The organism is Caballeronia sordidicola (assembly GCF_002220365.1).
In the GTDB taxonomy this organism is placed as follows: Bacteria; Pseudomonadota; Gammaproteobacteria; order Burkholderiales; family Burkholderiaceae; genus Caballeronia; species Caballeronia sordidicola_C.
On record NZ_MTHB01000014.1, the window covers coordinates 1 to 57,671 of the forward strand.

41 protein-coding genes and 4 pseudogenes (1 of these 45 running past the window's edge) are annotated in these 57,671 nt (G+C 58.9%); 25 read left to right on the top strand and 20 right to left on the bottom strand.

The genetic code is table 11. The features are described 5' to 3' along the window. Positions 1-346 (top strand): integrase core domain-containing protein (locus tag BSU04_RS01410; protein WP_256981997.1); only part of this gene is annotated, 346 nt, incomplete at its 5' end. Between the two features lie 36 nt (positions 347-382). Here the strand turns inward: BSU04_RS01410 and BSU04_RS01415 are convergent. After that, a complete protein-coding gene (locus BSU04_RS01415; RefSeq protein ID WP_089158923.1) occupies positions 383-658 on the bottom strand; it encodes an HU family DNA-binding protein in 276 nt (91 codons plus the stop codon). A gap of 268 nt (positions 659-926) precedes the next feature. On the opposite strand from BSU04_RS01415, the gene BSU04_RS01420 reads away from it, so the two are divergent. The 3 genes from BSU04_RS01420 to BSU04_RS01430 all read left to right on the top strand — a co-directional run bounded on the left by BSU04_RS01420 (position 927) and on the right by BSU04_RS01430 (position 4,649). Further along, the gene (locus BSU04_RS01420; RefSeq protein WP_089158924.1) at positions 927-1,799 is read left to right on the top strand and encodes a hypothetical protein; all 873 of its coding nucleotides are present in this window, start codon (positions 927-929) and stop codon (positions 1,797-1,799) included. Beyond that, positions 1,800-3,029, top strand: a complete 1,230-nt coding sequence (locus BSU04_RS01425) for a hypothetical protein (protein ID WP_089158925.1) — start codon at positions 1,800-1,802, stop codon at positions 3,027-3,029. A 339-nt stretch (positions 3,030-3,368) separates the two neighbouring features. Next, positions 3,369-4,649: an IS701 family transposase gene (locus tag BSU04_RS01430; protein ID WP_089158926.1), complete on the top strand. Its 1,281-nt coding sequence runs from the start codon at positions 3,369-3,371 to the stop codon at positions 4,647-4,649. Between the two features lie 1,808 nt (positions 4,650-6,457). Here BSU04_RS01430 and BSU04_RS01445 read toward each other — a convergent pair. Then, positions 6,458-7,123: a hypothetical protein gene (locus tag BSU04_RS01445; RefSeq protein WP_089158929.1), complete on the bottom strand. Its 666-nt coding sequence runs from the start codon at positions 7,121-7,123 to the stop codon at positions 6,458-6,460. A 491-nt stretch (positions 7,124-7,614) separates the two neighbouring features. Here BSU04_RS01445 and BSU04_RS01450 point away from each other — a divergent pair, with 491 nt between their 5' ends. The 10 genes from BSU04_RS01450 (at position 7,615) to BSU04_RS01495 (ending at position 23,280) form a co-directional block, all read left to right on the top strand. Beyond that, complete coding sequence (locus BSU04_RS01450; RefSeq protein WP_089158930.1) at positions 7,615-8,472, top strand: M15 family metallopeptidase; 858 nt, start codon at positions 7,615-7,617, stop codon at positions 8,470-8,472. Between the two features lie 91 nt (positions 8,473-8,563). Then, positions 8,564-12,457 carry a type VI secretion system membrane subunit TssM gene (gene tssM, locus BSU04_RS01455; protein ID WP_089158931.1) on the top strand — a complete coding sequence of 1,298 codons (3,894 nt, stop codon included), beginning with the start codon at positions 8,564-8,566 and terminating at the stop codon, positions 12,455-12,457. Continuing rightward, complete coding sequence (gene tagF / locus BSU04_RS01460; protein ID WP_089158932.1) at positions 12,454-13,443, top strand: type VI secretion system-associated protein TagF; 990 nt, start codon at positions 12,454-12,456, stop codon at positions 13,441-13,443. Before tssM ends, tagF begins: the two co-directional genes overlap by 4 nt. Positions 13,444-13,447: 4 nt before the next feature. Beyond that, positions 13,448-14,332, top strand: coding sequence for an OmpA family protein (locus BSU04_RS01465; RefSeq protein ID WP_089158933.1), 885 nt, complete (start codon positions 13,448-13,450; stop codon positions 14,330-14,332). Between the two features lie 647 nt (positions 14,333-14,979). Then, entirely contained in the window at positions 14,980-17,526 is a 2,547-nt protein-coding gene (locus BSU04_RS01470; protein WP_089158934.1) for a type VI secretion system Vgr family protein, read from the top strand. Positions 17,527-17,533: 7 nt separating this feature from the next. Continuing rightward, positions 17,534-18,535: a DUF4123 domain-containing protein gene (locus BSU04_RS01475; RefSeq protein ID WP_089158935.1), complete on the top strand. Its 1,002-nt coding sequence runs from the start codon at positions 17,534-17,536 to the stop codon at positions 18,533-18,535. Positions 18,536-18,579: 44 nt separating this feature from the next. Continuing rightward, positions 18,580-21,414 carry a T6SS effector BTH_I2691 family protein gene (locus BSU04_RS01480; protein ID WP_089158936.1) on the top strand — a complete coding sequence of 945 codons (2,835 nt, stop codon included), beginning with the start codon at positions 18,580-18,582 and terminating at the stop codon, positions 21,412-21,414. Further along, positions 21,411-22,154, top strand: a complete 744-nt coding sequence (locus tag BSU04_RS01485; RefSeq protein WP_089158937.1) for a putative type VI secretion system effector — start codon at positions 21,411-21,413, stop codon at positions 22,152-22,154. The genes BSU04_RS01480 and BSU04_RS01485 overlap by 4 nt, the downstream gene beginning before the upstream one ends. Positions 22,155-22,212: 58 nt before the next feature. Then, positions 22,213-22,956, top strand: coding sequence for a putative type VI secretion system effector (locus tag BSU04_RS01490; RefSeq protein ID WP_089158970.1), 744 nt, complete (start codon positions 22,213-22,215; stop codon positions 22,954-22,956). A 75-nt stretch (positions 22,957-23,031) separates the two neighbouring features. Continuing rightward, complete coding sequence (locus tag BSU04_RS01495) at positions 23,032-23,280, top strand: PAAR domain-containing protein (protein ID WP_089158938.1); 249 nt, start codon at positions 23,032-23,034, stop codon at positions 23,278-23,280. A gap of 90 nt (positions 23,281-23,370) precedes the next feature. On the opposite strand, the gene tssF (BSU04_RS01500) is transcribed toward BSU04_RS01495, so the two are convergent. The 10 genes from tssF (BSU04_RS01500) to BSU04_RS01545 all read right to left on the bottom strand — a co-directional run bounded on the left by tssF (BSU04_RS01500) (position 23,371) and on the right by BSU04_RS01545 (position 36,248). Continuing rightward, complete coding sequence (gene tssF / locus BSU04_RS01500) at positions 23,371-25,191, bottom strand: type VI secretion system baseplate subunit TssF (RefSeq protein WP_089158939.1); 1,821 nt, start codon at positions 25,189-25,191, stop codon at positions 23,371-23,373. A gap of 162 nt (positions 25,192-25,353) precedes the next feature. Beyond that, the gene (gene tssA / locus BSU04_RS01505; RefSeq protein ID WP_373452783.1) at positions 25,354-26,466 is read right to left on the bottom strand and encodes a type VI secretion system protein TssA; all 1,113 of its coding nucleotides are present in this window, start codon (positions 26,464-26,466) and stop codon (positions 25,354-25,356) included. 72 nt (positions 26,467-26,538) lie between these two features. After that, positions 26,539-29,175 (bottom strand): type VI secretion system ATPase TssH, encoded by a 2,637-nt coding sequence (tssH, locus tag BSU04_RS01510; RefSeq protein WP_089158941.1) that lies wholly within the window; start codon positions 29,173-29,175, stop codon positions 26,539-26,541. A 40-nt stretch (positions 29,176-29,215) separates the two neighbouring features. Continuing rightward, positions 29,216-30,310: a type VI secretion system baseplate subunit TssG gene (tssG, locus tag BSU04_RS01515; RefSeq protein WP_089158942.1), complete on the bottom strand. Its 1,095-nt coding sequence runs from the start codon at positions 30,308-30,310 to the stop codon at positions 29,216-29,218. After that, on the bottom strand, positions 30,274-32,112 hold the full coding sequence (gene tssF, locus BSU04_RS01520; RefSeq protein ID WP_089158943.1) for a type VI secretion system baseplate subunit TssF: 1,839 nt from the start codon (positions 32,110-32,112) through the stop codon (positions 30,274-30,276). Before tssF (BSU04_RS01520) ends, tssG begins: the two co-directional genes overlap by 37 nt. Before the next feature lie 89 nt (positions 32,113-32,201). Then, the gene (gene tssE, locus BSU04_RS01525; RefSeq protein WP_089158971.1) at positions 32,202-32,681 is read right to left on the bottom strand and encodes a type VI secretion system baseplate subunit TssE; all 480 of its coding nucleotides are present in this window, start codon (positions 32,679-32,681) and stop codon (positions 32,202-32,204) included. Between the two features lie 144 nt (positions 32,682-32,825). Next, the gene (locus tag BSU04_RS01530; RefSeq protein ID WP_089158944.1) at positions 32,826-33,371 is read right to left on the bottom strand and encodes an Hcp family type VI secretion system effector; all 546 of its coding nucleotides are present in this window, start codon (positions 33,369-33,371) and stop codon (positions 32,826-32,828) included. 70 nt (positions 33,372-33,441) lie between these two features. Further along, positions 33,442-34,932 carry a type VI secretion system contractile sheath large subunit gene (gene tssC / locus BSU04_RS01535; RefSeq protein ID WP_089158945.1) on the bottom strand — a complete coding sequence of 497 codons (1,491 nt, stop codon included), beginning with the start codon at positions 34,930-34,932 and terminating at the stop codon, positions 33,442-33,444. Positions 34,933-34,947: 15 nt separating this feature from the next. Continuing rightward, positions 34,948-35,499: a type VI secretion system contractile sheath small subunit gene (gene tssB, locus BSU04_RS01540; protein ID WP_089158946.1), complete on the bottom strand. Its 552-nt coding sequence runs from the start codon at positions 35,497-35,499 to the stop codon at positions 34,948-34,950. A 62-nt stretch (positions 35,500-35,561) separates the two neighbouring features. Further along, the gene (locus tag BSU04_RS01545; RefSeq protein ID WP_089158972.1) at positions 35,562-36,248 is read right to left on the bottom strand and encodes a tetratricopeptide repeat protein; all 687 of its coding nucleotides are present in this window, start codon (positions 36,246-36,248) and stop codon (positions 35,562-35,564) included. A 377-nt stretch (positions 36,249-36,625) separates the two neighbouring features. Here BSU04_RS01545 and tssJ point away from each other — a divergent pair, with 377 nt between their 5' ends. The 10 genes and pseudogenes from tssJ to BSU04_RS49115 all read left to right on the top strand — a co-directional run. Continuing rightward, complete coding sequence (gene tssJ / locus BSU04_RS01550) at positions 36,626-37,240, top strand: type VI secretion system lipoprotein TssJ (RefSeq protein ID WP_089158947.1); 615 nt, start codon at positions 36,626-36,628, stop codon at positions 37,238-37,240. 235 nt (positions 37,241-37,475) lie between these two features. Continuing rightward, positions 37,476-38,822, top strand: a complete 1,347-nt coding sequence (tssK, locus tag BSU04_RS01555) for a type VI secretion system baseplate subunit TssK (RefSeq protein ID WP_089158948.1) — start codon at positions 37,476-37,478, stop codon at positions 38,820-38,822. Continuing rightward, positions 38,819-39,607, top strand: coding sequence for a type IVB secretion system protein IcmH/DotU (gene icmH, locus BSU04_RS01560; protein ID WP_089158949.1), 789 nt, complete (start codon positions 38,819-38,821; stop codon positions 39,605-39,607). Before tssK ends, icmH begins: the two co-directional genes overlap by 4 nt. 90 nt (positions 39,608-39,697) lie before the next feature. Beyond that, positions 39,698-41,793, top strand: a pseudogene (locus BSU04_RS01565) (type VI secretion system Vgr family protein). Between the two features lie 39 nt (positions 41,794-41,832). Then, on the top strand, positions 41,833-42,255 hold the full coding sequence (locus BSU04_RS01570) for a DcrB-related protein (protein WP_089158950.1): 423 nt from the start codon (positions 41,833-41,835) through the stop codon (positions 42,253-42,255). 13 nt (positions 42,256-42,268) lie between these two features. Then, positions 42,269-46,348, top strand: a pseudogene (locus BSU04_RS01575) (RHS repeat-associated core domain-containing protein); the annotation flags it as partial. Between the two features lie 447 nt (positions 46,349-46,795). Continuing rightward, on the top strand, positions 46,796-47,050 hold the full coding sequence (locus BSU04_RS01580) for an Imm74 family immunity protein (RefSeq protein ID WP_089158951.1): 255 nt from the start codon (positions 46,796-46,798) through the stop codon (positions 47,048-47,050). A 182-nt stretch (positions 47,051-47,232) separates the two neighbouring features. Then, entirely contained in the window at positions 47,233-47,955 is a 723-nt protein-coding gene (locus BSU04_RS01585; RefSeq protein WP_089158952.1) for an IS6 family transposase, read from the top strand. Between the two features lie 472 nt (positions 47,956-48,427). Beyond that, positions 48,428-49,300 (top strand): hypothetical protein, encoded by an 873-nt coding sequence (locus tag BSU04_RS01590; RefSeq protein WP_089158953.1) that lies wholly within the window; start codon positions 48,428-48,430, stop codon positions 49,298-49,300. Next, a pseudogene (locus tag BSU04_RS49115) lies at positions 49,301-50,001 on the top strand (hypothetical protein); the annotation flags it as partial. A 117-nt stretch (positions 50,002-50,118) separates the two neighbouring features. On the opposite strand, the gene BSU04_RS01605 reads toward BSU04_RS49115, so the two are convergent. Further along, positions 50,119-51,009, bottom strand: coding sequence for an IS3 family transposase (locus BSU04_RS01605; RefSeq protein ID WP_089158956.1), 891 nt, complete (start codon positions 51,007-51,009; stop codon positions 50,119-50,121). After that, the gene (locus BSU04_RS01610) at positions 51,006-51,308 is read right to left on the bottom strand and encodes a transposase (RefSeq protein ID WP_179258168.1); all 303 of its coding nucleotides are present in this window, start codon (positions 51,306-51,308) and stop codon (positions 51,006-51,008) included. Before BSU04_RS01610 ends, BSU04_RS01605 begins: the two co-directional genes overlap by 4 nt. An 88-nt stretch (positions 51,309-51,396) precedes the next feature. Here BSU04_RS01610 and BSU04_RS01615 point away from each other — a divergent pair, with 88 nt between their 5' ends. Continuing rightward, positions 51,397-51,900 (top strand): hypothetical protein, encoded by a 504-nt coding sequence (locus tag BSU04_RS01615; RefSeq protein ID WP_089158958.1) that lies wholly within the window; start codon positions 51,397-51,399, stop codon positions 51,898-51,900. A 73-nt stretch (positions 51,901-51,973) separates the two neighbouring features. On the opposite strand, the pseudogene BSU04_RS01620 reads toward BSU04_RS01615, so the two are convergent. The 6 genes and pseudogenes from BSU04_RS01620 to BSU04_RS01645 all read right to left on the bottom strand — a co-directional run. Then, positions 51,974-52,459, bottom strand: a pseudogene (locus tag BSU04_RS01620) (IS66 family transposase zinc-finger binding domain-containing protein); the annotation flags it as partial. Between the two features lie 57 nt (positions 52,460-52,516). Continuing rightward, positions 52,517-52,873: an IS66 family insertion sequence element accessory protein TnpB gene (gene tnpB / locus BSU04_RS01625; protein ID WP_086380520.1), complete on the bottom strand. Its 357-nt coding sequence runs from the start codon at positions 52,871-52,873 to the stop codon at positions 52,517-52,519. Further along, complete coding sequence (gene tnpA / locus BSU04_RS01630) at positions 52,873-53,229, bottom strand: IS66 family insertion sequence element accessory protein TnpA (protein WP_089158960.1); 357 nt, start codon at positions 53,227-53,229, stop codon at positions 52,873-52,875. Before tnpA ends, tnpB begins: the two co-directional genes overlap by 1 nt. A gap of 1,167 nt (positions 53,230-54,396) precedes the next feature. Beyond that, the gene (locus tag BSU04_RS01635; protein ID WP_089158961.1) at positions 54,397-55,059 is read right to left on the bottom strand and encodes a TetR/AcrR family transcriptional regulator; all 663 of its coding nucleotides are present in this window, start codon (positions 55,057-55,059) and stop codon (positions 54,397-54,399) included. Positions 55,060-55,093: 34 nt separating this feature from the next. Beyond that, entirely contained in the window at positions 55,094-55,879 is a 786-nt protein-coding gene (locus BSU04_RS01640; RefSeq protein ID WP_089158962.1) for an SDR family NAD(P)-dependent oxidoreductase, read from the bottom strand. A gap of 793 nt (positions 55,880-56,672) precedes the next feature. Continuing rightward, a protein-coding gene (locus BSU04_RS01645) for a hybrid sensor histidine kinase/response regulator (protein ID WP_089158963.1) crosses the window boundary here: on the bottom strand, positions 56,673-57,671 show its 3' portion. 678 nt of this gene lie beyond the right edge of the window; the window shows 999 of its 1,677 coding nt (coding positions 679-1,677); its start codon lies beyond the right edge, outside the window; it ends in the stop codon at positions 56,673-56,675.

Sequence of the window (57,671 nt, forward strand, 5' to 3'; positions counted from 1 at the left end):
GGCCTTTACGGGGGTGCTGCTACGCGAACAAATCGCAATCAGCATGGACGGGCGCGGCCGAGCGTTCGACAACATCTTTGTAGAGCGACTGTGGCGCAACGTCAAGCACGAGGATGTGTATTTGAATGGATATGAAACGATGGGCGAGCTTACGCTCGGCATGACGCGTTACTTCGATTTTTACAATAGCGAACGACCGCACCAGTCACTGGACTACCAAACACCTAACATCGTGTACGCCAGCGGGCATGGTGGAGGCGCTCTCATCGTCGACAAGTTTGGCTCTGGAAAAGACAAAACAGGGCAGCGCTGTTCCGCTGCAAGCGTGGATCTGAGTACAGCTTAAATCCAAACAAAAGCTGTCTTGACGGACGGGTCCACTTTACGTGTTGACGATATCTTTGAACGCTTTCCCGGCAGTAAACTTTACGGTTTTCGCAGCGGCAATTTGCAGGGGTTCGCCGGTTTTCGGATTGCGGCCACTGCGCGCAGCTCTCGCACCCACCACAAAAGAACCAAACCCGATCAGTTGGATGCTGTCGCCCTTGACGAGAGCTTGAGTAACCGTATCGACAAACGCGTCAATGGTTTGCGACGTCAGCGCCTTGCTTTCGCCTGTCTGACCAGCGATTGCATCAATGAGTTCTTGCTTGTTCATGTCAATCCTTAAAATGTGGCGCAAACAGAACGCCGATTGCAAAAGCGGAAACCATAGCACTGGATCCCGCTGCGTTACGATTTACGCCGTTTCCAAGTTCCCAATGCCGTACTCGCCCGATCCGGTCAGTCCGAGTGTTCGCGGTTGCATGGCAGCGCACCGTCATCGGAACATGACTCGCTTCGCTCTGGTCGGGCTATCCCGTGCGGTTGGTGTCGATGGCATAATCGGCTCCATCCTTGAACCGCACACTAGTTCGATATCAAGCATGCAACTCGATATTTTTGCTGACAGCCGCGATGTGATGTTGCGCAACGATGTTGTGAGCGCGCTGCAACGTTACGACGCGCGTGAGACGCAGCAGAGCCTTAAACGCCTGAGTGACGACTATCCGGACGATGACAGCGTTCCCCAACTGACCGTCCTCGCCGACGCACTTGATCGCCGCTCAGCCGCTGCGTTCTCCGGCCATTCAGCCGCGGCTGAGGCACGCTGTGCGCTTGTTGAACAAACCACGCCGGCCGCCCTGCGCATGTTTGGCGAACGTGCGGGCACACAATGGCTCGTGCCGATGTGGCGGGAATTGGCGCAGCGCGCGAGCTTGCTGCCATTCCGAGCCAATTCGATCGACACCCATGCCGCTGCCCTATGGCTGCAGGCAGGCGCTTGGTCGGCTGCGCGTGATGCTGTCCTGACCATTGAGTCGTGGCGCCGCATTCCGGCTCCAGTTATGTGGATGGCCGATGCCTTGTACCGACTCGACTCCCTGGAGACGACTTGGCCCTTGCTAGCGGAGCTTGCGTGGCTCGCGCCGGATCGCTTTGCCAGACTTGTGGATCGATTGGGCGATAAGTCGTTGGATTCGCTGCTCAAGAAGTTCCACGCGGGATTTGAAGGCGCCGGTGATGGTGCGGATATCGCTTGGTTTCCTGCCTGGGCGTTGATTGAGAAACCTGCCCTCGCCCGCCTGCTCGGAGCAACGCAGCCGTCAACGCGGTCCAGCCCAGAGCGCGCCATGCGACTGCTGCTGGAATTGCTCAGCCTTGAGCGGCAAGGTCGTCACTTCGAACTTCTGGAGTGCCGCAAGAAGCTTCAGGGGTTACACGCCTCGCTTTACGCTTGCTACATGAGCACTCGCTGATTGAAAACACTCTCAGTTGAAAATAGCCACCACAAGTGGACATTCGCGTCCCGATTTCGACGTCAGGCGTTCGGCTGGCGCTCGGCGCTACCGATTCAACGCCTGAAGGAAGCGGTAACCGAAATCAAACTCGCGGCCCGCACCGATCCCGTACTCGCAGCCAACGGCGCCATTTTGCTGCTCGAGAAGCTCTCGCCCGCTCTGGAGCAGGTCGACAGCTCTTCCGGCGCATTGGGAAGCGCAGTCACTCGCGCCATCGACCTGCTTGTCCCGATCATCGCCGCGCCAGACGTTGCGGAGTCCGTGCGTGAAATGTGGCTCGAGCGGCTATTCGATGCGCTACAAGAGGACCGAATCCCGTACATCGAGCAATTGGGCGAATTTTGGGGCCAGCTATGTGTGACGCCGGCGATTGCCTCGGCGTGGGCGGACAGGCTTTTGGGGATCACCACGCGCGTGCTGGGACCTGATGGCCATGGCGAATTCTTCACGGGCACAACAGGGTGTTTAAGTGCGATCTACGGCGCTCAACGCTACGACGAATTGATCCGGCTGGTAGACAGCGCGCGCTTGAACTGGTGGCACTATCGACGTTGGGGAGTTGATGCGCTGGTGGCGCTTGGTCGTCCGGCCGAAGCACTTCGCTATGCACAGGCCTCACAGGAAACCAATGCCCCGGCTGGCGCGGTCGCGAAAGCCTGTGACGCAATCCTTCTGGCATCGGGCATGGTCGATGAGGCCTATACCCGCTACGCCATCGAGGCCAACGAGGGCGCCACCTATCTGGCGACGTTTCGTGCCATCGTCAGAAAGTATCCGCACAAGCTGCCGGGCGACATCCTGCATGATCTTGTGGTTAGTGCCCCTGGCTCCGAAGGCAAGTGGTTCGCGGCGGCCAAGGACGCCGGTCTCTATGACTTGGCCGTGTCGCTTGCCAAGCAAGGCCCTACCGATCCGCGGACGCTCACGCGCGCAGCGAAAGACTTTGGTGTTAGCGAGCCCGAGTTTGCAATGTCCTGCGGGCTGAGTTCACTGCACTGGATGTCGGCGGGCTACGGTTACGACATTGCTCGCGCTGACGTGCTTGACGCATACGCTGCAGTCGCCCGTGCCGGCGAAACCCTGGGCATTGCCACGACCGAGATCAACACGCGCATTCGAGCTCAGCTAGGCAACCATGGCGCAGATCGATCGGTGGTCGCCGAAGTGTTATCCCATCAACTCCGCTGACGCGAACACGCCCCGCAAAAGCGAGCGCGTCGCGAACGACTATCGCGGATTGTGCGAATGGCCGTTGATGAGCGAGCTGAGTGACGCTCTTCGACCCAGGTTGTGTAAAAACGCGACGCCGATGCAGTGGCGATTTCACACGATCGTCGATATGCGCCGACGGCCTCTCCAAGTCCGTCTAGCGGCTACTGATTTTCTTGATCTTTGTGTGAGCGAACGAGGTGCTTAGGCGCTGCAGCGCGGCAATGCAGCCGGCCTAGTCTTACTGTGTCACAAAAACAACGATTTCATCCTGCATTTCATAGATAATAAGGAATCCATATTGACAGTTGAGCTGCAATGGAAAATCTGGCGAAGTTCGATCGCTACATCGAGTACTTGTGCGCAGCGCTAGAGCATAAGGATCGTAACGCCGGATTGCAGGACTATTGTCGCGGGCTGATGCTGCCGATCCATCGCAAGAGCGTTGAGCCCCTGGCAGCACATACCGATCCGCTGCACGTCTCAGCAAAGCATCAGTCACTGCATCACTTCGTGGCCAAGGCCGGATGGTCCGACAGCGCCGTGATGACGCGCATCCGGGACTGGGTTGTGCCACACCTTGGTCTGGACAGTGGCTGCTACTGGATCGTGGATGACACTGGAGTGCCGAAGAAGGGAACGCATTCAGTTGGCGTCGCACGCCAATACCGCGGTCAACTGGGTAAGCAGGACAACTGCCAGGTGGCGGTCAGTTTGTCGCTGGCCAGCGTTCCTGTTGGCTATCAATTGTATTTGCCCAAGGATTGGGCGACCGACCCGGTGCGCCGAAAGAACGCCGGGGTGCCGGACGGTGTGACGTTCGCTACCAAGCCGGAAATCGCTCTGGCGCAAATGCATGAGGCGCTCGCCTCGGGCATGCCCATGGGCGTGGTGCTGGCGGATGCCGGCTATGGCGATGAAACCGCCTTTCGCAGTGGCATCACTGAACTGGGCCTGCTGTATGCCGTGGGGATCCGGCCGGCAACCACGGTATGGGCGCCGGGCACCGCGCCCCTGCCGCCCAAGCCCTGGAGTGGCCGCGGCATACGGCCGACGAAGCTGCGCCGTGAGCCAGGTCACGAGCCGATGTCGGTCAAGGCATTGGCGATGGAATTGCCGCAGGAGGCCTATAGCACGCTCACCTGGCGAGAAGGTACCAACACGGATCTATCCTCGTGTTTCGCCGCTGTGCGGGTTCGTTCCGCTCATCGCGATTACTTGGGCACCGAGATGCGCCCCGAGGAGTGGCTGCTGATCGAGTGGCCCGAGGGAGAAGCCGAGCCGGTGAAATACTTTCTCTCCACGGCGCCGTCCGATGCCACCCTGGAACAACTGGTCTTCGTTACCAAGATGCGCTGGCGTATTGAACAAGACTACCAGGAGCTCAAGCAGGAGTTCGGCCTTGCGCATTACGAGGGTCGCGGCTGGCGCGGCTTCCATCACCATGCCACGCTGTGTATTGCGGCTTATGCCTTTCTCGTCACGGAGCGGCTCAGTCAGGACGCCGCAAAAAAAAACCGCGCTCGACCAGAAGCGTCTTCCCTACCCGAAAATTACATCCCTCGAGGCAGCCCAGCGAGTCCAGCGACACGTGCCTGACTCGATTTCGACGTTGCGATTGCTCATCGCCCGGGCCATCATCAGCAAGCTTCCGCCCTGTCCATGTTGCTGGGATGTCAGGTTACATTTGTGACACAGTAGTACTAGCCAAATTCGATATCCAAATTAACCTGCAACCAGTTGCTGGTACCTTCATGGCGTCTCGAATATGCTGCAACGAAGTTGGCTGATCTGAGTCTCTCCCCGAACGCGGTACTTCGGATTACCGATCAATGAAAACGACGGAAATGTGCGCAGGGTCGGGGCTATATCGTTCGCGCATCCACCTCGCTCTAACCAAGCCCGGAAGCTGACGGAAAGTCTTCCAGTGCACGTCCGCGCTCTTGGCATTCGTAGATTACGCATCTAATGTAGAAGGGCTTGCCGAGCGTGGCTTGACCACATAGGTGAATGGCATCTCATTGATGAACTGCGCTAAAGGACGAACTGACTTAGGATCCATTCAACCGGTTAGCCGTTTTCTACGAGTGTCGCCAACACCCTCTCAAGCCGCGACATATTAATGCCGGCCGGAAGTACCGAGAGGGCATGGACCGGTGCACGTTGGTGTCCTAAAAAAACGGGTTTACTATGGGAGTATCAGTGATTAGTCCATCGGTGACTCCGCGGTTGCTGCCGATGCTCGCGGCTAATATGTCCGAGCCAGTGTGGTTAGGCATGTTTACCGTTTCTCCAGTCTGGATTACTATCCTGCGACGCCAACCAAACTCGGAAATACCGGGAAAATGTGAAAATGTACAAGAGAATAAGAAATGCAATCGTTATTACTACCTTCGGGGTGGTATTGTCGGCCTGCGGGACGACTCAAATGAACATGATTGATGTTCAGACCGCTACCGCCAAGACATTGGGATTGGCATCTTCGGACGAAATTACCATATCGAATACCAAATATGGGCAAAAAAATGCGCTTGGAGGACAACAGGTCAGCTACGATGCCACAACGAGTAGAGGACGTCGCTTTTCGTGCACAGCCTTTATGATTCCAGGGCTAACGCCACTCAATCCACCGACCTTCAACAACGGGGAATGTCATCCACGGGGGTAAGCCCAAATCCTGGCGATACAGTGTCTTGTGTCGCCCTAACCAATTGTTGGAATCGTTAATCGGTGCTGAGCCAATAACCTTATTCGCCTAGGTCAAAGCCGCCGGCTTATTTGTCAACTTGATACAGCCAAGCTAACGTGTGCCAGTAGCAACTGACGGCGGCTTGACGAGCGCCGATGCTTTGACAGCGACAAAATGCCTGCCAAACAGAATCACGGACTGGACGTCGCTGATTACTGATGATGCGATGCAAATTTCTCCGCCCTTTGACACACCATGCGAACTTTGCATTGAAATTTTTCGGGATTTTCGAAGACGCCCGCGATTCGAATGAAAGCGGGCGACGCTTTGAAACTTGTCGTCAAGATCGACCGGGCTGGGCGAGGAATGTCGACACCATTGAACGCCCTGCCGTGCTCATCAAAAGCGTGTAACCGGCCCCGTTCCGACATGGTCCCGACGGACTGCTTATCGGTGGGCCGCTGAAGGCCTCCTCGATGCGAATTGGCGCCCCTGGGAGGCATAGGTCCAACCACGCGCGTGCCCAATGATGATGGTCGAAAACATGCAGCGCGCCTGACGGCCCAGCACTACCTTTGAGGCCTTGCACGGCGGCGGCTCCGGGGCTTGTAGCAGCCGGCGAGAAACCGAAAGATAATGGCCGGCCACGTTGTCCTGTGCACCAACGGGCTCTTCTAGGTTGTGCACAGAGTGGCCGAGCGCCCAGACCCGCCAGTTTTTAATTGCGGCTATTGTTCGTCTCTGACGCTGCCGGACAAGCGTGGTCCTTGCCCCAATGCCCATCACAGGCACGCCAGCGACAAATCTCATCGGTGAAGAAGTTGTCCTTGCCACACTCTTTCAAACGGGCTGCAAGCTTCGCATCGCCCTTCACGGACACCCGAGGCGCGTCTCCATCCAGCTTGCTTGTAGCGGGCGGCGTGTACGGTTTGGTGCGCGAAACCAGCGCGGCAAGCAGGTCGACGTCCTGATCGTCCGTTTTGCTCGCCTTCTGTGCGGACGGATGCTTTTTTCTCTGCGCGGCAAGCGTCTCGTGCCTGGACGTCTTGCTATCGCGCGCTTCGCGCACATCCTGCCTCAAAGACCTCCTCGTGGTCTTCGCGTCGCTGCGGGCAACTGTCGTCTTAGCGGACGGCGCAGCCTTCTTGCCGGCCGCGTCCGTCGTGTTCCCAGTGCTCGCCACCTTGTTGGCCGGCGCCGCAGCGGACGCGGCAATCTCTTCCGATGCACCGTTCTCAAGCGCGTTCGCAATCCTGCCCGTCGCCTTAAGCGACGCGTTGTCATCGTCGCCCGCGACGATCGATGCAGCCTGCGAAATTGACGCCGCCTGCGACGCCGCCTGAGCACTGACAGCCTGCGTGGCCGCACCGCTCGCTGGCTTCATCGCTGCAGATGTATTCGCCGCCGTATTCGTCGGCCGGCTTGATGCTCCCGCCGCGGTAACGGATTTATTTCCATTTGCGCCGGCCCCCGCGCTTATTGAGGAATCAGCTGCAGAACCACTCTGAGAATCAGTCCGCCAATCACGCAGATAATGCCAGCCACCCCACGCCGCCGCGCCTGCTAGCAAAAGAGCCGGCAGCGCATAAACCGATTTAGAGCGCCGCGGGCGTACTGGCCCGCTTTCCACTCGGCCTTCAAGACTGGCGAGAATTCGCGAGCCATTTGCGTGTTCGGCCTTTTCCGTGCCGGAAAGGAGGCTAGGCGGCGCTTTAAAATTCGACGGATCCGGCACACTCATTAAAATGTCTCGTTGATACTTGATTAAGTTTGCCCAGATAATACGCCGGAAGCAGCTTCCGGTGGTTCAATGGACACCTGATTCTAAAAGCAAGCAATACAAAATACAATGACCAGACATTCCCGGGGCAGATCTTGATCGCAGTAGCAATTTTCGCCTATTTCCTGATTGCTGTCGCAATAGCCGCGCTCTTGTTCTTACCCGGACTGCGATCGGCAGCATTCACGCTTTTTTTTCAATGGTTTGACAACCTGCGTAATAGCGTGTCAGCGAGATTGTCCGCCCGGCGAGCCTTTGCACAAGACCGACTCGCTTATTCGGTCAAAATTTCCCGTTCCTCGATTATCGATGCACGTCGTATCGTTGTTGGCAAGCGCTTGCTGATTTTGTCTACCGCGGGTATTCTTGTCGCGCCGCCATTAGTTGCACTGGTAATGCGCAAACGGCAATTATTCCAGTATGACGAAGACCTGCGCGTTCCAGACGAGAAAATCGCGGCGCTTCTTAACGGCGAGCAACTCGTTCCGCCGCCACCCTTACCACCCGATGTGTTTGCAACACGCGAAGTCGAGCAGGTCCGGCCAGCCTTGAAAGACGCAAGCCGTGACTGGAATTTGCTGGATGCCGATTTTCGGACGCGTTTGTTGCTCGTGTACAAAATCATGCGCGAACAACATGGATACGAAATGGCGCTATTGGAAGGATATCGAAGCCCGGAGCGCCAGAATAGATTGGCACAAATGGGGAGCAATATAACCAATGCCGGGGCGTTTCAAAGCTATCACCAATATGGTCTCGCCGCAGATAACGCTTTCTTGCAGAACGGAAAGATTGTAATTTCCGAAAAGGATCCCTGGGCAATGCGGGGTTATCAGTTGTACGGCGAGACAGCCGAATCGGTCGGACTGACCTGGGGCGGCCGCTGGAAATTGATGGATCTCGGCCATGTCGAGTACCACAAGCCTGGCTTCAAGATCGGGCAGGCGCATTGAACGCTTCACTGGACGCACTGTTCCAGCGCTCGCCGTTGCGTCGCCGCCATTCGCGCGGTTGCCATGAAAACTTCAAAGACCTGACTGCACTATGCGACGTTTCCTGAACGTGTTGACCCGACCGCGCACGCTGACTATTGTCGGCGGCATTACGCTGGCCGCATTCCTCTTCGTCGTCGCCGACCTGCTCCAGATCGACTGGACCTGGCCCGTGGCGATCTTCGGCGCGGCCGTGTTCCTGTGGTTGCTCTCGTATGCCTGGAAGCGTCACAAGACGCGGCGTGCCAACGCGAAACTGGGCGACATGCTCGAACAGCAAGCGGAAACCGGCCGAGGGCATGCATCGGCGGAACCGGGCATGCAAGCCGAACTGGACACCCTGCGCGCACGTTTGTCGGCGGCTGTCAAAACCATCAAGACGTCGAAAATCGGCCAGGCCTCGGGCGGCGCCGCGCTCTATGAACTGCCGTGGTACATCGTGATCGGCAACCCGGCTGCCGGCAAGAGCAGCGCCGTGTTGAACTCGGGCCTGCAATTCCCTTTCGCGGATAAAAACGATGCCGTGGTCCATGGCATTGGCGGCACGCGCAACTGCGACTGGTTTTTCACGACTGAAGGCATCCTGCTCGATACCGCCGGGCGCTACTCCATTCACGAAGAGGACCGCAGCGAATGGCTCGGTTTTCTCGGCCTGCTCAAGCGCTATCGGCCGAAGGCGCCGATCAACGGCATCATCGTGACGGCAAGCATTGCCGAGCTCACCAACAACCGTCCCGAGTTTGCGATCAACCTGGCCAAGAACCTGCGCCAGCGCGTGCAGGAGCTGACCGAGAAGCTGGAAGTGTTCGCGCCGGTCTATGTGATGTTCACCAAGGCTGACCTCATCACCGGTTTCACCGAATTTTTCAGCGGCAACGAGAAACAGGAATACGACCGCGTCTGGGGCGCTACCCTGCCCTACGAGCCGGACGAAAAGCGCGATGTGGTGGGCCTCTTCGACACCCGCTTCGATGAACTGCATGAAGGCCTGAAAGAAATCAGCATCGCGCAGATATCGATGAACCGCGGCCTGAAGTTGTCGCCGGGGCAACTGAGTTTTCCGCTTGAATTCTCGGCCATCAAGCCGACCCTGCGCACCTTCCTCGCAACGCTGTTCGAAAACAATCCGTTCCAGCACAAGCCTATTTTCCGCGGTTTCTATTTCACCAGCGCGCTACAGGAAGGCACGACCAACAGCGCGGCGACACAACGCATTGCGCATCGCTTCGGACTGGAAGGCGAAGGATTGCCCCAAGCTCAAAGCGCGTTTTCGAAGAATGGTTTTTTCCTGCGCGACCTGTTTTCCAAGGTCATCTTTGCGGATCGGGAGACCGTGCGCCAGTTTGCGAGTCCGATCAAGACCCGCACACGCTACACCGCGTTCTTCGGTTTCGTCGCCGTCTTGGCGCTGTTGCTCGGTGGCTGGACCTGGTCGACGATCGGCAACCAGCAGCTTGCGTCGAACGTCGCAGCCGATCTCGACAAGGTGGTCAAGCTGCAGCAGAACCGCAACGACCTGCAGTCGCGGCTCGAAGCCATGGACATTCTCGAAGACCGCATCGAACAGCTCGACCAGTTCCGGCGTGAACGGCCGCTCTCGGTTTCGCTCGGGCTGTACCAGGGCGATCGTCTTGAACAGCATCTGCTCACCGAGTATTACTTTGGCGTGAAGCAACTGTTGCTCGCGCCGGTATCGGCGAACCTTGCTTCGTTCATGAAGGACGTCAACGCACATCCTGAGCAACTGTCGCCCATGACCCGTCCGCCCGAATCCGGTGCGATGGCGGTGTCCACTGCGAATGCACGCAACGCAATGGCCGCGGCGAACAACAATGGCGGCCTCTATAACGATGCCTCGCCGTCCAACGTGGAAGACGCCTACAACGCGCTCAAGACCTACCTGATGTTGAGCGACAAGCGGCATGCGGAGACTGCTCATTTGACGGATCAGGTCGCCCGTTTCTGGCGTGGCTGGCTGGAGCAGAATCGCGGCAACATGCCTCGCGACGAGATGATCCGCAGCGCCGAGCGCATGCTCACGTTCTATCTGTCGCGCGTCAATGACGACGACTGGCCGATGATCGATTCGAATCTGGCGCTCGTCGACCAGACACGCGAAAACCTTCGTCATGTGGTGCGCGGCCTGCCCGCTCGCGAACGTGTCTACGAAGAGATCAAGGCACGTGCCTCCACCCGTTTCGCGCCCATGACCGTCGCGCGCATCGTGGGCGAGGACAAAACCGGCCTGGTGGCCGGCAGCTACGCCATTCCCGGCACCTTCACGCGTGAAGCGTGGAGCGACTACGTGCAGCCCGCGATCCGCGATGCCGCGACCAAGGAATTGCAGGCGAAGGACTGGGTGCTCAATGTGTCGGCGCACGACGACCTGACGCTCGAAGGAAGCCCGGAGCAGATCCAGAAGGCGCTCGTCGCGATGTACAAGACCGAGTACGCGGCGCAGTGGACCCGCTTCATGCAGGGTGTCGTGGTGCAAAGTTTCGGCAGCTTCGGGCAAGCGGTCGATTCGATGAACCGGCTCGGCGATCCGCAGGACTCACCTATCCGCAAGGTACTTGAAACCGCGTACGAGCAGACTTCGTGGGACAACCCATCGCTTGCATCCGTCCAGGTCGATCGCGCGAAGGCCGGGGCCATGGACCGTGCGAAGAGCTGGATCTCGAACTTGTTCTCGCGCTCGTCCAACGGTGCGATCAACGCCAACATCGACCTCAATGGCCGCCCCGTGCAATTGCCGATGGGGCCGGTCGGGCAGGAGTTCTCGGGGCTCGCACGCATTGTCGTGAAGCGTGACAGCGGCTCGATGCTGCAGAACTACATGGACTCGCTCTCGAAGGTTCGAACCCGCTTCAACGTCCTCAAGAACCAGGGCGATCCGGGACCGGGTGCTCGCCAGTTGATGCAGCAAACACTCGATGGCAGCGGCTCGGAACTCTCGGACTCACTGAAACTGGTGGATGAGCAGATGCTCAACGGCCTCACCGAATCGCAGCGCAGGGGCCTGCGTCCGCTGCTCGTGCGCCCGCTGATGCAGGCCTATGCGGTGATCATCCAGCCGGCTTCCGTCGAGGTGAACAAGGTGTGGAACGCGCAGGTTTATCAAACGTTCCAGTCGTCACTCGCCGACAAGTATCCGTTCTTGGCCAACGGCAAGGTGGAGGCAGGCGCTGGCGAAATCGCGCAAGTGTTCGGGCCTGACGGCTCGATCGCGAAGTTCGTGGGGACGACCCTCGGACCGCTCGCGGTACGTCGCGGCGATGCACTGAGCGCGCGGACGTGGGGTGACATGGGTCTCGCGCTGACGCCTGGATTCACCAATGGTTTTGCAAGCTGGGTCGCACCGCTTGCGGGCGGAGCATCGACCGGAGCCGGCGCCGGCGGTGCGGGCTCGGCGGAACCGCAGACGGTGTTCCAGATCCTTCCTCAGCCGAGCTCCGGTACGACCGAATTCACCTTCGAGATCGACGGCCAGCAATTGCGCTATCGCAACACCCCGCCGCAGTGGACCAACTTCGTGTGGCCGAATCCGCAGGGAACGCCCGGCGCGCATCTGAGCGCAACCACGTTCGACGGCCGCACGGTTGAACTCGTCAACGAGCCGGGCCGCTACGGTCTCGAGAAGCTGATCAACGCGGCACAACGCAAGCGCCGTCCTGACGGCACCTTCGATCTCACCTGGACCCAGGGCAGCGTGTCGATCTCGGTGAGCATGCGGATCATCAGCTCGGCGCAGGCGGCCGGCGCCGGTGGTGGCGGCAGTAGTGGAAACAGCGGAGATCAGCCACAGCGTCAGAGCCTGCGCGGTTTGCAATTACCTTCATCGGTAGCGGACGTTGCAGCCGCAGCCGGCAGAACGGCGGTGCCGGTGGCGCCGGCCGGATCCAAGCAAACTGCTGCCGCAACATCGGCTAATGGAGACACGCAATGACGCAGACCGTACAGGCGCAGGTCGCGTACTTCGGGAAGATTCCATCGCGCGGCGACTTCGTGAAGAGCGCGAACAATCCGCAGTTGCTGAACACGCTCGATCGATATGTGGCGCAAGGCATGGAACTGCTCGCGGAAGATCCGCGCTGGAAGATCGTCTATGACGAAGCCAAGCCGGTTCACTTCGCCTTTCTCGGCTCGCAGAGCAAGCTCGCCATAGCGGGCCATATGGTCACGAGCCACGACCAGTCGCAGCGCCGCTTTCCGTTTCTCGCGGCGGCCGCGCTTGAAGTCGACCGTCCGTTGAGCTTCCTGCCGCGTAGCCCCCTCGCCTTCGCGCGACTGTGGTCGCGTATCGCGACGCAGATGCAGCCGCTGCTCGGCGACATCGAGCCGCCCGGTGCGTTGCAGGCGCTGGCAGAAACACAGATTGCCGTCGATATCGATTCGCAGCGCAACCCGCACGACGGCACCTTCGCGGATTTTGTCGAGCATCAGACGCTGGCAGGTCTTGAGCAGATGCTGCTCGCGAACGGTCATCCGGTACGTCTGCGCGGCGCGATGCTTGCGCTCGGGTCGCTGCTCAAGCCGGTGATGGCAAGCGGCTCGTCGCATCTCGAACGCGGCCTGACGCTGCCGTTGCCGAATGATCCGTTCTACCGGAGCCTGGTTGCAGCGCTCTGGCTTGAACTGATCGCGCCGTTTGTCTCGCAGGCTGACTTCGAACTGGCGATCTTCATTGGCACGATTGCTTCGCGTGAGCGGCTGGTGGTCGGCTTCAACGGCGCTTCGGCGAAAACGCTGCACAGTATTGTCGATCCACAGGTATATGCGTCCCATAACATCGATATCGACGATCCCGAGTGGATCGACGCTCATGCACAGAACGATCATGGCATCAGCAAGCTCGTCAGTTATCTCGATCAACCGGAACTCTCGCTGCGTGTCGCGATCGACACGTTCCGCGAAGTTTTCATTGGAGCTTGAGCGCATGCGTTCGATCGTAGCCCTGTGCTTCCTGGTCGGTGCGGTCAGTGCGCATGCGCAGACCGTCAATCCGGTCGCGGGCGATCCGGTGAAGACCACGGCGTTGCCAGCGGTCGCGGCACCAGCTTCGCCAGCTCTTCAGAATCCCAATGCGACCGGCGCAATCGTGTCGGCGCCTGCGACGGCCAACACGGTGCCGGGACAGGTCGTGGCCGGTGGCACCGTGCCGGACGAAGCGACCAAGGCAGCCGTGCTTGCGCGTTTGCGCGATACGTATGGGGCGAGCAACGTAGTTGATCAGATCGAGATCGGCGATGTTGCGACACCGCCGAACTGGGGCGCCAATGTGCAGAAGCTGATCAACCCGCAGTTGAAGCAGATCAGCAAGGGGCAGTTGAGGATCGACGGCACGGCGATCGATGTGAAAGGCGAAGTGAGTAATGAGGCGCAGCGCCAGCAGATTGCGAGCGACATGGCCAACGCATTGAACCCTACGTACACGATCAAGAATGGCCTCCGTGTCACGGCATCGGAACAAGGGTTACTCGACCGGACGCTGGCTAATCGTACGATTGAATTCGAAACTGGCAGTGCGACTTTGACGCCGCAAGGACGCGCTATTCTCGATCAGATGGCGGCTGTGCTTGTGAAGATGACAACGCGCACAGTCGAAGTGATCGGACATACCGACAATGCGGGCAACCGTAGTTCGAACGTTGCGTTGAGCCAGGCGCGCGCGGACGCGGTGAAGGGATATCTGGTCGCGAAAGGAATCAGTCCGCAGACGCTGAATACGACGGGCATTGGACCGGATCAGCCGATTGCGTCGAATGATACGAATGACGGTCGGGCGCGCAATAGACGGATTGAGTTTCGGGCGGGACAATAAGGGTGGTCGGGGTTCAGGCGCAAATTGCGACGGCGAATGAGATGCGGCCCGCTTGCTCTCCACCTCAGCGGACAGAGAACCACTTGTCGATGTCTTTCAACTTACTCATCCGCTTGGCAGGTGCTCGTCAAAACTCGACCTTAACCCTTATGCCATCCTGTTTGCACCGGAGCGCACTCTCCTATTTTGAAATCAGAGGCTTTAGACGGAGATCCATCCGGCAGCCTGCAGTAATGGGCGGCAGCACGAGCAACGTGCCGATATAAGGACAAGCGATCTGCGGAACGGTCCTGAACTGCCCGAAAAATGTAATGTCAGTGGAAAACAGTTTCCTGCGCAAGAGAAACACCGAAGCAAGAAAGAGCGCCTCTGGACCGTAATTAATCAGAGCGTGAGTCCCATTACATAGCGAACGTTTTTTCTCAGAATTGCCGACGATCGATTCGGTAGTTGATATGCCGTCCGGATACGGTCGATCTTTTGTGGTTGAAGAAACATGCGCAAGACCCTACCGGTGACATACAGCCGGCGACGCAATCCGATTGAATTTCACATTGATAATACAAATATCGCTTTCCGGCTTAATGTCATTTAGAATCGTCTCCCGACGAGATAATCCGCCCGCTTGAATAAGACGAGAAGGTTATATGGGGTCGAATCCACTGTACGACATGCTCCGCATTGGCAATGCGCAATATAACCGCTTAATCAAACTCGATACGCCGTTAGGCGTCGATTGGCTTCTGCCGCTGCTGGTCAGGGGAATCAGCCGTCTTGGTCGTGATTATGAATTTATCGTCGATGTCGTCACGAGCCGGGGCAGCCAGATTGAGCTCAAGGCGCTGCTCGCGCGCGCGGTGACGCTGTGGATCCGACAAACGGACGGCTCGTATCTGCCCTTCCACGGATATGTCCACCGGTTCAGCCGGCTCGGCTCGGACGGGCCGCTGACCTACTACCAACTGCGCTTTTCATCATGGCTGCACTTTCTGCGGTTGCGCCGCGACATGCGCGACTGGCAGGAGCAGAGTGGCGAGCAGATTCTGAGCGATGTGTTTGATCAGCATCCGCAGGCGCAGGGCGCATATAGGTTCGATCTGCGCGAGCCCCTCCCGTCCTACTCGAACCGTGTGCAATGGGAGTACGACGACAACTTCGTCCACCGGAGCATGGAAGAGACCGGCGTGTTCCCGCGCTTTGAGCAGGCGAAGGACGGGAAGTCGCACACGCTGGTCGTGATGGATGACCTTTACTTTGCTCCGGCGCTGGACCAGCAAACCGTGCCGTTCAGCCACGCAGGCACCAACGATGAGACCGCCGGCCTTTCCCAGTGGAAAGAGCAGCAGAGCGTCGAGAGCGCCCAATTGACGACGCGCACGTCCGACTACAAGCGCCCTGACCTACCCAAGGAGATCAGCGGCTCGACCAAAAACCAGAGCGACCTGCCGGCCCAAGGTGAAGTCTACGACTACACGGGCGCCTATACGTGGTCAGCCCGGGAACAGGGCGAGCAACGGGTGATCACGCGGACGGAAGAATGGGAATCGCGGGCCAAGCGCTTTTACGGGACCGGCAGTTTGCGATGCGCGATACCCGGGCGTTGGTTCGAACTGACCGGCCATCCGGTACACGACAGCGGCTCGCAGCAGGATCGTGAGTTCGCGATCATCGAGGTCAAGTGGACGATCCAGAACAACATCCAGGGAGCAGACGGTAGCACCGATTTCCCGCAGAGTTTGAGCGCTGAGGTGGAGCAGATACGTTCGACTCAAACGCGGGCCGGTGAGGCCGTGCGGCACCCGGACGGCAGCGAAGGATTCTTCCTGGTCGAAATCGAGGCGCAACGGCGCCGGGTGCCGTTTCGCAGTCCCTTCGAGCATCACAAGCCGGTCATGCAACTGCAGAGCGGGACGATTGCCGGCCCAGGCAGCGAAGAGATCTATACGGACGAGCTGAACCGGGTGAAGGTCCTGTTTGCGTGGAACCGTCGCAACGACGGCGATGAGCGTGCGTCGTGCTGGGTACGCTCGGCGTTTCCCGATGCCGGTTCACAACGCGGCGGGACCTTCCCGTTGCGCAAGGGGGACGAAGTCATCGTTGGATTCATGGAAGGTGACTGCGACCGGCCCGTCATCCTGTCGCGCATGCACGGCGGCTCGACGCAACCCGTGTGGAACACCAACGGGCTGTTGTCCGGGCACCGGTCGAAGGAATATGGCGGTAGCGGTTATAACCAGATTGTGATGGATGACTCGACGGGGCAGAGCCGTGTCCACCTCTATTCGACGAGCTCTGAATCGCACCTGCACTTGGGCTACCTGATCCAGCACACAGACAATACTCGAGGCGCTTACCTGGGCAGCGGTTTTGATCTCAAATCGAACGCCTATGGTGCGATCCGGGCCGGCCAGGGACTGGTGGTATCGACCTATCCGGCGTCGGTCAATCAGCCCCTGAATGTGAGCCAGGCAAGCGGGCAACTGGTGAGTGCGGAAACACTTGTCGAGAGGATGTCGGAGGCGAGCGTCGCCAACCAGGCGGAAACTCTGCAACCCGGTCAGGATGCATTGAAGAAGTTCACCGATGCAACCCAGTACGGCGTCTCTGGCAGCAATGGATCCAGCGGACGCACTGCGGGCGGTGGTACCGGCAGCGCTAACGGGTTCAGCACGCCGATCATGCTTATGGCGAGTCCCGCAGGGATGGCGTTGTCGACCCAGCAATCCGCACAGATCACGGCTGACCAGCACGTGAACATTGTGAGCGGACAAAGCACCCACGTCGCGGCAGGCAAATCGCTGATCGTGAGCGTCACGGAGAAGATCAGCATGTTCGTACAGAACGCCGGGATGAAGCTGTTTGCTGCGAAGGGCAAGGTTGAGATTCAGGCTAAGAGCGATGAAATGGCACTGACCGCGCTCAAGGATCTCACCATTACCAGCGTGAACGGCAGGCTGGTTTTATCTGCCGAAAAGGAGGTCTGGATCGGCGCCGGTGGTTCGTACATCAAGATTGGCCCCAACCTCATTGAGAACGGCACGGCGGGGCAAATTCTCGAAAAATGTGCGTCGTGGGACAAACCGGGCGCCGCGTCGATGCGTCTGCCGACGCCGCTGACCAGCGTTGCAAAGGGATGCGCGTGGCGCTCTGCCGCGGCTTCTGCCGACAGTGCTTCCAGCATTGCACTGGACTGAGGTGAACATGACATCACCCAGCTATGGTCAAGGACGCAATCCGGGGAGTAACGCCGAGGATGGGGGCGACGCCGCCGTGGTTCCTGATGCCGATCGAAGCGCGGCCATATTGCGGGCTTGGTTCTCCCAACGCCCAGAAGCACGTTGCCTGTTGGCAGTGGACCCGAGTCGACGGCCGTTGACCGATCGTCCAGACGCTGGCGTGTTTTTCAGCGAGCAGACCGCCGTGCCTGTCGAGATAGCGCATGAAGCCTTTCCCGATGAGCATCGTCCCTATCTGATCGAACTTGATCTTTCGACGCCGGAAGGTGCGAAGCTATTGTTGGAAAGCGTGCGTCTTGCTTTCGAGGATCGACATCCTGATGTTGTCGCACGAGGTCAGGGTCAACGCATCGGAGGCTGGCTTGCCAGTACAGCGCCGGCGGCCGAGGTCGCCGCCTACTGGTCCCGGCAAGTGCTGCAGGTAGACGAAAGCGGGCGTCGATGCGCGCTACGCTTCTACGACAGTCGTGCGCTGGCTTTGATATGGTCCATCCTGACGACGGGCCAGAAGCAGGTGCTGTTAGGTCCAGTGAACGCATGGCACGCCCTGGATGCAAGCGCCAGAGCGTGCGTCTATACGGCCGAGGTTGCATTGCAGTCCAGTCTCCTACTCACGCGCGAGCAGTGGCAGGCAATTCACCGCCATGGCGTGGTCAATAAGGCACTCGGGCTTCATATGCACGCAACCGGTCGTCAGCCGCACCGGCACGAACTGGAAACCGCGGTCGCGAGTGCTGCCCGCGCAGAGCAATATGGATTGCAGGACCCGGATGACAGGGTCGCCTTCGTTGGCCATGCTCTGTCATGGCACCCGCGTTTCGACGCCCATCCTAGAGTGCGCGAAGCGTTGCAGTTGCTGCCCGGTCTTCTTTATGCGGCGGCGGTGAGCGAGTTGTCCCCTAGTGAAATTGAAGAGATCCGGCGTGGCGCGTGGTTCGAACAGAAGCCGACTCGTCGGACAGTCTGACGGTCAATTCCATCCGTTGAGCCCAATACCCAAACACGAAAATCATGGCGACAACTGAACCGAAATGCGCTAATTGCGAGAAAACGGGTTTGCCGATCTTGCCGGTACGCTATACCGCCCTGCCGGAAGCGATGACCGCGAAGTTGCCCGACGGCGTGAGCGGCGTGGGCGTGACCGATGTCACGCTTGACCGGCATAAGTACGGGCTGCGCATCTTGCGCGAAGGCTGGCTTTATCTCTTCTACATGAAAGGCGCACGCGGCAGCAAGTATTGGGAAGTCTATAAGGTGACCGCTGATGGCCGCCTGTGGAAGCAGTCGCTGCCTCTGCCTGCGACCCCGGTTACGGACCCTGCCTGCGCCAAAAAAAGCATCGCAGTGCCGATGGATATCATCGCCATCGAGCAGCCGGAAAATTGTACGGAAGTTTATATTGCATTCTCCGAACACACCTGGCTCGACAGCACATTCAAGCTTTACGCCGGGAGCGATACCTTGCGAAAACAGCGAATGCAATGCATCGAGCCGTCGAAGTGGATCAAGGGCACAAAGCCAACGCATGGGCACGCGGCGGTCGCCACCGAGCAGAGCATAGACGAGATCGTCGAATACATGCCGGGTCTCGATCCCGATCTCCTTCAGCCGCGCCATCACCCGCTAAGTGAAGCCAGCGGCAAATACGATCCTGCGGTCGCGAAGCGCGAAAGCACGCGTTACCCTTTGTATATACGTCAAGCAACACCGGCGTCGACCAGCGCAGCGCTGGTCCGGTTGATGAAAAACGTTGGAGAAACAACGCACGACAAAAGTCATCCCCCTATGGTGCTGGCATTGTGGGACGGGATCGGCAACGCGCACGAACTGAACGGTTTTCGCAACGACGCTGGCAGCATGCTCGCCATCTACACGCGCGAACGGGCCATGCAAATCGATGCAATGATGTCGATCGATGCGGCGGAAGTCGCTGTGCGTAACGGGGCTGTTGAATCAAAAAGCCGGTGGCGTTCGTCCTTGCGGGCGGGCTGGGAAGCACTTCTGAACTCAGGCGGAGGCGGTGGTCTTGACGGGATTCCAGTGGCGCCGCCTCCCCTGTCGGCCGAGGACGAAGCCGCCTCCGAGCAACGCATCAGGGATGCCGGCAAGATCAGCCCGCAGGAGGCTAAGAAGATAGGCGACGCTGCGTGGCCGCAATATCAAAAAGAATTAGTCTTGCCAAAACTCAACGCGTTCCGCCCGTGGTTCACATCAATTCAGAATGCGGTCAGCCAGATTCAGTCGAAGCGCACCCCTGACGTGGAGGCCTGGCTGAAGGCTCCCACTTTTCTCGCCACGCTTCACGATTACCGCGACGACGACATTTCCGACGGCATCGCGTTCGAAGCAGTAGTGGCCGAAGCCATCAACGGCCTGCCCTCCGAAGACAGGGGCGCCAAGGTGATGGAGGGCTTGATCAACAACATGAATCCCAATGCCGTCGAAAGCCTGGTCTGGCGAGCGTTCACCTACAATCAGAAGGAGCCCAAGGCGGAGATCAAGGAGCTTCTGGCGCAGGCGACCGCGCACAAATCCACCCTGATTGAGAAAGCGAGCGAGGGAGCCGAGACGGTCACCAAGGCGTTGGAAAAGCTGAAGACCTTTGTCGAATTGCGCGAGAAGATGAGCGAGGTGAAGGAGCACGAACACCCTGTTTCTGCCACCGAGCGTTATCTCAAGAACCATCACGGCGACCGCCTGATCGTCACTATGGGCGATGGGCTGTTCAAGTGGACCGGCCTAGGGTTGCTTGGGGACTGTGTCGGAACTTTCATGATCCGTGGCGCCTTGATGCTACGAGTCGGTATCAGCCAGGCGGACACCATCGGGTTAATCAAGCAAGCGGCGAAAGTCGAGCCGGCCATGCGTCTCAAATTGCAGAATGGCTATCGGGCTCAGCGCACCAAGGGGGTTCCCGCTGGCGAAGCCTATATTCAGACGCTGCAATCACTTGCGGCCGATGACGATGGCAAGGTTTATCGCGCCAAGTGGGCGGCAGTTAAATTAACCGAGGAAGGGAAGTCGATCAACGTCGGCGTGCGTATTGGCGGCACCCTCGCGGTGATCGAGTTGCTAAGCTTTGGTTGCGGTCTGGCGAAGGCAGACAAGAACGGCGAAGACTACGCAATGCTGGTAGCGGGTGGGTTTTCGTCGATGTCTGCTTGTCTGCAGTCATCGACAAAACTGATGACTGGCTTGGGGAAAGACGCGGCGCAGACCCTTGCTAATCTGAAGGCGGTTACCGGTTATTTTGGTGGAGCGTCAGCAATGATTGGTGCCGTTGTCGATTTCGGGAAAGGTGCGGAAGAGAGCAAGAAAGGTAGATATGCAACGGCTCTCCTATATCGCGTTAAGGGCTTGTTAGGCCTTGCGGCTACAGGGGCAAACCTTCTCACGGCACTCACCTCGTCTGCACCCTTGATTGCTCGAGTGACGGGGGTGCGTAGTGTGGCGTGGCTCGGCAAAGCGGGTGCCGGCATCGCCGGAGCCGAGGCCCGTGCCGGAGCGCTGGCCGGATCCGCCGCGACTAATGCAGCAAAGGCCGCTGGTATGACGGCAATGGATGTGGCCGCGGAAGAGGCTGGCGTTGTCATTGGCGAACGCGCAGCGCTACTACTGATCGGTCGTACGGTGCTGATTCTGGCCGGCTGGGAGGTTGCCGTAGTGATTACGGTGATCCAGGTGCTGATCTGGTATTTTTCCGACGACGATCTTCAGACGTGGCTCGAGAAATGCGGATTTGGAAAATCACCACCAAGTAATCCACCGTGGACCGTTGATAAACAACACGAGGAATTCGAGAAAGCGCTCAAGGCGCTTGGTCTCGCCAGCGAGGGTTCCGAATGACCATTGATGTGACATCTCAACCCTCGACGCAGTTGCTGCGCGGACGGATCAGCAATTACCGCAAGACGCGTCGAAGTCAGGACTTCTTCTTTACGGACGCTGATCGTTCCAGGATGGGGGCGACGGCGATCGCAGCAGGGCTTGCCGGGTTAGGTGGCATTGCTGTCGGATTGAGCGGTATGGCAATGGACACGACCGAAGAGGCTGACCTGCTGGAATTCGATCTGGACGGCAAACCCGTCAAGGCGTGGGTATGGAGTTCGGTGTTCAAGGAAGGCGATGAGGTCGAGGTTGTCACCGAGCAGTCGGGCGGCACCTGGCAGGCCTATGGGATACGGCGTATTGGCGACAAGATTGTGGCACTGCATCCGCATTGCAGCCGGGGTCGGTACGCTCACTACAAGGTTGCCGTGAAATGGTGGCTGATAGTAAGTATTTCCTTGATTCTACTCGGCGCGTTGATTTCATCGATTTGGAGCCTTTTCGACGACGGCTATCAATCGGTTTTGCCTATGTTCTCATCCTTTCTTTTCACTGCGGGCTTGGGATTCCTTCTGATTTCTGGTTTTATTGCGTACCGTATGTCAAGCAAAATGATGGGCTTCGTCCGTCTCGCCGAAGGCATATTTCAAGGATTCGGCTGGAAAGACGTCAAGAACATCGACCTGCCGGCGATCACGAAAAAGAGCAAGCAGCCGGGTGATCCGGGTGCGCTTGGCGTGCTCTATTTTCGCTATTGATCATAGTGTTTATGGAGCAACCATGCCCTTGGTTTCGGCAGTCGGAGAAGGGTCGCGAATGACCATCGACGAGAGGTCCCAATCCCGTACGCAGTTGCTACGCGGATTCATTAGCAATTACCGCAAGACGCGTCGAAGTCAGGACTTCTTCTTTACGGACGCTGATCGGGCCAGGATGGGGGCGACGGCGATCGCAGCAGGGCTTGCCGGGTTAGGTGGCATTGCTGTCGGATTGAGCGGTATGGCAATGGACACGACCGAAGAGGCTGACCTGCTGGAATTCGATCTGGACGGCAAACCCGTCAAGGCGTGGGTATGGAGTTCGGTGTTCAAGGAAGGCGATGAGGTTGAGGTCGTCGCCGAGCGGTCGGGAGATAGGTGGCAGGGTTACGGCATACGTCGCATCACCGACAGGATTGTCGCGCTGCATCCTCATTGCAGCAGAGGGAGACGCGCGCACTATAGAGCAGTGTTTAGCTTGTGGGCCAAAGTTGTTGTTCCAGTGGTTGTGGCGTTTATTTTATGTGGCCTCGGATACGCATATTTCAGATATGGCTCTGACGTCAACTGGAGAGGTGTTTCGACGGAACTGGTATTAGCGGGAATCGCGGGAGGTGGGCTCTACGGACTGGTTGCTTTCCGTATTTCGAGCAAGATGATGGGCTTCGTTCGTCTTGCCGAAGGCATTTTTCAGGAATTCGGCTGGAAAGACGTCAAGAACATTGACCTGCCGGCGATCACAAAAAAGAGCAAGCAGCCCGGCGCACCAGGTGCGCTTGGTGTGCTGTATTTTCGTTACTGATGGCCCTTTTCGATCCAACGACAATGCGGTGCGCGTGGGTAAAATAGATTTCAATATATCGAGGAGCATGTCCCAATGATGGATCTCATTCGTCTGGGTGACGATACTGATCACGGTGGCAAGGTCATCAGCGCTTCATCGACCATGAGCTTCGATGGCCGGTTCGTGGCCCGCAAAGGTGACGAGGTGTCATGCCCGAAACACGACATCAAACCCAACGTGATCATCGATGGTGACGAATCGATGAAAGATGATGATGTGCCGATTGCGCGAAACGGCTATCGGGCCACTTGCGGGTGCCACTTGATTTCGAGCTTGGCGTAACACATGCGACCCGCCGCGTGCCACCTGTTTGCGATGGCATACAGCCGGCAAATCTGTTTGGCACCGTCTCACCTTCGCGATATTTTTCGTTCAAAGCAGCGGCGCCGTCCCCTGCCTCGGCGCGCAGCGCCGGATATCGGCTCCGGAGTCCTTCGAAATCACGACCAGTTGCACAAAACTGTTCGCGACTGCGTAAGGGGCGAAGAAGCGATCCAGCACCTCAACGAAGACGCTCAGGCTGCTGCCGGTAAATGCCTGCTCGTCGACTGACAGAGTGATCTCAATGCCACGTACCATCCCTGGACAGGGCTTCATGACGATCCACTGCATGGTGGGCCGGCGATTCAGAAAGGCGACGCCGTCGATATGCCGCGTCTGCAATGACGACCGCGTCGCGTACTGACGAAACAGACGTTTCAGTTCGTCGAACCCGGCAGGACTGAGCTGAATAGGCTGCGGCGTCAGGTGCGTAATCAGGCGCCACAGCGCGCCCTCTCCCCGCGCAAACCTGACGGTCCTGGTTGGTTGACGCAGCATTGATATCTTGCAGGGCAGCGCCCCGCCTTCATTCAGCAGATCACCTCCCGGTGTGCCAAACGGCAGCGTGTAGGGTATATCGCGGTTGGTGCAGGTCAGGTCGATGTCCAACTGGCTGATTCCGGAACCAACAGGACGGCCATCAAGGTCGACCATCTTGAGTGCGGTTTCGAAGCCGGGGTTGGTCTGCGCAATTTTTTCGTCCCGCAGGGCAACCCAGTATGGGCCGGACAACTGGGTTGCGCTGCCGTGCATCAGCGAGCTAAAAGGGTGAAGGACGCGCCTGCCCGCAGAGTCCGCATCTTCCGTGTAAAGCGAGTCGATCGAATAGACTTCGACGGCGGATGGACTCGTCGTTTTCGGCGATACCGGGTATGACGTGATCGCGCTATCGGTCCTCACCGGCTCTGCCTTGAGTTTGAAGAGATTGACAACGGGCGTGCAGAACAGCCGGAGGTTTGCGGTGGTGAACTGTGCCATGCGTTCGGCGGCCCAGGAATCCTTGCGTACGCTGTCAATCGCCAGGTGCAGGGTGAAGCGCCTGCACGGCCCGGTGGCACGCGTGAGCGCGGCAAAATCGATATCGATAAAGTCGAATTTGTCCGGAAAGGCGACGTACTCTGTCAACAGGCGGAAGACCGGTGACGCGTTGGCTGGCGCATCAATGAGCGCGTCCGGGTCTTCAAAGCCCGCAGCCGCGACCGGCAGATTCGCCAGAGGCTTCCATTTTCCCTGACCATCCGGCTCGACAAAGGCCCTCGATGTGCGCAACAGCAAAACGTCGGCAAGGGTCGCGACGACTTCGCGCTGGCCGTTCAGGTGTATTCGGACAGTGCCGGGCGCCGTCGCCACACTCGCTGTTGCGCCCGCTGCCGCGAACGTTATCGAGACAATGCCGGTCGTATCCGGCGGCAACGAAATGCCGGTGGGTGCCGATGCAGTCAACGCATATCGGGCGTCCGTAATCTGCAGCGGGGCGAGCGTCACATCGTACGCAGTGCGGAAGCGGCATCCGCCGATCTTCGTGACAAGCTCCGCTCCCCGCCCGATGGTCACAGGCCCTGTCAGCCGGTCGAACAGGCTGCCGGCGTCGAACTGTACGATTGAGCATGATGGGAACGGGCGCAGATACTGGGCATAGAGGATCTCCAGCAGCGACTCGGTGAATTCGGGATAGTCATCCTCGATCTTCGCATCAAGTCCCGCGGCCAGCAGCGCGAAAAACTGGATCAACCGCTCGACGTGAGGGTCGTCCGAGTGCCCTCCGGACATCGCGAGACGGGTAGCGATTTTCGGATACCGCAAAGCGAATTCGTTCGCATACCGGCGCAGATGCGCAAGTTCCCGTTCGTAGTGCGGCAGCAGTTCGTCCATGCAGATTGAATAGGTCGGAAAGCGGTGAAAATCCGGAGGTCGGTGGCATCGGCGATCAGACGCGCAGTATGCATGGCGCACTTCCCCCCAGCGTGGTGTCGAGCTTCAGCAGTCTGCGCGACCGGTCCATATACGATGAAAAACCAAGCGAGAGTCCACCACCTACCCGGCCTGAACCTTCACCCCCAGCAACTCCCGAATATGCGCGAGCGACGCATCGTCCTTGACCACGGTGGTCAGCCATTCGTGCAATGGCATATCGGCCCACTCGGCGGCTTTATCGGCGAGATACGCCACCGGGCTATGAGGTTCGGTACGCCGAAAAAATGCGGCAACCTCGCGCAATTGCGCCACCGCCTGAGCTCGCGCCTGAGCGCCGCTCGCACTTGCCGTGATGGGTATTGACATGAACACGGGTTCCTCACGATCAGGCGTAACAGCTTGCGGCTCGAATGGCGGCTCAACGCGCAACGGCGCTTCCATAACCACGGGCTTCGGCGCTTCGACAATGGCATTCACACCACTTTCACGAGCGAAACGTTCGGCCAGGCGGTACACCGTCTCGTAGGCATCCCTCGCACGCCGGAAGCTCGGCGCACTCTCGCCGGCGCGGCGATCCAGCTCCTTTTCCAATGCAAGCATCGCCACTTCGAAAACTGCCAATTGCCCAAGCAGCGCCGCATAAAAGGCCGTAGGCGTGGCGCGGCGCGACGCCTCGATAGCCTCGACCGATGGCTTGCCGCGCATGATGTCGTCAGCATGGTCAGGGTCGCGCTTGGCCGCCTGCGCGGCATGCGTGGCCACCTCCCAGTCCAGCGCGCTATAACGCTGGCCACCACCGTCCGTCAGCGCCACGCCACGCAACAACTCGGCGCTACGACCCACGAGCCACGCTACGTTGCCCAAGCGGTACTCAGCATCATCGCCCTCAGGCAGCGGATGAACGTGATCCCAGAAGCGCTCGCATAAACCCTTGAGCAAGGTGAAACCGTCGGTGAGTCCCTGCAAGCCGTTGCGCATGGCAAGGGCCTCGGTCAGCCAGACCGCGAGACGCAAATCCTTCGTCTGCGTCCTCAGCAACGCCGTGCTGCGTTCGATCACGAAGGGCCAGTCGGCTTCCTTGATCTCGGTGACCCACTCACCCTGGTCGAGCGAAGGATCGTCGAAGCGGCGCGCTTGCTGAACGGCGTCGAAGTCCGAAGAAAACAGCAAGTCATCGCCGCAAGGCGACGACGGGGAAACAGGATCGAGTAAGGCAGAGGTCGTTGACATGATTCAATTCAAACGTTTAGTACTGCAACTATCTTGATTGTTTCGGAAGTACGCGCGAAGGTCCTGTCCGAACCCTCACTCGATCACGTAGCTGAACCCGCCGCCCTCATCGGCGCCCGCGATAATGCGTGTAATCGCCGTGCCGCTCGCCATGCGTTCGAGCACATGCCCGGCAATCTCCGGCAGCAGGGTTCCACTGAGGATGTGATCGACGTTGCGCGCGCCCGAATCGACTTCCGTACACCGTGCGAGCACAGCGTCCACGAGACTTTCATCCCATTCGAAGACAGCCTTGTGGTTAGCCTCGATCCGCCGCGCAATGCGCCCAAGCTTCAGTTCGATGATCTCGGCCAACACGTCATCAGGGATCGGATAGTACGGAACGACCTTCATGCGCCCGAGGAAAGCCGGCTTGAACACCTTGAATAGCTGTGGCCGCAACATCTCGGCCAGCGCGTCGGCACTCGGCAGTTCGTCGTCGGGTTTGTTGAGGCAAGCAGTCATCACCGCGGCAGACCCAACGTTCGATGTCAGGATGATCAGCGTGTTGCGAAAGTCGATTTCGCGACCTTCGGCGTCGTCCATGGCGCCTTTGTCGAAGACCTGGAAAAACATTTCGAGGACATCGGGATGCGCCTTCTCCACCTCATCCAGCAACACCACCGAATAAGGATTGCGTCGCACGGCTTCGGTCAGTACGCCGCCCTCCCCGTACCCGACATAACCCGGCGGCGAGCCTTTGAGTCCCGACACGCTATGCGCCTCCTGATACTCGCTCATGTTGACGGTGACGAGCTTGCGTTCGCCGCCGTAGAGCACGTCCGCTAGTGCAAGCGCGGTTTCCGTCTTGCCGACACCCGACGGCCCGACGAACATGAACACGCCCCGCGGCTTGTTCGGGTCTTCAAGGTTCGCACTCGCGGTACGCACGCGCTGGGCGATGGCTTCGAGCGCATGATCCTGACCGATAACCCGCGTGGTCAGGAGTGCCTTGAGATTCAGCACGGTTCGCAGTTCGTTTTTCACCATGCGTCCGAGCGGGATACCGGTCCACGATGCAACGATCTCCGCTACAACATGACCATCCACCTGGAGCGGCACGATCGGCTGCGCGCTCTGCAGCCTGCGCAGTTCGTTCACCCGTTCGTCGAGCGTCGCGCGAATCGTCTGGAGGTCGACCTGTGTATGGCCGTCGCGTGCAGAATCAATCTGACGGCGCAATTCCTCGATCTCGTTGACCAGCAAACGCTCTTGCTGAAACCGCGCCTCGTCGCGAGCAAGCATCTCGACGTCCTGTGCGCGCGCTTCACGCAGAACCGCGATGCGCCCGCCATGCGCGGCACCGCTCGCGGCTTCCCGTTCGAGCGCGGCAAGCTCGACATCGGTTCGCTCGATGCGCTTCTTCGTATCGTCGATCACCGCTGGCGTGGAACTCTGTGCGAGCGCGACTTTCGCGCACGCCGTATCGAGCACGCCAATGGCCTTGTCAGGCAGCTGGCGGCCGCTGATGTACCGATGGGACAGGCGAACGGCCTCCGTGATGGCGTCGTCGAGAATGCGCACGTTGAAGTGCTTCTCCATCAACGCGCTCATGCCGCGCAGCATCGCGGCGGCGAGCGGCTCGCTCGGCTCCTCCACCTTGACTACCTGGAACCGCCGCGCGAGGGCAGCGTCTTTCTCGAAGTACTTCTTGTACTCGCTCCAGGTCGTCGCGGCGATTGTGCGCAGCTCTCCGCGTGCAAGTGCGGGTTTCAGCAGATTGGCCGCATCGTTCTGTCCGGCCTGCCCGCCTGCACCAATGATCGTATGCGCTTCATCGATAAACAAAATGATCGGATGCGGGCTCTTCTTCACCTCATCGATCACCTGCTTCAGGCGATTCTCGAACTCGCCCTTCACGCTCGCGCCAGCTTGCAGTAAGCCCATGTCGAGCACATGCAGGGCGACGTCGCGTAACGGCGTGGGCACGTCGCCGACGGCAATGCGTAACGCGAGTCCCTCGACCACGGCTGTCTTGCCGACACCCGCCTCGCCCGTCATGATTGGATTGTTCTGGCGACGGCGCATCAGGATATCGATTGCCTGGCGAATTTCCGCCTCGCGTCCAATCACCGGATCGACTCTGCCTTCGCGAGCACGTGCGGTGAGGTCGCTCGTATAGGTGTCGAGCGCCGGTGTTTTGGACAGACCCGTTTGCGGCAATGACGCTGCCTCTTCTGCAGGCGTGGATGCTTGCGCCTCGACTGATCCTTCCGTTACCTGATCGAATTCGTGTTTGAGTCGATCTACCCGCACTGATGCAAACAGGGGCGACATGCGTTGCGCGAACTGCGCAAGTTCAGGCGCATTAGTCAGCGCAAGCAGCAAATGGCCCGAGCGAATCCGTCCGATCTGCGAATCAAGCGACGCAATCAGCCATGCCTGTTCAAAGAGCGCGATCAGGTGCACGGAAAAAACCGGCGTGCGCGTGTTGCCGGTTTGCAACCGCGACAGTTCGCGCTCGAGATCGCGCCGGACAGCCGCCTGATCGATATTGCTCGAACGCAAGACGAGCAGCACGTCGCTCGCCGGCTCCTCAAGCAAAGCGAGGAACAGGTGTTCCAGCTCGACTTCATAGTGGCCGCGCGAAAGGCAGGCACTCGCGGCGCGCTCGGTTGCCTGACGGCAGGTCGGGTTCAGCTTGGCGATCAGCGTTTTTAGCGGCGTGCTCATGAGTGACGTCCAGTAATGTCGTTGCGGTGTTCTTGATGCGTCAGGAGACGACGTGAAGTTCGTAACATGCATCGGCGCGATCTTGCTGCGCCTGCTTTGTACAGAGAAACGCATCCCAGCCGAGGCGCGCGCCCAGACCCAGCTGGCTCGGCCCGACCTCCTCGCGACGCAGCACAAGAGACACCTCGTATTCGAGCGTGACGCCGGCCAGCAGCGTCAACATGCGCTCCAGCGCGAGCGCGTTCCCGGCGCCTGGCAAGAACGCCTCATAGTCCTTCTTCGACAGCGGCCCGACCACCAGCCGCGCACGCATGTCGCGCTGCCATACGCGCTGGCCTGCCAATGCCGTGGCGCCAAGCGTTGCATTGACGCCGCCAAGCACGCTCAATTGCTCGCGCGGCACGTCGTACCAGCGGCCGATGAATTGCTCCACGCGAATGGGCACGCCGAAGTAATCGGACAAGGTGCGTTGCAAATAAGCCGCCGACACCGGTCGATGCCGCGCTGCCAGCGCATAACCTGCTATGGCTTCGTCGAAGAGCGCTCCCTCCCCGCCCTGCAGCTCGGCGCGCGTATCCGCATGCGAGACGCCGGCGAGCGAAAGCAGCAGCGGCAAGTAGCGCTGATCCCGGTCGATCTCGTAGTGCAGCGGTAGCCGGTACTTCTTCCACGCCTCATAAAACAGCGCAGTCGCGCGGTTCGAGAACATGTCGAAAAACTCGCGCGCAGCGTAGTCCTTATGGACTTGCTCGCGGCCAGCAATCTGCTCGGTATAAGCGAGCGGCAACGCGCCCTGCACCCCGAGCAGGCCGAAAAAGGCTGGCGTGATTTCAACCCGGCTCAAGCCACCGTTCGCCAAAGCTTGCGTGCGGGCCGGCTTGCTCTTCAACGCGGTGTTGTCGTGATCGAACGACATCGCGGCCTGGATTTCGCTGGGCGGGAACGACAGCGACAAGCTGTTGCGAAACGAGACATGCCTGGCGATGGCATCGCCGCGGGGGCGACTGCCATCGGCCGCCTCGCGCGCGAACGATATTTCGAGCAGACGCACCGCCTGAAAAAATTCAAAGCGATAGGGTTCGTCGAGCAAACGCTCGACTACAGCAGGATCGATTCGCCGCTGCGGGGTTTGCATCGCAGGATCTCCTCGGCGGTTCGCCTGGACACGACGACCAGGTGCACAAAGCTGTTCAGGTGCACATACAGCCCAAAGAACGTGTCGATCACACGCACGAAGGAACCGAGGCTCGTGCCGACGAAATGCTGCTCGTCGATCGTGAGGCGTATTTCGATGCCGCGCACAAAGGTCGCGAACGGCTTACCAGGAAGCCACTGGATAGTAGGCCGCTGCTCGATGGCGGTTATGCCTTCGATATGCCGCGCCGAGACTGCCGTGCGCCGAAGGTCGTATAGTCGCAATAGTTCCTTGAGCGCCGAGACGCCGCTTTGAGCGAGCGAGACGTGATTGAGCGCGAGATGTGAAATCAGTCGCCAGTGTGCGGCACGTCCTCGTTCAAAACGCACGCTTGGCGTCGCACGCCGCAACATGCGCACGCCGGTCACAAGCGAGTCGCCCTCTAGAAACAGGTCGCCGCCGTCCAGCCCGAACGCGAGTTGCGACGGCAGGTCGCGGTTCGTGCAAGTCAGCTCGAGACTCAGCGTGTCCGTCTGCGGCTGCAGCGGTTCGAAGTCGATATCGACAATGGAAATTTCCGTTTCGTAGCCCGGGCTGGATTTTGCAACGGCGTCGTCGCGGCGAGCGAGCCAGTAATGGCCCGCCTGCCCGCTTTCGCCATGATGCAGCGAATAGAACGGCCGGAATTCGATCACGGATTCGCCGTCAGCCTGCTCGCGCACAAGATGCACCGAGTCGATCGAGCAAACCTCATACGCGGATGCACGACGTCCGTCACACACGACCGGGTACGCCACCGCGTGATGCGTGACGCGAATAGGGTCCCCGTGCTGCTTGAAAAGATTGACGACCGGCGAGCAGAACAACCTCAAATGGTCCTTCGACAAACCGTCGAGCATCCGGGCCGTCTGCGAGTCGCTGCGTATTTCCTTCAGCACCAGATGCAGCGTAATACGATTGCATTGACCGCCCGCTCGCGTCATTGCGGCGAAATTGAAATCGATGAAATTGAATTTCTCGGGAAACGCGAAATACTCGGTCAGCAAGCGATACGCCGGATGCGACTTCTCCGGATAGTCGATGAGCGCATCACGTTCGCTGAAACCCGACTGCTCGATCGCGGAGTCCTGCAGCTTTTTCCATTGGCCGCTGCCATCTACTTCAACGTAGCTCGCCGTGGTATTGACGAGAAGGCAATCAGCTAACGCCGCGACGAACGACTGTTCGCCGTGCAGATGCACACGGACCTGGTCCAACGCGAGGGTCGCCAGATCGAACTGCGCCGCGGTGGCTTCGAAGGTGACAGAGATCAGCGCTGCGGCGTCTCGAGGCAAGACCGTCGCGCTCGGTGCCGATGCCACTGGCGTGTACTTCGCCTCGACAATCCTGAGCGGCGCCAGCACGACGTCATACGCGTTACGAAAGCGGCACTGTACGCCGCGAATCGGCCGCGACTTCAACTCGGTGCCGCGCTCGATCGTGGCCGTCCCGGTGAGCTGGCCAAGCGCCTGCCCCGGGTCGAACTGTGCGATCGAACATGAGGGAAACGGCCGCAGGTAGTGCGGATAGAGGACTTCCAGCAGCGCTTCCGTGAACTCCGGGTAATCGTCGTCGAGCTTCTTGTTGATGCGTGCCCCGAGCAACGCGAACGACTGGATCATGCGCTCGACGTGCGGGTCCTCCGCATGCTCGCCCGACATGGCGAGACGCGCTGCGATCTTCGGATACCGTTCGGCGAAGTCGCGCGAATTACGCCTCAGGAACGACAGCTCGCGCTCGTAATATGGCAGCAGTTCTTCCATTGCTCAAATCCCCGTCTCCGTGTCTTGCACGGATGCTGCCTTGCAGAAAAACCAGACGACACACTAAAGTTCGCGGCTCAGGGCGCGCTTCAAAGCTTCGCTCGTGAGCGCGTCACGGAATATTGCAACGTCGACGGCAGCAACATGGCGTCGAAGCTGACCGGCTCTTCGGCCGGATGCACGATCAACACGGCGCGGATCGCGAAGTTGAGCGCGCTAGTGGACTGCTCGTTCAGTTCGAGCTTCACCGATACCTGTTGCAAACGTGGCTCATGACGAGCAATGGCCTGCTGGATCGACTGGCAAATAAACACGCGGTCATAGTGGCTCGCGAGGCTCATTCCAGCGAAGTCGTTGAGCCCGTAGGTCAGGATGGACAACTGACATTCCGGCAACGCAGCCAGGTCTGCCTGCGTGAAAGCGATACGCGTGTTCAGGAGCGATTCGACATCACGGGCAACCGTGCTCTTCAGCTCTTCAAGTGACAATTGACGCAGCGCGGCCGCAGCCGGCTCGTACGGGTCCGCGTCGAATAGTTTGTCGAGAAAGCTCGGCTCGAAACGTTTCATGAAGCCCTGCTTTTCTTGCGTGCGAAACTTGGGGGTGAAAGCGACGCCAGCGCCGGACGCGGATGCGTACCGGCCCCAAGCGTCGCAGCACCGGCCGGGATCACGATACCCCAGCACTCATTGCAACCCCTCGGAACCCCAGAATCAGACCGCGTAGGTCTTGTCATTCTTGGTCAGGCTCCAGGCACCTTGCGCGTTACCGCTCTGGTTGCCGCCGATCTTCTGCTGCGTGTACTTCCACTGCACGGCCGCATACTTCAGAGAGAACTGCTCGACCGGCAGGCTTGCGCCGCTGACCGCAGGCGCACCCGTCGCGGTTGCCGTTGCAGGCGCGTTGATGCTCGGATTGATGCTCGAGATAATCACGTACTTGAGCTTCACTTCAAGGTACTTGATGCGGTTGCCTTCGCCATCCGAACGCATGAAGTCGATGGTGACTTCGTCGAATGTCGTACCACCGGAAGCGTGCTGGTACATGAGCGGGCTGACGACGTCGATGTCCTTCGTGAACACCATGTCGCCGTGCTCGCAACGCTCGGACGTGTGACCGCCGGCAGTGGAGGCCGTAGCCGAGCGCGGCTGGGTGATCGCGTGGCTCCACGAATCGATCTCGACCCAGTTCGCGTGGTCCTTGTCCTGCGATTCGCCTTTGATCGCGGGATTGCCAAATTTTAAGTAGATGTCCTTCATACCTCGACTCCCCATAGAGTGGTTTTATAGCTGGCCCGGACGGTGTCCGGGCCACACGCAGTCGTGCCCTTCAGGAAGAAGCGGGCTTCGGTAGATCTGCGACAAGCCGCAGCGAAATCGATAGTTCGTCCAGTTGAAAATGCGGGCGCAGGAACGCCACTGACCGGTACGAACCCGGCTTGCCGGGGATCTCTGCCACTTGTATGGATGCCTCGCGCAGCGGGAACTGCGCTTTTTGTTCCTGCGTCGCGTTGTCGTCAAGCAGCACGTACTGCGAGATCCAGCGATTCAGGAACACTTCGACGTTCTGAGCCGAGGCGAAGCTGCCGATCTTGTCGCGCATCATGGCCTTCAGGTAATGCGCCACGCGCGATACCGAGAAGATGTACTGTAACTGAGCGGACAGGACCGAGTTGGCGTTCGCGCTGTCGGTGTTGTATTTCTTGGGCTTCTGTACCGACTGCGCTGCGAAGAAAGCGGCGTAGTCGGAATTTTTGCAGTGAACCAGCGGGATGAAACCAAGGTCGCTCAGTTCTTTCTCGCGACGGTCCGTCACCGCGATTTCAGTCGGGCACTTGAGCGCCACTTCGCCGTCGTCGGTCTTGAAGGTGTGCGTCGGCAAGTCTTCCACCAGGCCGCCACCCTCCACGCCGCGAATGGCCGCGCACCACCCGAAGTCATCGAACGCTGCGGTCAGGCGCGCAGCAAATGCCCACGCGGCGTTACACCACAGGTATTTGGCGTGGTCCGTTCCATCCACGTCCTCGACGAAGTTGAAGGTCTCCGCAGTCTGGCCATCTTTGGGATTGAACGGCAGGCGTCCCAGGAAACGCGGCAACGTGAGGCCCACATAACGCGAGTCTTCCGAATCGCGGAACGACTTCCACTTTGCGTACTCGACGGTATCGAACACCTTGCCGAGATCGCGCGGCCGGCCGAGATCGGCGAAGCTCTCGAGGCCGATAAGTTCCGGCGACGCCGAAGCGATGAATGGCGCGTGCGCAGCGGCCGCGACATGCGACATCTGTTCAATAAAGTACATGTCTTCCGGCTGCCGCGTCACTTCGAAGTCGCCGATCAACGCACCGAAGGGCGCACCGCCGAAGGTGCCGAATTCTTCCTCGTAGACCTTCTTGAAGAGTGCGCTCTGATCGAACTCGATGGCCGTCTTGAAGTCGCGCACAATGTCGCGCTTGGGCGCATGCAACGCCTTGATCTTGACCGTCGTGCCGGTGTTGCTTTCCTTGCACAGGTAGTCGAGACCTCGCCATGTGCTCTCCAGGCGCTGGAATTCCGGCGCATGCATCACCGCGCTGAGTTGCGCGGAAATTAACTGATCGAGCTCCGCCACACGCGCGTCGATAGTCGCCGACAAATTGTTCGATACAACCACCGTGCCGTCGAGTACCTGATTGACGAGCTCGCCGATCAGGTCCTTGGCACGCGCGTGTTCGGAGTGAGACTTCGCGACCTTGCTTTTCTCGACGATCTCGTCGAGCAGCGACGGAGCCGCTTCGGATTGTTGCGCGCCGACCTGTGCCGCAGCCGTTTGCTGATTCATTTCACACCCCGCTGGTTAGTCGCGCTGCTGGTCGTCGTGCGGCCGGTTGCCCTGCTCTGACGTGCTTGCTCCGCTCGCGTCGTGCGCAAGCGATTGCAGTTGCTGCGTGTTGTGCAGCACTTCGCTCAGCAGATCTTCGAGCTTGTCGTTGCCGGCGAGCTTGTTGCGTAGATCGGCAAGCTTGGACCGCGCTTCGAGCAAACGGCGAAGCGGTTCGACCTGCTGCACGATTGCGTCCGGATCGAAGTCCGCAATCGAATTAAAGCGCAGGTCGACGCCGAACTTGCCACCCGCTTCGCTCAAGCGGTTCTCCACCTGAAACGCTGCGCGCGGCTCGATTCCCTTCATCACGTCGTCGAAGTTATCGCGATCGATGTTGACGAATTTCCTGTCGCGCAACCTGGGCTGTTCGACTTCCGACTGCCCCGCGAGGTCGCCCATCACACCGACCACGAAAGGAAGTTCCTTGATTTCGATTGCGTCGCCGCGCTCGACCTCGTAGGTCAACTGGACGCGCGGTGGTCGAATCTTTTGCAGGCGCTTCTGGATACTTTCTTTTTTGGCCATGGCTGGTCTCCCTGATTCCGGTGTGAACGGGTATTCGATCTGCTTATGTACTCAAGACGTGCTCAACGCAGCGCGCTGAACGGGTCAGACGCGCCGCCGCCCTTGGCTGCTTTCTGCGGAACGGGAGCCGGCGCCGGCGCCGGAACTGCAGGAGCCGCTGCTGCATCAGGCTTCACATCCGTATCCGTCTTGGCATCCGTCGCGGCGGCAGTTGTCACCGGCTTCTTGTGCACGATGTGCCGCTTCTTCACGGCTGGCTTCTGGACCTGCTGCTCGGGCGGGAACAACGCATCTTCACCAAGCGTGTCGCGCAATTGTTTCGCGAGTGCTTGAGCGTCGGATTTCGCGTCGCCGGCCAGCGCCGAATCCTGGCGCAATTCGCCGAGCGATTGCGTGGCAATTCGCAAGCCGCTTACTGCGAGAACGCTTTTAGCCTGACGATCCGTTTGATCGCGTTGCAATGCTTCTTGCGCAGCCACGATTGCCTGGCCGTAATGCTGTTGCGTGAATTGGATTTGCGCGATTCGTGACCACGGTTCTTCGCGAGTCGGGTCGGATTTTGCGAGATCCTGATATAGCCCTATTGCCTTGTCCTGATCGCCCGCTTTCGAGACGGCGTCGGCATCTGCCAACTGCTTGTTAAATACGTCAGGGGTCGGAGGAACATTAGCCTGTTGAGTTGCGCAACCGGCCACAATGGCACACGCCAACACTACCCCGCTGATTTTTGTAAACAGCCGCTCTGTCATCATGTGTTCACTAAGGCTAATTTTTTATTCAAGAGCAAAATCGGATTTTGCCACGCTCGGAGTGCGCAGGTATAGTACAGGCCAAATTTTGTTAATTCAATCGCAACGTCAAACAAGCGAATTTTTATACCTTGGCCTAGTAACTCCACAGCACACTCTGTGTTTTACTGCAAACGTCTGATGTTTCGGAATTTTTTCCCGAATTACATTGAATAATGGGTTCAGAACAGATTCATGACCAGTCCGGAACGACCGCTATTCGAAACAAAACGTACTTATAAATCAAATGGTTGAGTGACGGCCAGACTGTTTCGTCAATTATCGTCAAATTCTGATCATAATCGGGGAGCCCAAGCGCAGTGCGCGAAAGGCAAAGCATGAATACAAGTTATCTTAAGTGCATCGTTATATTCGCTCTCACCCTTCTCATGGGGGGATGTGCAGCAGGGGTTTCGGTGCTCGGTGCCGCTGCCAGTGCGGGTTTGCAGGCGGTCGGCATTGGCAAGCCCGATGTACCGGACGCTCAAAAACCGCCACGCGATGTGATGCTGACGCTTTATGCGGCGCCGAATCTGAATGCGGCGACGGATAAACGACCGCTGGCGCTGGTAGTTCGTCTTTATACACTGAAAGACGCGACTTCTTTCCAGCAGGCCCCATTTGATACATTCACAGACCCAAGCCGCGAAAAAGCGACTCTGGGCGAAGATTTGATCCGCGTGCGAGAAGTGACGCTGATCCCGGGACAGCGTTATACAGTAAAGGAAAAGGTGACGCGTGAAGCGGGCGCGCTCGGTATCGTTGCTTTATTCCGCGATCCGGCGCAACAGCGCTGGAAGTTCGCATTCGATCCTGGCAAGTCAGAGAAATCCGGCATAATGATCGGCCTGCATAATTGCGCGATGACCGTGACCGGCGGAACGGTGATACCCGCAGACCAGGGATTACCGGCGCAGCAACTGAATTTGCTGTCATCGGTGAGCTGTGGCTAGATCCTGCTAAATGATGAATTTAGAAAGAATATTTATTGAACCCGCCATGTGTTGCACCGGTGCGGGCAATTCGAAGCGGATATCCGCAGCAGAGCCTCAGTAAGCAGTTGCAGTAAGCAGTTTCAGTAAGCTTTTGCAGTAAGCGGTTGTTTCTAAGACCCGAGCGAAAGCGAGTGTGCAGAGGAAGATTTCCCATAATACGCAATCGCTGTTGCGAAACCTATACAGGTCGAATATGAGTTATTCCGCCAAAGTGCTGTGGGGAGAAGGCCTCTTTTTGCGGCCACAGCATTTTCAGCGTCAGGACGCTTATCACGAGGCACGTCTTTTCGAGTGCGTTCGCGCCATTCAGCCGTACAACTGGGGCGTGCGCTCAGTCCGGTTCGACCGCGACGCGCTCGCGAGCAACGTGCTGCGCCTGAGTGACCTGGCACTGGTATTTCCCGACGGCGAACTGTATTCCGCGCCGCAAGCAAACGACCTGCCGCCAGCCATCGCGCTCGAGACATTGCCTGGCGGCGTCAACGAGTTCACCTTCTATCTCGCCATGCATCCGTTGCGCGAAGCTGGAGCGAACTACGTTCAGGATCCGGCCGCTGGTTTTGTCTCGCGATATGTGAGCGAGCAGAACTCCGTGGGCGATCATTTCACTGATGCGGCCCAGGCCGACATCACCTTCCTCAAGGCCAGCGTCAAGCTGGTGGCGAACAGCGAGCCGCGCGATCAGTACATGTCGGTCCCGCTCGTACGGATCCGGCGCACGGCGACTTCAGGCTTCGAGATCGACGAATCGTTCGTGCCGCCGAGCCTTGCTATCGAAGCGTCGCCGCTGCTGCATCAGCGCTTGCGCCAGCTCATCGAGGCATTGCAAGCGAAGGTCAGTGCGCTCTATGGTTTTCATCGCGAGCCAACGAAGAACATCATTGAGTTCCGCTCCGGCGATGTCGCTTCGTTCTGGCTGCTGCACACCGCCAGCGCCGCCTTCGCCGCGCTCACGCATCTTTACCAGCATCCGGCATTGCATCCCGAGCGCCTGTTCCAGGAGTTGTTACGGCTCGCGGGGCAATTGATGACGTTCTCGAAGGGTTATGCCCTCGCGGACCTGCCGGTCTATCGCCATGATGATCCCGGCCCTGCCTTCGACCAGCTCGACGGCATCTTGCGCGACCTGCTCGATACCGTGATCTCCACGCGCTACTTCGCGATCGCGCTGGACGAGGTGCGTCCGTCGTTCCATCTCGGGCGCATCGACTCCGGCAAGATCGACGACAAGACCACGTTCTTCCTCTCGGTCACGGCCAGCATGCCGACGGTGGAACTTGTCGAAGCCGTGCCTGCGCGGTTCAAGGTCGGGGCGCCCGAAGACGTCGACAAGCTCGTGCTCTCGGCCATGCCCGGCGTGCGACTGACGTACACGCCCCAGGTGCCGCCGGCCATTCCCGTGCGGCCAGGTGCCTGCTACTTCGCGCTCGAAACGCGTGGCGCCCTGTATGAGCGCATGCTGCAGGCGCAATCGGCCATGATCTACGCCCCGTCCGGTATCGACGACCTCAAACTCGACTTGATTGCGGTGACTTCATGAGCTACGCGCCCTCTCTTTTCGGCGATACCCCTTCGCAGCAAAGCAATCGAAATCCCGCTCCGCCCACGGCATCGACGTATCAGATCCATTCCTTGCTTGATCTGCTATACGACGGCTTTTTCATGTTGTTCCTGCTCAAGAACGGGCGCGAGCCCGAGGATGCCGCGAGCTTTCTCGCACGCATCCAGGATTTTCTGAGCGACTTCGATCGCGGTGCGAAGAAGTTGAACGCATCCGCCGACGATGCATTCGCCGCCAAGTTCGCGTTTTGCGCAGCGGTGGATGAATCCGTGCTGGCGTCGAACTTCAAGATCCGTTCGGTGTGGGAGCGCAAGCCGTTGCAGATCACGTTGTTCGGTGAGCAACTGGGGGGCGAAAAGTTTTTTCAGCATCTCGAAGAAGCACGCGCGCAAGGTGCCGCGCGCCTGCAATCGCTCGAGGTGTTTCACATGTGCCTGCTGCTGGGATTTCAGGGCAAGTACTTGATGGAAGGACCGGAAAAACTCGCGTACCTTACCGCGCGAGTCGGCGATGAAATTGCGCAGATGAAGGGCAAGCGCGCACCGTTCGCGCCGCATTGGCCGTTGCCGGATCAGATCGCTCACCGGTTGAAAAGCGAACTGCCGTTGTGGGTTATCGCCTCGGTGTTTGCATTGATAGGCGTGCTGGCGTTTGTCGGATTGAACTCGTATCTGAAGGACTCGACGCTGAAGGCTGTTGCGCCCTATTCGGAGATCGTGAAGGTGGGACCAAAGTCGGCGAACTTGACGATCTCGCTGCCTTAAGCCGAGTGTAATTGATCGGTTGACTTTGGGTATCGAAGCGCGTGAAGGTAGCGCGATGAGCAACGAGTCAAACGACACAGGAGAACGTCTATGGGTTTTGCATCGAATGGAAACGGCCTGTCGAATGGTGCCTCGTTGAGCGATATCGGCTCGCTTGCCGGCATCGCAAGCCAGGTTGCGGGATTGACCGGGCTGCCCGGGGCAGGCGCGGTAGGTGGCGCGGCACGCGCGGTGCAACTGGCCCAGACGGGCGCTTCGCTGCTGGGGAAAACACCTGCCTCGATTGCGGACGCAATCAACAGCGCGTCAGGCGCACAACCGAAACTCACGCAAGCTAATCGCTTCGTTACGATGAAGTCCCCATTGGGGCCCGACGTCCTGCTCATTAACGCTTTGGTCGTCGATGAATATGTGAGCCAACTGCCGGAGATCCATCTCGACTGCTGTCTCATCGAAACAATATCGACATAGACAAGATAGTCGGGCAACCCGTTTCGATTACGCTCGATCCCCAAGCCGCCGACGCAGGCTTAAGCGGGATCATTGCGGCCTCGAATGCCGACCAGCGCCATTTTCACGGCTACGCCGTGTCGTTCGGCAGGGTGGGCAATTCCGGTACGGTCACGCGCTATGAAATGACCGTCGTACCGTGGTTCTGGTTTCTGACCCGCTCGACCGATTGCCGTATTTTTCAGAACAAGACTGCACGGGATATTCTCACCGAAATCTTTACCGAACATGGTTTCCGGGACTACGAATTCAACCTCGCCGGCCAGCGCGCGCCGCTCGAGTATGTCGTGATGTACGGCGAATCGTATTTCAATTTCTGCACTCGGCTGATGGAGCAGGAAGGCATGTTCTGGACGTTTCGGTATGACAAGGACAAGCATGTCCTTGTCATCGGCGACAGCAACGACGCGTTCGCACCAATCGCAAACCTCGACACCGTTCCGTATTTTGCGGATAGCACGGCGAGCGAGCACAACGGCATCGACCGTTGGGACGAAACATTCAGTTTCCGCGTGGGGAAGATCACCTTTCGCGACTTCAACTACAACACCCCTTCTACTCCGCTGATGCAGGTCGAAGTACCGACCATGCTGAAAACGCCGAACATCGGCAAGACCGAGCGTTACGAGTACCGCTCGCTCTACGATCATAGCGACGACGGCAACCGCTATGCCAGTTATGCAATGCAAGCCGAGGAAGCACAGGCGCGCAGGTTTGATGGCAGTGGCTTTGCGTGGCGCATGACCACCGCCGGCCGCTTCAAGCTGACCAACCACAGCGTGTCGGCCTACAACAACAGGGAGTTCGTGATCCTGCATGTGCGTCACCACGCCGTGAACGATTATTCACGCGATGACGCAAAGCTGCCGTACCGCAATTCGTTCACCTGCCTGCCGATCGACGTGCCGTTCCGGCCCGAGCGCCGCACGCCTAAGCCGTTCATGCATGGCACGCAGGCCGCGGTCGTGGTCGGTCCCAAGGGCGAGGAAATTTATACCGACGGCAGCCGCGTGAAGGTTCATTTTTATTGGGACCGTCGAGGAAAACTGGATGGATCGGACACCATCTGGGTGCGCGTATCGCAGCCCTGGGCAGGAGCGGGATGGGGCGGCAGCGCCATTCCCCGCATCGGCCAGGAAGTGATTGTCGCGTTCAATGAGGGCGATCCCGACAACCCCGTCATTGTCGGCCGGGTCTTCAACGGAGAGGCGGCGAATCCCTACCACGGCAGCAGTGGCCAGACGATGGGTATCCGCAGTCAGACGCACAAGGGCCAAGGCTCAAACGAGCTGCGTTTTTCTGATGTGAACGGTGCGCAGGAATTCTTCATGCATGCGCAGAAGGACATGAACACCGTTGTTGAGAATGCGCAGACGACACAGGTGCTCAAGGGTGATCGCTCCATCGCGGTGGCCAAGGGCGAGCATCTGACGACGGTATCGGTCGGCAACCTTCAGGACACCGTCACGCAGGGCAACACGACGCACCAGACGCCTGCCGGCGTTCACACGATCGAGGCAAAAGAACTGTGGATCAAGGTAGGTGGAGATGGGGGCACGAAGATCCACATGACGGCTGACGCGATTGAAATCTACAAGGGCTCGTCTGTCATTCACATCGACGACGGACAGATAAAGGTCCAGGCCAGCAGCACGCATATCAATCCCGATAACTGATTTCAGAGCCGCCCGATCTCCGCTCTACTGGAAAACAACATGTATCAGATGCAGGAAGGCTCCCTGTCGCTGCCAACCGACTGGCACGACAAGACGATGAACGTGTTTGTTTCGGCTGCCACGGGAACGGAAGGCGTGAGCTTTGTGGTGACCCGGGAGAGCCTGCCCTGGGGGATGAAGTTTCACGAGTACACGGCCAACGAGGTCTTGAAACTTGCGAAGCAGGTCGCGGGTTACGAACTGGTCGAGGGCACTGATGCGCAAGTGTCGGGGCGTGTCGCGTATACCCACGAATTCAGATGGCTGAACAACGGTAAGCCGATCCAGCAACTGCTCACGATGGTCGAGTACGGCAAGCGGGTGCTGATGCTTACCTTCACGGCGCCGGGCACGATCAGCGAAACACAGAAGAGCCAGGTACAGGACATGATCCAAAGCGTCACGCTGAACGAACCAAACTGAGTGCCACACGACCATGGCCGACCAGGATAACGACAACCCCGACAACCCCACTAGCGCCGAGAGCACCAGCAACACTGGCGAACCGACCGGCAGTGCCAGCGAACGGCTGGCTCATCTGCAGACGCTCGAGAACGGCGAAGCCGTCAAGCAGCAGCAGATGAAATGGGTCGACGGCGCGAACTACGGGATGCTCGGCGCCGACGTGGGCTACGGTACTTACGCTGCTGGCTCTGCGGCGGTTGCAACCGGTGCGACGGGGGCGGCGGCAGCTGGCGCAGCAGCGCTCGCGGCGGTGCCGGCGGTGGTCGCGCTGGCCGGCTCCTGGGCGTTGGGCAAGCTGGGGGTGACCGGCGTAGTCGCTGAGGGCGCGACCAAGGTTGGCGATGCGCTCGGCCTGACCATCGGTCGCGGGGACCTTCACCCGGCGTGTGTCGGCGACGACATCGCGCATTCGTCCGGCTTCATGGGGATGATGGCAGGCCTTGCGGCAGGCATCGCGATCGGCGCGATGGTCGCGGCTACTGTCGCGACCGGTGGGCTGGCTGGTGCGCTCATCGTCGGTGTATGCATGGCCGGCGGTCTGAGTCTCGGCAGCGCGCTCGCCTCCGCGAGCCAGAGCATGGGGAGCAACTGCGGAAAGATCACGAGCGGATCGGGCAACGTCACCTTCGAGGGCAAGGCTGCTGCGCGGGTCACCGATGTCGCGTCATGTTCCAAGCACTCGAATTCACCTGAGCCCCTGGTCGAAGGCAGCAAAACCATCACGATCAACGGGCTTCCGCTGGTTCGCATCGGCCATTCGACTCATTGCAGCGCGAAAGTCAATTCGGGGCGTAAGAGCGTCTGGGTCGACCGGACGACGGGTCAGTTTGGGCCGAAAAATCCTGAGCTGACCGCTGGCGAGGAATTCTTCGCGGGTTTGCTCGGTGGCCTGCTCGGCGCGAAGCTCGGCGGCATGTTAAGGGACGCGCTTCCGAAACGCGAACCGACTGAGTCGGCGGAGGTATCCGGGAAGAAGGACGAAGCCTCGACCTGCAAGGAAGACCCAGTCGATGTAGCGACCGGCGAGATGGTCGACATCCGCACCGACATTTCGATTCCCGGCGTGTTGCCATTGCAGCTGACGCGGCGTTACCGGACGCGTTCGGAAGATTCAGGGCTTCTCGGACTGAAGTGGTCGACCAACTGGTCGCAGCGTCTGTCGTTCCATGACGGACACCTTGTGCGGTTCCACAACGCGGGCGGCCGGGCGATCACATTCATCGCACCTGAAGCTGGGTTAGATGGCATCAACCTGCGCGAGCCGCGGTATCGCCTGATCGGCAAGCGGGATGAACCGCGCATTCTCGACCATGAGACCCGGCAGGTGCTGGTGTTTGCGCCGCTCGTCGACGGCGGCACCTCGCGGCTCGAGCGCATCGAAGACCTGAGCGGCAACGCCGTCTCGTCCTCTTACGACAGGGACGCTCGCCTCGCCGGCCTCGCGCACACGGACGGGTACCGGCTGGAAATCCGGTATCACGGCGTGAAGCGTGAAGTCGACCAAATCGTCCTGCACGATGCGTCAGGCAAGTCTCAAACGCTCGTGAACTACGGCTACGGCGGGACCATGCTGTCCCATGTGGCGAGCTTCCAGCACGGCCATTTTCATTACACGTACGACCAGAACGGATGGATGACGGGCTGGCGTGACACCGACCAGACCGATGTTCGCTACCTATATGACGAGACGGGCCGGGTGATCGAAACTGGCACGCGTCAGGGATATCACACTGGCCGGTTCATCTACGACGACGGTCGCACACGGGTCATCGACGGTGACGGCGAGTGGGTCTACGAGTACAACGCGGATGGACTGGTCACGGTCGAGATCAACCCGCTAGGCGATACCACCCAGCGGGAATGGGGACTGGGACGGTTGCTGTCGCAGACGGACGCGCTTGACCGGCGCACCGAATTCCATCATGACGAACGCGGCAATCTCATTGCTGTGCTGGAACCGACTGGTAACACGACGCGGTTCGAATACGACGACAACCGCTTGCTGACTGCTGTTGTGCTGCCGGGTGGAGCGCGCGTCAAGTTTGATTACGACCATCTTCAGCGCCTGACCGAGCGTACTGCACCGGATGGGACGGTGAGGCGTTACCGCTACGGCGAACGGGGCGAACTCCTTCGCGTCGTGAATCGCAATCTCGAAACGCGGCACGACTACGATGCGCAGTTGCGGCTCATCGCCTCCCGCCTGCCAACAGGCGCTCAATTCTCCACGGCGTTCGATGTGCTGGGACGTCTCGTTGAAGAAGCCGATCCGGATGGCAATGTGACCCGGTATGAATATGCGGCCGGGCCGGACAATCCGCGAGGCGCGGTTTCGCAGGTCACCCAGGCGGACGGCACCGTTGCTCGTGCACGCTAAAACAGCGAAGGCCTGCTGGTTGAGCAGATTGATCCGCTAGGCCGGGTCACGCGCCGCGAGTATGGACCGTTCGACCTTGTTACGGTGTCGATCGATGCTGCCGGCCACACCACCCGCTTCGAGTATGACCACGCGACCCGACTGACGAAAGTCGTCAACGCGCTGCGTGAGACATGGGAGTATCGCTACGACGGCGCGGGCCAGCTCGTCACGGAGATCGATTGGGGTGGCCGCACGACGCACTATGAGCGGGATTCGGTCGGCCGGTTATTGGTGAAAACGTTGCCGGATGGCGGTAAGTGGCGCTACGGGTACAACCCGTCTGGTCGTCTCGTAACCGTCGACGCCGGCGACGTGAAGCTGGCCTATACCTACGACGATGCTGGCCGTCTGGCCAGCGCCGAGGTACAGGGCGAGTCGCCGCACATCACGCGCCTCGCCTACGACGACAAGGGTCGTCTGATCGGCGAGGACCAGCACGGCCACCTGCTGCAGCACGTGTACGACGCGCAGGGTCAGCGCACTGCACGGATAACACCGCACCGGAAAACCCAGTACGAATACGACGCGCTTGGGGCGCTGACTAAGGTCGGCCCGATGTCGATCCTGCGCGACAGCGTCGGACGAGATACAGGTCGTCAGGCGGGCGAGTTCGTGATGCAGCGACAATACGATGCGCTGGGCCGCGTGCATCGGCAAGTCGCCGGGCCGCGGTCCGCGTTTGACGCAATGCAGTCGGATCCGGTTCGTGCACTGGAACAACTCACGCGGCAACTGTATTCGTACGACGCGGCAGGACAGCTCAAGCAGGTTGAATCTGACTCGGATAGTGTGACGTACCAGCACGATGTGCGTGGGCAGGTAGCGGCGGTCGATAGCCTTCGACAGGCACCCGAACACTACAGCTACGACGCAAACCTGAACATTACAGCGCGTGGTCAGCAGGGGCCAGTCGATGCCCACTGGTATCTTCCGGGCGGCCTTCCCGAGCGCGTTGGTTTTGCACGCTATCGCTACGACATGCGTGGCCGGACGATCGAGAAAACAGTCGAGCAGCCAGGTTTTAGGCCGAAAACGTGGCAGTTCACGTGGGATGGGTTGAACCGGTTGGTGAAGGTGAGCACGCCGGAAAAAGGTGTGTGGATGTACGCGTATGACGCGTTCAACAGGCGCGTGGAGAAACGGCAGGCTGGCGGCTGCGACGCTATCAGATTCCTTTGGGACGGGTACGCAGTTGCCGAGAGGTGGCAGGAGAAGAACGGAACGAGCGGAGGCTCGGTGACCTGGCATATCGAGCTATCAGGGCTCGTGCCCCTTGCGCAGGAGACCGACAGCGGGATATACCCGGTCCTGACCGATCAGATCGGATTTCCGCGAGCGCTGTTTGATCAGGGCGGCAAGCGCGTTTGGAACCAAGGTCACACGTTGTGGGGCCAGCCTGTGCCTGCCACGAGCGTTGCGAACCACGAGACCTCGATCGATACAACATCCCGATTCCCTGGGCAGTGGGAGGATGAAGAGAGTGGACTGCATTACAACCTGCACCGATATTATGAGCCACAGACCGGTCAATATCTAAGCAACGATCCGATCGGACTGGAAGGTGGGCTCAGGACGCATGCGTACGTGCATAATCCGATGCAATGGTCCGATCCAACCGGCTTGGCAGGGTGTTCTTGGAATAGCGCAGCCGAACGCTGGCGCGATAGCGACTCTGGTCAATTCAGGAAACGTCCTACGGAATTGGTGGCAACTGAGCCAGGCACCGCGTTTTTCTGGTCAGGTCGAACTAACGGAGTCGGCGGAATGGATGTGGCGGCAGATATCGCAGGGGCTCGGGGTGGAACGACCTTGGAAATGCTGCTCAAAGAGCAAAGCGTTACCATGCCAACGTGGGATAGTAATAATCCAACCGTCGTCAACGAATGGGGACAAATGTCGAAGGCATACGCTGAACAGGCTTCTGACAATGTTCGCGGCGTGATCGGACAAGATTTGCGCCCAGGTAATGTTTGGGAAGGGTATGAGAAAGATGCATTGATCAGTAATCCCAATGTCACCAGCATTGAAAAGATCGATCCAGAGTCACAATCGGTTAGTGAAATTTTCAGAAGGTGAACTATGTCATTTGAAGTGGTAGATGTTTCGCGTGGCGATATACATCTGGAAGATGGGGCAGATAAGGTGCGCGTATTAGGCGAGGGACTCATCCCCGCAGATAATAACGCCGCGAGTTTTGTCGTTTACCTGAATTCTTTTCTTATGCTTGGCGCCGGTGGCTGGGAAAAAATAACACACGATGATAAAAAGGCTGAAATTGTAGCCTCTATAAAGTCATATTTTAAGAAAAAGAGTATGGTTGTTGATTTTGAGTAGGGGCGGCTTGAGCTTTAACGTTCATCACTTTTACGATGCCGATTCGTGGAGTGCTACGCCCCGGCATCGATCCTAATCCGCATAGAAGCGCTAGGAGTCTGCGCGGCAGAACGATATGGGTTTTGTCGCGTTAAGGCGGGAGAGGTAGTATTTGAGCCTGACAAATATGCTTTGGCTGGCCGATGAAGAAGACCCAAACACCGCGAAAGACGCTTGCTGCGGGCATCGCCCGAGTGCTAAAGCGCCTTCACTATCCGCTCGATGTGATGTTGCTATGCGTGCGGTGGTACGTCGCCTACTCACTGAGTTTGCGTAATCTCGAAGAAATGATGGCCGAGCGCGGTATTGCGGTTGATCATTCCACGGTGCATCGTTGGGTGATCAAGTTGGTGCCGCTGTTCGAGAAGGCGTTCCGAAAGCACAAGCAGCCGGTAGGCAAGAGCTGGCGGATGGACGAAACGTATATCAAAGTCAAAGGCCAGTGGAAATACCTCTACCGGGCGGTGGACAAGGCGGGCCAAACCGTCGATTTCCTGTTCAAAGCCAAGCGCGACAAGGTGGCAGCGCGGCGCTTCTTTGAAAAGTCGATCGCTCAGAACGGTGTACCCGAGACGGTAACCATCGACAAAAGCGGCTCTAATCTGGCTGCGCTGCACGCGGTCAACGCCGAGCGGGAGACGCCCATTACGATTCGTCAAGTCAAGTACCTGAATAACGTGGTCGAGCAGGACCATCGGGCCATCAAACGCATCACCCGACCAATGCTGGGCTTCAAGGATTTCCACTGCGCGCGCGTCATTCTGAGTGGCGTCGAAGTCATGCATATGATCAAGAAAGGGCAGATGAAAGGCTCGGGCGAAATCCCACTGTCTGCTGCCCAGCAGTTTTACTCGCTCGTTTCATAAGTAATGCATAACATCTAGCGTTTGCTTGACCCTCTTTCGTTACTGCGACACAACCCGGTGCCGAAAACTCCTGCGTCATTCGTTCCTGCCTCGACACACTCCGCAAGCAAGGGCATGGCATGCTCGACGTATTACGGCGTGCCTTTGCTGGCGATCCTATACAGCCTGCGAGCTAGCTGCTGAACAGTCACCTTGTTTGTTCATGTCGATCCTTAAGACTGTGGCGCAAACAGACCGCCGATTATAAAAGCGGTAACCATACCACTTGACCCCGCTGCGTTACGATTTACGCCGTTTCGAAGTGCCCAATGCTGTACTCGCCCGATCCAAGTCAGTGCGCGCGTTCACGGTTGCATGGCAGCGCACCGTCATCGGAACATGACTCGCTTTGCTCCGGTAGCTATGCCGTGTGGTTGGTGTCGATGGCATAATCGGCTTCATCCTTGAACCGCACACTAGTTCGATATCAAGCATGCAACTCGATATTTTTGCTGACAGCCGCGATGTGATGTTGCGCAACGATGTTGTGAGCGCGCTGCAACGTTACGACGCGCGTGAGACGCAGCAGAGCCTTAAACGCCTGAGTGACGACTATCCGGACGATGACAGCGTTCCCCAACTGACCGTCCTCGCCGACGCACTTGATCTCCGCTCAGCCGCTGCGTTCTCCGGCCATTCAGCCGCGGCTGAGGCGCGCTGTGCGCTTGTTGAAGAAACCACGCCGGCCGCCCTACGCATGTTCGGCGAACGTGCAGGCACCCAATGGCTCGTGCCGCTGTGGCAGGAACTGGCGCAGCGCGCGAGCTTGCTGCCATTCCGAGCCACTTCGATTGACACCCATGCGGCGGCGCTATGGCTGCAGGCAGGTGCTTGGTCGGCTGCGCGTGATGCTGTCCTGACGATTGAATCGTGGCGTCGCATTCCGGCTCCAGTGACGTGGATGGCCGAAGCCTCGTACCGGCTCGACGCACTGGAGGCGACTTGGCCTTTGCTAGCGGAGCTTGCGTGGCTTGCGCCGGATCGCTTTGCCGGACTTGTGGATCGATTGGGCGATAAATCGTTGGATCTGCTGCTCAAGAAGTTCCACGCGGGGTTTGAAGGCGCCGGAGATAGCACGGATATCGCCTGGTTTCCCGCCTGGGTCTTAATCGAGAAGCCCGCCCTCGCCCGCCTGCTCGGCGTAGCGCAGCCGTCAACGCAGACCAGCCCGGAGCGCGCCATGCGACTGCTGCTTGAATTGCTCAGCCTTGAGCGGCAAGGACGTCACTTCGATCTTTTGGATTGCCGCAAGAAACTTCAGGGCTTGCACGCCTCGCTTTACGCTTGCTACATGAGCACTCGCTGATTGAAAACACTCTCCGTTGGAAATAGCCACCACAAGTGGACATTTGCGTCCCGATTTCGACGTCAGGCGTTCGGCTGGCGCTCGGCGCTACCGACTCAACGCCTGAAGGAAGCGGTAACCGAAATCAAACACGCAGCCCGCACCGATCCCGTACTCGCGGCCAACGGTGCCATTTTGCTGCTCGAAAAGCTCTCGCCCGCTCTGGAGAGGTCGACAGCTCTTCCGGCGCATTAGGAAGCGCAGTCAATCTCGCCATCGACGTGCTTGTCCCGATCATCGCCGCGCCAGACGTTGCGGAGTCCGTGCGTGAAATGTGGCTCGAGCGGCTATTCGATGCGCTACAAGAGGATCGAATTTCGTACATCGAGCAATTGGGCGAATTTTGGGGCCAGCTATGTGTGACGCCGGCGATCGCCTCGGCGTGGGCGGACCGGCTTTTGGGGATCACCACGCGCGTGCTGGGACCTGATGGCCATGGCGAATTCTTCACGGGCACAACAGCGTGTTTGAGTGCGCTCTATGGCGCTCAACGCTACGCCGAATTGAGCCGACTGGTGGACAGCGCGCGCTTGAATTGGTGGCACTATCGACGCTGGGGAGTCGATGCGCTGGTGGCGCTTGGTCGTCCGGCCGAAGCACTTCGCTATGCACAAGCGTCACAGGAAACCAATGCCCCGCCTGGCGTGGTCTCGACAGCCTGTGGACCGGTACCCATTTTGTGGACGCCATGAACTGGCTTTCAAGAGTTATCCACGGCCGGTCGGCGGGTCGCCTGTTACGACCACGACGTCGGCCGGCGGTGGGTAACTCGACACTCATTATGACGCGGGTTCCTCCTTGCATTTATTCCCGGCGCGCCAGCGCCGCTCGAATTCACTCGGACTCATATAACCCAACGATGAATGCAGGCGTTCAGTGTTGTAGTACGCGAGATACTCCGTGATGGACAACCGGGCCTGTTCGCGCGTGGTGTAGTGCTCTGCATACACGCACTCGACCTTCACCGTGCCGTTGGCCGACTCCATCGGCGCGTTATCCCAGCAGTTCGCTTTGCGGCTCATTGAGACGGTGATGCCGCGTGCGGCGAGGACCTTGCGGTAGTCGTTCGCTGCATACTGCGAACCCCTATCAGAATGATGCATGAGCTCGCCTGTGGGGCGGCGCCACTCCAGCGCCATGACCAGCGCCTGCAGTGTCAGGTCTTCATCGATGCGCTCGCTCATCGCCCAGCCGACGAATTTGCGACCAAACAGATCGAGCACCAGTGCCAGATACAGCCAGCCTTCGTCGGTCGCCACGAAGGTCAGGTCGACCAGCCACTTGCGATCGGGCGCGCTCGCCTCGAAGTCGCGAGCCAGCACGTTGGGCGCTACCGGATACGCGTGCCGGGAGTCGGTGGTCACAACCCGAAAGCGTCGACGCAGCCGGCTTTGCAAGCCGTGTTGACGCATCAGACGACCGACACGCTTCTCGTTGATCACGCCGACTTCTTCGCGCAGCGCCCGATGCATGCGACGGCGACCGTAGCGGCCGCGATGGCGCTGCTGCAGCGAATGCATCCGTGTAACAAGACGCGCATTTTCCTCGTCCCGTTGCGACGGCGTGCGACTGCGCGCAGCGTACCAGCCGCTCTTCGACACGCCAAGCGATTGGCACATCAACTCGACCGGATAGGCGCTCCGATGTCGTTCGATCCAGGCGTACCTCACAGCGACTCCTTCGCGAAGTACGCCGCCGCTTTTTTCAATATTTCTTTCTCCATTCGCAGCCGTGCATTCTCCTGCTTCAAGCGCGCATTCTCAGCCTCCAGATCCGTTACCGGAGGCCTTAGCGCACGCTTGACTAGCGCCTTCCCCTTACGCGTATTGCCCACCCAGTTCGCCAGCGTTTTGTCCGACATCTCCAGACTCCGCGCAACCTCTCGCAATCCACGCCGGCCCACTATCACTTGCTCGACCGCCGCCGCGCGAAACTCCGCCGTGTACTTCCGATTCGGTCCTGATTTCATCGCTTCCTCCACAAGGCTGATTATCAACCTCATGGCGTCCACTTTTCGGGGACCAGATCACTGTGAAGCTATTCTTCTGGCGTCGGGCATGGTCGACGAAGCTTATGCCCGTTATGCCATCGATGCCAACGAGGGCACCACCTATCTGGCGACGTTTCGTGCCATCGTCAGAAAGTATCCGCACAAGCTGCCGGGCGACATCCTGCATGATCTTGTGGCCAGCGCGCCGGGCTCCGAAGGCAAGTGGTTTGCGGCGGCCAAGGACGCAGGTCTCTTTGAGTTGGCCGTGTCGCTCGCGAAGCAAGGCCCTACCGACCCGCGGACGCTTACACGCGCAGCGAGAGACTTTGGTGTTAGCGAGCCAGAGTTTGCGATGTCCTGCGGGCTGAGTTCACTGCACTGGATGTTGGCGGGCTACGGTTACGACATTGCTCGCGCTGACGTGCTTGACGCATACGCTGCAGTCATCCGTGCCGGCGAAACCCTGGGCATTGCCACGACCGAGATCAATACGCGCATTCAAGCTCAGCTACGCAACCATGGTGCAGATCGATCGGTGGTCGCCGAAGTTTTATCCCATCAACTCCGCTGACGCGAACACGCCCCGCAAAAACGAGCGCGTCGCGAACGACTATCGTGGATTGTGCGAATGGCCGTTGATGAGCGGCGTGGCGCTGGCAGTGGCGACAACCATATTTGAAGCGTGCGTGCTGCAGCACCCGGACCTTCGCGGCAATCATGTCCATCTGCTCGCTTAGCTCTTCGCCGATCTTGTGCATCGCGCCCTGACAGCACGGGCAGACCTTCTCGTGTTCGCTCAAGTCGTATTCGATACGTGTGCGCCGCAGGTGCGCGGGAAGTGGCCGGCGACCGCGCTTCTGGCCAACAGGCGCCTGCGTTTGCGGCAAGCCCGTGTCGGGCAGCGTCAGGACATCGTCGTAGTCGGGTTCACTCAGCGCGAGTTGTTCGGCTTCGTCGAACACGCGGTCCTTGAGCTTCTCGCTGCTGGGAGCGAAACGCTTGAGTTGCGCTAGACGGAAGAGCTCCTCAAGCACCTCAATACGCTCTGCCAGTTGGCGGTTCTGCGCTTCGAGTGCGCGGATATAGGCCTGAACTTCAGGCGTTAGATGGTTCAGATCGTTGGCGTCCATTGCCGTACGATATCCAAGTGTGCCGCATCGTGGGTTTACGTATTTTTATAATTCGCCTCAGCGAACCTCACGCGCGGGCATCGCCCGATGCGCAATCGTCGTCTGCCAGTTCAGCCCATCGAGTAGCCAGCGCAGCTCGCGCGCCGTGATTTCCAGTGCCGCCGTATCTCCTGCGTCACGCGGCCAGCGAAATCGACCTTCCTCAAGGCGACGATAATGAAGCCAGAAACCGTTCGTCTGCCAGTGAAGAATTTTAAGTTTGTCGCCGCCGCGACTGCAAAAAACAAACCAGTGGGGACTCACCGGATCAAGTTCGAGCGTCTCAGACACCATCAATGAGAGGCCGTTAATTGAGCGGCGCATGTCGGTGGCGCCCGGCGCCAGATAGACTCGGCCTAGCGGGCTATCCCACATCACAGCACCGCCAGAAGACGCGGCAACCAGTCCAGATGTGTGCGCGAACCCAACCGAACCACAAAGCCGGTGGGCGTTTGGATTTCCAGCGGCGCGTGCCGCGCTTCAGACGCGTCGGTGCAATTCTCATCGTCCAACCGCATCTCGCGATCAACGCCTGGATTCATCGGCACGGCAATCAAGTTCGCCTTGGCCTGCGACCCGCTCACTTCGAGCATGCGACGGCGGCTCCTGTAAAATCCAGACTGATTCACCCCTTCCGCTTTGCACCATGCCAGCACGCTCAGACCAGAGTTCTTCTGGTCCTCAAATCGCTTGGCCCACACCTGTCTGCGCTCATCGTATCGATTTGCCATCTGCCGACTCCTTCATAAACGAAGCCGTCATTGTTCAACTCGAAAACTTCAACTTCAACGTGTGCTTAAACTAGCGCTTACTTTTTTTCAGTCGTGGTGTGCATGAATCGATCCGCTAGCACGGCAGCGAAGCTGCGTGAACATGAGCGTAAGGACCTTGCCGTTCGGGCGTTGCTGGTATCCGAGACGATCAGCACGATGGCAGACGCATTCGCGGCTGCGGTGCCGAAGATGCGGTGCTGTTCGAGTTGCCGGTCAGCAAGAGGTGGCTGCGTTAAGTGATGGTCGCACTGACGCTGATTTTCCGCAGCTCGTATCGCGGCGTGGTGGAGTATGGGTTTGACTGCAGATTTCATCGGATTGGCATGAATTGCATCCTGTCTTCGTACTGTAATTGGTCCAAGGCAGGTGTCGCATCTCATATTGGCGCGCAGGGCTGTTGCGTCATGGCCGTTCGAGCGCCTCACCAAGTCAGTTTGCGATTGTTCACATAGTCGCGCCGGCGACCTTGATGAAATTCCACGGCAATCCCGCACAACGTCGAACAAGTTGTGATCGCTTTCGTCGATCACGGGGCGAACGTCGCCAGGTCGCGCCGTCACTGTGCGACCTCCTCGCCGGAAGCGCGAATGCGACCCGTTGCAGAAGGCTGCACGGATCTAGCCCGTAGAAAAATCGCCACATCTGATAACTGGAGCTATTAGGCTTCAAATATCAATAGCCAATGTGTTACGCGGACGCGAACCCGCGCTCGCGCAGGCGAGTGATTTCGCACGTAGCACATGAATTTGGAGCGAACTTGCACCTGAATAACAGCGGTCGAAAATTGCCGCATCGTGAAGAAAACGTCGCTTGATCGCCGACTACCGTGTATCGCCGATTGGCCGTACCCAACCGACTATAGGGACGGACGCAATCGCCTAGAGCGGCCAATAATGGCCCGTCGGCCCTCAAGATCTTATTAGCGACGTCGAAGCTGCCGCGATCAACGTTATCGACAACGCGTGCGGCAGACCAGTTCTTTATCCGAACGAATGACCGCAAGCAAGGGCGGCGCTGCTGGCCAGACGAAAACGAGAGCGGTCAGATGTCGATGCGAGGTTCAGCAGCCGTCCGTAATAGCTGCCCCGCTTGGTCGCGCCATCGCAGCGAGAGATCATCTACCAGTTACTCACTGAGTCGACCACGCAGAAGTATAAGCAGCCCCTCTTCCAGATCATGATGAAAATCGTAGCGCAGGGCCGCCAGATCGGGGCGCGCAATCACCTCCGCCGCAACCTTGGCCGGATTGCTCAGCGGCCAGAGCCCGATGAGCAGCGGCAGCGCTTGGTGAATAAATTTCTCGAACACGGATGCGGAGATGGATGGCATGCAGCTATGAAAGTCGAGCGCCGTCTCCTTTCGTACGCTCAGCAGCCCATGCTTGAACCCCACCATGCGCTCGGCGGAGACATTGTGCTCGAGAATCGACGGGAAGACGCTGGTGAGTCGGCACAACAGCGGGCGTGCCACCACTGTTGCGGAGAACGCCCGCGCGATGTGTTCGATGGTTCCCCGACGTCTCGCGTCGCGGCTTAGGGCTGCGCGCAGCTCGGTGCGCCAAATCATGAACTCCTCGACGAGCACAGTGAGCAGAACGGCTTCGCTGCTCTCGAAGTAGCGATACACGTTCGATTTGGTCATCTGCGCGCACCGCGCCAGCTCATTGATACCTAGATCGTGCACGTCCGGGATCTCGCGCAGCAGCGACTTCGCGGTGTCAAGCAGGTGTCGCCGGCGCTCCTCCTTCTGCTCGGCAGACCGCGCCCTTGAATACGTCGGTGTGGTCATTGGATGAAATCCGAAAGGTTGTTCTGCGAAAGCATCACCCGTTCATGAGGCGGGCGAAGATCGCTTGGTGCATCCAGCGAGGCGTCGCCCAGACCATTGCCACCGCTGACTTGTTTGCCCAGCCAGGAACCACACTTATGCGCCCTGCCTGCAGCGCACGTATTCCAGCTCGCACCACGGGCTCAGGCTTCATCATGAGTAGCTTCAACGCGAATGTAATCTTTTGTTTTGCCGCTTGCGCAAATCCTGTGTCCGACATGCCCGGGCAAAGCGACGTCACCGTCACGCCGTCCCGTTTGAACTCCCGATGCAGCGCATCGCCCAGACGCAAGACATAGGCCTTCGCCGCACCATAGACCGCCATGTTTTGCACGCCGTAATGAGCCAGAAGACTGGCTACCAGCAGGATTCTCCCACGGCGTCGCTGACGCATGTCCTGCCCGAAGAGACGCGTCATGGCAGTCAGACTGGCAATGTCCAACTGCACCATGGCCATGGCCGCGTCGAGCGGCGCATCAAGGAACGGACCCTGCAATCCATGGCCGGCGTTGTTGATCAGGATGTCCACGGCGATGTCCTGGTCGCGCAGCCGTGAATGCAGTTGACCAATAGCGTGAACATCGGAAAGGTCAACCTGCTCCACGAGCACATTGACGCCATACGCCCGGCGCAGGGATTCGGCTAGCGTTTGAAGCCGGTCCAGCCGGCGCGCCACTAGGACCAATGGATGACCCTTGGCCGCGTACTGGCGCGCAAACTCCTCGCCAAAACCGCCTGAAGCGCCAGAGATGAGAACCCATGAATCGTTCGTAGATGCCATATCGGTAGCCTTTGCATGAAGGTGATTGCGTCGGCCGCAGAAGGCAGCCACTGTTGATCGCGTCAGCGGCCCTCAGGGGTATTGGATATAAAGGACCGATGGTCTCTAATATAGCAGACCGATGGTCTCTTGGCAAATATTCTGTTCAAAAGAGCACAACAGATCAGGACGACGGACGGGAGGGGCCTGGTGGAACAGCGGCGAGCGGCCCAGCCCAGCACGAACACCGCCGTCCCTCGGGTCACGCGTTCGTCATCAGGCTAAATCTTCTGGGAAAAGGTCCTCGGATGCACACTACTGGTTGCCAGTTTTTGCTGTGATCGCCAACGATGGGTTTTCGCGATATCGTCAAGAACGCAAATGGTTGTGACGAGCCAGATTTGCAGACCGGATTGAGGTGATAAGGGTGAGTGGGGAAAGGTACATGTGAGCTGGATCATGACGCACTGCGCTGGAACTGAAAACCTCAGTGACGCCGTTCGATTTGCTGCGCCAGCAGTGCCCCAGGTTGATCGTTTTCGGAGTCAAGCATTTGTGCTTTCTAAAAGCGGGCCGATACTCGGGCGTCGTTGTCCTGCAGCTCTTTCCATTACTGCGGCAAGCGGGAATGGCTAGCAGCGCGCTGGCATTTGGCGAGCAATGTGAACACTGTTGGTGCCATGGCGAGCATACGAAGCTGAAATGGAAACACCCCATCGCGCCGGTCGCTGACCCCGCTGCGGGGGCAGGTGCTGCGCGATGCGTCTGAAACAATTCCTGAGTGCTTTTGATTGGCTTGTCCAGCTTCAAATGGCTATTCAGACTTAATGTGCAGATTCTTGGCAGCGCGCAAATTTATAATAAATTGTTCAAGCTTGCCGACGTCTGCGGGTTTAGGGATGTGCGCGTCAAAACCTGCGTCAAGCGCGGCCTCCCTGTCCCTTCTCGTGGCATATCCCGTTATCGCGATACACGTGGCTGGTGCGACATTCGGTAGTCGCCGCAGCGCGCGCATGAGCGCATATCCATCCATATCCGGAAGACCCACATCGCTGAGCACCACGTTCGGCGTCCACTCGACCGCGAGCGCCAACGCGTCCACAGCCGTGTACGTGACGCGAACTTCATGGCCTGATAACTCGAAGTACACCCCAAGCGCATCGGCTGCGTCGTGATTATCGTCCACCACTAAGACAGCCAGCGGCGTCAGGGCTGTTGTGAGCTCTTGTGTCGGCGGTATCCGCGCGGAGGTGCTCTGCGACGACCTACGTAATGACAAGATAAATTCACTTCCCAAGCCCGGCCCATCGCTCCTTGCGATTAGCGTGCCTCCGTGCAACTCGGCCAGTCGTCTTGCGAGCGTTAAGCCCAAACCCATTCCGCCAGGTGAGCGCGCAAGGGAACGACCGGTTTGTCTGAACAACTGGAAAATGTCCTCCGTGTCGTTGGCAGTGAGACCGACACCGTTGTCAAGAACTCGAATCTTAATGTCGGTCACATTACCATCCACAACGACGTCGATGCGGCCACCGGGCGGCGTATACGTTGCAGCGTTGCGCAGCAGGTTTGCAATAATCAGGGGGCTTTGCGTAATGTCAGCGACGGCGAAGAGCGAAGTGTCGACAGTCACGGTGAGCGCATGCTTACCCTTGGTGATGTCTGCGTCGCACATCTCCAGTGACTGCTGAATCATCGCCGCCACATTCACCGGTTCGAGCGAAAGGTCTATCGCGCCAATTGACACGAGCGAGGCAGACAGCAGGTCGTCGACAATGCGGCTCATATAGCGGGTGTGCCGCTGCAAGACGTCTCG

Coding starts and splice junctions, on each gene's coding strand:
- BSU04_RS01415 (WP_089158923.1), bottom strand. CDS start 658: ATGAACAAGCAAGAACTCATTGATGCAATCGCTGGTCAGACAGGCGAA.
- BSU04_RS01420 (WP_089158924.1), top strand. CDS start 927: ATGCAACTCGATATTTTTGCTGACAGCCGCGATGTGATGTTGCGCAAC.
- BSU04_RS01430 (WP_089158926.1), top strand. CDS start 3,369: ATGGAAAATCTGGCGAAGTTCGATCGCTACATCGAGTACTTGTGCGCA.
- BSU04_RS01445 (WP_089158929.1), bottom strand. CDS start 7,123: ATGAAGCCAGCGAGCGGTGCGGCCACGCAGGCTGTCAGTGCTCAGGCG.
- tssM (WP_089158931.1), top strand. CDS start 8,564: ATGCGACGTTTCCTGAACGTGTTGACCCGACCGCGCACGCTGACTATT.
- tagF (WP_089158932.1), top strand. CDS start 12,454: ATGACGCAGACCGTACAGGCGCAGGTCGCGTACTTCGGGAAGATTCCA.
- BSU04_RS01465 (WP_089158933.1), top strand. CDS start 13,448: ATGCGTTCGATCGTAGCCCTGTGCTTCCTGGTCGGTGCGGTCAGTGCG.
- BSU04_RS01470 (WP_089158934.1), top strand. CDS start 14,980: ATGGGGTCGAATCCACTGTACGACATGCTCCGCATTGGCAATGCGCAA.
- BSU04_RS01475 (WP_089158935.1), top strand. CDS start 17,534: ATGACATCACCCAGCTATGGTCAAGGACGCAATCCGGGGAGTAACGCC.
- BSU04_RS01480 (WP_089158936.1), top strand. CDS start 18,580: ATGGCGACAACTGAACCGAAATGCGCTAATTGCGAGAAAACGGGTTTG.
- BSU04_RS01485 (WP_089158937.1), top strand. CDS start 21,411: ATGACCATTGATGTGACATCTCAACCCTCGACGCAGTTGCTGCGCGGA.
- BSU04_RS01490 (WP_089158970.1), top strand. CDS start 22,213: ATGACCATCGACGAGAGGTCCCAATCCCGTACGCAGTTGCTACGCGGA.
- BSU04_RS01495 (WP_089158938.1), top strand. CDS start 23,032: ATGATGGATCTCATTCGTCTGGGTGACGATACTGATCACGGTGGCAAG.
- tssF (WP_089158939.1), bottom strand. CDS start 25,191: ATGGACGAACTGCTGCCGCACTACGAACGGGAACTTGCGCATCTGCGC.
- tssH (WP_089158941.1), bottom strand. CDS start 29,175: ATGAGCACGCCGCTAAAAACGCTGATCGCCAAGCTGAACCCGACCTGC.
- tssG (WP_089158942.1), bottom strand. CDS start 30,310: ATGCAAACCCCGCAGCGGCGAATCGATCCTGCTGTAGTCGAGCGTTTG.
- tssF (WP_089158943.1), bottom strand. CDS start 32,112: ATGGAAGAACTGCTGCCATATTACGAGCGCGAGCTGTCGTTCCTGAGG.
- tssE (WP_089158971.1), bottom strand. CDS start 32,681: ATGAAACGTTTCGAGCCGAGCTTTCTCGACAAACTATTCGACGCGGAC.
- BSU04_RS01530 (WP_089158944.1), bottom strand. CDS start 33,371: ATGAAGGACATCTACTTAAAATTTGGCAATCCCGCGATCAAAGGCGAA.
- tssC (WP_089158945.1), bottom strand. CDS start 34,932: ATGAATCAGCAAACGGCTGCGGCACAGGTCGGCGCGCAACAATCCGAA.
- tssB (WP_089158946.1), bottom strand. CDS start 35,499: ATGGCCAAAAAAGAAAGTATCCAGAAGCGCCTGCAAAAGATTCGACCA.
- BSU04_RS01545 (WP_089158972.1), bottom strand. CDS start 36,248: ATGACAGAGCGGCTGTTTACAAAAATCAGCGGGGTAGTGTTGGCGTGT.
- tssJ (WP_089158947.1), top strand. CDS start 36,626: ATGAATACAAGTTATCTTAAGTGCATCGTTATATTCGCTCTCACCCTT.
- tssK (WP_089158948.1), top strand. CDS start 37,476: ATGAGTTATTCCGCCAAAGTGCTGTGGGGAGAAGGCCTCTTTTTGCGG.
- icmH (WP_089158949.1), top strand. CDS start 38,819: ATGAGCTACGCGCCCTCTCTTTTCGGCGATACCCCTTCGCAGCAAAGC.
- BSU04_RS01570 (WP_089158950.1), top strand. CDS start 41,833: ATGTATCAGATGCAGGAAGGCTCCCTGTCGCTGCCAACCGACTGGCAC.
- BSU04_RS01580 (WP_089158951.1), top strand. CDS start 46,796: ATGTCATTTGAAGTGGTAGATGTTTCGCGTGGCGATATACATCTGGAA.
- BSU04_RS01585 (WP_089158952.1), top strand. CDS start 47,233: ATGAAGAAGACCCAAACACCGCGAAAGACGCTTGCTGCGGGCATCGCC.
- BSU04_RS01590 (WP_089158953.1), top strand. CDS start 48,428: ATGCAACTCGATATTTTTGCTGACAGCCGCGATGTGATGTTGCGCAAC.
- BSU04_RS01610 (WP_179258168.1), bottom strand. CDS start 51,308: ATGAAATCAGGACCGAATCGGAAGTACACGGCGGAGTTTCGCGCGGCG.
- BSU04_RS01615 (WP_089158958.1), top strand. CDS start 51,397: ATGGTCGACGAAGCTTATGCCCGTTATGCCATCGATGCCAACGAGGGC.
- tnpB (WP_086380520.1), bottom strand. CDS start 52,873: ATGTGGGATAGCCCGCTAGGCCGAGTCTATCTGGCGCCGGGCGCCACC.
- tnpA (WP_089158960.1), bottom strand. CDS start 53,229: ATGGCAAATCGATACGATGAGCGCAGACAGGTGTGGGCCAAGCGATTT.
- BSU04_RS01635 (WP_089158961.1), bottom strand. CDS start 55,059: ATGACCACACCGACGTATTCAAGGGCGCGGTCTGCCGAGCAGAAGGAG.
- BSU04_RS01640 (WP_089158962.1), bottom strand. CDS start 55,879: ATGGCATCTACGAACGATTCATGGGTTCTCATCTCTGGCGCTTCAGGC.